The 55745-nt window shown below is 67.1% G+C and carries 57 protein-coding genes and 1 tRNA gene (1 of these 58 running past the window's edge); 36 read left to right on the top strand and 22 right to left on the bottom strand.

Translation table 11 applies throughout. The features are described 5' to 3' along the window. Positions 1–360, top strand: the final stretch of a protein-coding gene (locus tag CFB52_RS00385) for a sensor histidine kinase (RefSeq protein WP_059580457.1). 1125 nt of this gene lie to the left of the window's left edge; 360 of the gene's 1485 nt are visible here — the last part of the coding sequence; its start codon lies beyond the left edge, outside the window; the stop codon is at positions 358–360. 158 nt (positions 361–518) lie between these two features. Here the strand turns inward: CFB52_RS00385 and CFB52_RS00380 are convergent, their stop codons facing one another. The 7 genes from CFB52_RS00380 to mnmC form a co-directional block, all read right to left on the bottom strand. After that, positions 519–1049 carry an SET domain-containing protein gene (locus tag CFB52_RS00380; protein WP_059580454.1) on the bottom strand — a complete coding sequence of 177 codons (531 nt, stop codon included), beginning with the start codon at positions 1047–1049 and terminating at the stop codon, positions 519–521. A gap of 177 nt (positions 1050–1226) precedes the next feature. Beyond that, on the bottom strand, positions 1227–2339 hold the full coding sequence (locus CFB52_RS00375; RefSeq protein ID WP_099315908.1) for an NADH:flavin oxidoreductase/NADH oxidase: 1113 nt from the start codon (positions 2337–2339) through the stop codon (positions 1227–1229). Between the two features lie 209 nt (positions 2340–2548). After that, positions 2549–3259: a glutamine amidotransferase gene (locus CFB52_RS00370; protein ID WP_059638594.1), complete on the bottom strand. Its 711-nt coding sequence runs from the start codon at positions 3257–3259 to the stop codon at positions 2549–2551. A gap of 28 nt (positions 3260–3287) precedes the next feature. Further along, positions 3288–3926, bottom strand: coding sequence for a MarR family winged helix-turn-helix transcriptional regulator (locus CFB52_RS00365; RefSeq protein WP_060310248.1), 639 nt, complete (start codon positions 3924–3926; stop codon positions 3288–3290). 505 nt (positions 3927–4431) lie between these two features. Beyond that, positions 4432–5547, bottom strand: coding sequence for a YbdK family carboxylate-amine ligase (locus tag CFB52_RS00355; protein WP_059580447.1), 1116 nt, complete (start codon positions 5545–5547; stop codon positions 4432–4434). Between the two features lie 14 nt (positions 5548–5561). Then, positions 5562–6776 carry a cation:proton antiporter gene (locus CFB52_RS00350; RefSeq protein WP_060008864.1) on the bottom strand — a complete coding sequence of 405 codons (1215 nt, stop codon included), beginning with the start codon at positions 6774–6776 and terminating at the stop codon, positions 5562–5564. A gap of 671 nt (positions 6777–7447) precedes the next feature. Next, a complete protein-coding gene (mnmC, locus tag CFB52_RS00335; RefSeq protein WP_099315906.1) occupies positions 7448–9418 on the bottom strand; it encodes a bifunctional tRNA (5-methylaminomethyl-2-thiouridine)(34)-methyltransferase MnmD/FAD-dependent 5-carboxymethylaminomethyl-2-thiouridine(34) oxidoreductase MnmC in 1971 nt (656 codons plus the stop codon). A gap of 388 nt (positions 9419–9806) precedes the next feature. Between mnmC and CFB52_RS00330 the strand changes: the two genes are divergently transcribed. Beyond that, a complete protein-coding gene (locus CFB52_RS00330) occupies positions 9807–10085 on the top strand; it encodes an HU family DNA-binding protein (RefSeq protein WP_006401505.1) in 279 nt (92 codons plus the stop codon). Positions 10086–10214: 129 nt separating this feature from the next. On the opposite strand, the gene CFB52_RS00325 is transcribed toward CFB52_RS00330, so the two are convergent. Beyond that, positions 10215–11528 (bottom strand): GTP-binding protein, encoded by a 1314-nt coding sequence (locus tag CFB52_RS00325; protein WP_059638597.1) that lies wholly within the window; start codon positions 11526–11528, stop codon positions 10215–10217. A 171-nt stretch (positions 11529–11699) separates the two neighbouring features. Continuing rightward, positions 11700–12203, bottom strand: coding sequence for a lytic transglycosylase domain-containing protein (locus CFB52_RS00315; RefSeq protein WP_099315904.1), 504 nt, complete (start codon positions 12201–12203; stop codon positions 11700–11702). Positions 12204–12570: 367 nt separating this feature from the next. Here CFB52_RS00315 and gspD point away from each other — a divergent pair, with 367 nt between their 5' ends. The 3 genes from gspD to gspF are packed head-to-tail and all read left to right on the top strand — an operon-like array spanning position 12571 to position 17631. Continuing rightward, entirely contained in the window at positions 12571–14913 is a 2343-nt protein-coding gene (gspD, locus tag CFB52_RS00310; RefSeq protein WP_059580436.1) for a type II secretion system secretin GspD, read from the top strand. A gap of 5 nt (positions 14914–14918) precedes the next feature. Continuing rightward, entirely contained in the window at positions 14919–16409 is a 1491-nt protein-coding gene (gene gspE, locus CFB52_RS00305; protein ID WP_306532320.1) for a type II secretion system ATPase GspE, read from the top strand. A gap of 4 nt (positions 16410–16413) precedes the next feature. Further along, positions 16414–17631: a type II secretion system inner membrane protein GspF gene (gene gspF, locus CFB52_RS00300; RefSeq protein ID WP_059638548.1), complete on the top strand. Its 1218-nt coding sequence runs from the start codon at positions 16414–16416 to the stop codon at positions 17629–17631. 36 nt (positions 17632–17667) lie between these two features. Here the strand turns inward: gspF and CFB52_RS00295 are convergent, their stop codons facing one another. Continuing rightward, on the bottom strand, positions 17668–18078 hold the full coding sequence (locus tag CFB52_RS00295) for a hypothetical protein (protein WP_011882773.1): 411 nt from the start codon (positions 18076–18078) through the stop codon (positions 17668–17670). A 180-nt stretch (positions 18079–18258) separates the two neighbouring features. Between CFB52_RS00295 and gspG the strand changes: the two genes are divergently transcribed. The 8 genes from gspG to CFB52_RS00250 are packed head-to-tail and all read left to right on the top strand — an operon-like array spanning position 18259 to position 24234. Continuing rightward, positions 18259–18711: a type II secretion system major pseudopilin GspG gene (gene gspG / locus CFB52_RS00285; protein WP_027783126.1), complete on the top strand. Its 453-nt coding sequence runs from the start codon at positions 18259–18261 to the stop codon at positions 18709–18711. Between the two features lie 39 nt (positions 18712–18750). Continuing rightward, positions 18751–19320, top strand: a complete 570-nt coding sequence (locus tag CFB52_RS00280) for a GspH/FimT family pseudopilin (protein ID WP_089464411.1) — start codon at positions 18751–18753, stop codon at positions 19318–19320. Next, positions 19317–19724, top strand: coding sequence for a type II secretion system minor pseudopilin GspI (gene gspI, locus CFB52_RS00275; RefSeq protein WP_059580427.1), 408 nt, complete (start codon positions 19317–19319; stop codon positions 19722–19724). Before CFB52_RS00280 ends, gspI begins: the two co-directional genes overlap by 4 nt. A gap of 7 nt (positions 19725–19731) precedes the next feature. Further along, entirely contained in the window at positions 19732–20391 is a 660-nt protein-coding gene (locus CFB52_RS00270) for a type II secretion system protein J (RefSeq protein ID WP_060008867.1), read from the top strand. A 2-nt stretch (positions 20392–20393) separates the two neighbouring features. Further along, positions 20394–21503 (top strand): type II secretion system minor pseudopilin GspK, encoded by a 1110-nt coding sequence (gspK, locus tag CFB52_RS00265; RefSeq protein WP_059580677.1) that lies wholly within the window; start codon positions 20394–20396, stop codon positions 21501–21503. Between the two features lie 26 nt (positions 21504–21529). Continuing rightward, positions 21530–22906: a type II secretion system protein GspL gene (gene gspL, locus CFB52_RS00260; protein ID WP_099315902.1), complete on the top strand. Its 1377-nt coding sequence runs from the start codon at positions 21530–21532 to the stop codon at positions 22904–22906. Next, the gene (gene gspM / locus CFB52_RS00255) at positions 22903–23409 is read left to right on the top strand and encodes a type II secretion system protein GspM (protein WP_054928223.1); all 507 of its coding nucleotides are present in this window, start codon (positions 22903–22905) and stop codon (positions 23407–23409) included. The genes gspL and gspM overlap by 4 nt, the downstream gene beginning before the upstream one ends. Positions 23410–23445: 36 nt before the next feature. Beyond that, positions 23446–24234, top strand: coding sequence for a type II secretion system protein N (locus CFB52_RS00250; RefSeq protein WP_099315985.1), 789 nt, complete (start codon positions 23446–23448; stop codon positions 24232–24234). A 560-nt stretch (positions 24235–24794) separates the two neighbouring features. Here CFB52_RS00250 and CFB52_RS00245 read toward each other — a convergent pair. Both CFB52_RS00245 and CFB52_RS00240 read right to left on the bottom strand, forming a co-directional pair. Further along, positions 24795–26318, bottom strand: coding sequence for an efflux transporter outer membrane subunit (locus CFB52_RS00245; protein WP_099315901.1), 1524 nt, complete (start codon positions 26316–26318; stop codon positions 24795–24797). Between the two features lie 312 nt (positions 26319–26630). Further along, positions 26631–26915: a hypothetical protein gene (locus CFB52_RS00240; RefSeq protein ID WP_059638559.1), complete on the bottom strand. Its 285-nt coding sequence runs from the start codon at positions 26913–26915 to the stop codon at positions 26631–26633. Positions 26916–27089: 174 nt separating this feature from the next. Between CFB52_RS00240 and CFB52_RS00235 the strand changes: the two genes are divergently transcribed. Next, positions 27090–27578, top strand: a complete 489-nt coding sequence (locus tag CFB52_RS00235) for a MarR family winged helix-turn-helix transcriptional regulator (protein WP_059580411.1) — start codon at positions 27090–27092, stop codon at positions 27576–27578. A gap of 177 nt (positions 27579–27755) precedes the next feature. Beyond that, positions 27756–29318, top strand: a complete 1563-nt coding sequence (locus CFB52_RS00230; protein ID WP_059580409.1) for a DHA2 family efflux MFS transporter permease subunit — start codon at positions 27756–27758, stop codon at positions 29316–29318. A 72-nt stretch (positions 29319–29390) separates the two neighbouring features. Here CFB52_RS00230 and CFB52_RS00225 read toward each other — a convergent pair whose 3' ends face one another. Next, a complete protein-coding gene (locus tag CFB52_RS00225; protein WP_059580406.1) occupies positions 29391–30317 on the bottom strand; it encodes a LysR family transcriptional regulator in 927 nt (308 codons plus the stop codon). A 141-nt stretch (positions 30318–30458) separates the two neighbouring features. Here CFB52_RS00225 and CFB52_RS00220 point away from each other — a divergent pair, with 141 nt between their 5' ends. From CFB52_RS00220 to CFB52_RS00170, 11 genes are all read left to right on the top strand, one after another. Next, a complete protein-coding gene (locus CFB52_RS00220; protein ID WP_059580671.1) occupies positions 30459–30932 on the top strand; it encodes a CidA/LrgA family protein in 474 nt (157 codons plus the stop codon). A 13-nt stretch (positions 30933–30945) separates the two neighbouring features. Further along, positions 30946–31668 carry an LrgB family protein gene (locus CFB52_RS00215; RefSeq protein ID WP_059580404.1) on the top strand — a complete coding sequence of 241 codons (723 nt, stop codon included), beginning with the start codon at positions 30946–30948 and terminating at the stop codon, positions 31666–31668. A 211-nt stretch (positions 31669–31879) separates the two neighbouring features. Continuing rightward, the gene (gene fliL, locus CFB52_RS00210) at positions 31880–32380 is read left to right on the top strand and encodes a flagellar basal body-associated protein FliL (protein ID WP_179231707.1); all 501 of its coding nucleotides are present in this window, start codon (positions 31880–31882) and stop codon (positions 32378–32380) included. Between the two features lie 22 nt (positions 32381–32402). Next, positions 32403–33401, top strand: coding sequence for a flagellar motor switch protein FliM (gene fliM / locus CFB52_RS00205; RefSeq protein WP_059580399.1), 999 nt, complete (start codon positions 32403–32405; stop codon positions 33399–33401). Beyond that, positions 33394–33897, top strand: a complete 504-nt coding sequence (fliN, locus tag CFB52_RS00200; RefSeq protein ID WP_059580396.1) for a flagellar motor switch protein FliN — start codon at positions 33394–33396, stop codon at positions 33895–33897. The genes fliM and fliN overlap by 8 nt, the downstream gene beginning before the upstream one ends. Then, on the top strand, positions 33894–34460 hold the full coding sequence (fliO, locus tag CFB52_RS00195; RefSeq protein ID WP_099315900.1) for a flagellar biosynthetic protein FliO: 567 nt from the start codon (positions 33894–33896) through the stop codon (positions 34458–34460). Before fliN ends, fliO begins: the two co-directional genes overlap by 4 nt. A gap of 36 nt (positions 34461–34496) precedes the next feature. Then, positions 34497–35258: a flagellar type III secretion system pore protein FliP gene (gene fliP, locus CFB52_RS00190; protein ID WP_059580391.1), complete on the top strand. Its 762-nt coding sequence runs from the start codon at positions 34497–34499 to the stop codon at positions 35256–35258. A 17-nt stretch (positions 35259–35275) separates the two neighbouring features. Next, the gene (gene fliQ, locus CFB52_RS00185) at positions 35276–35548 is read left to right on the top strand and encodes a flagellar biosynthesis protein FliQ (protein WP_006401718.1); all 273 of its coding nucleotides are present in this window, start codon (positions 35276–35278) and stop codon (positions 35546–35548) included. Between the two features lie 28 nt (positions 35549–35576). Beyond that, positions 35577–36359 carry a flagellar biosynthetic protein FliR gene (fliR, locus tag CFB52_RS00180; protein ID WP_099315899.1) on the top strand — a complete coding sequence of 261 codons (783 nt, stop codon included), beginning with the start codon at positions 35577–35579 and terminating at the stop codon, positions 36357–36359. A gap of 352 nt (positions 36360–36711) precedes the next feature. Then, positions 36712–38730 (top strand): site-specific DNA-methyltransferase, encoded by a 2019-nt coding sequence (locus CFB52_RS00175; protein WP_099315898.1) that lies wholly within the window; start codon positions 36712–36714, stop codon positions 38728–38730. Then, complete coding sequence (locus tag CFB52_RS00170; RefSeq protein ID WP_099315897.1) at positions 38730–41756, top strand: type III restriction-modification system endonuclease; 3027 nt, start codon at positions 38730–38732, stop codon at positions 41754–41756. The genes CFB52_RS00175 and CFB52_RS00170 overlap by 1 nt, the downstream gene beginning before the upstream one ends. 205 nt (positions 41757–41961) lie before the next feature. Here the strand turns inward: CFB52_RS00170 and CFB52_RS00165 are convergent, their stop codons facing one another. The 4 genes from CFB52_RS00165 to egtB form a co-directional block, all read right to left on the bottom strand. After that, positions 41962–42216, bottom strand: a complete 255-nt coding sequence (locus CFB52_RS00165; RefSeq protein WP_059580380.1) for a hypothetical protein — start codon at positions 42214–42216, stop codon at positions 41962–41964. A 56-nt stretch (positions 42217–42272) separates the two neighbouring features. After that, positions 42273–42569, bottom strand: a complete 297-nt coding sequence (locus CFB52_RS00160; protein ID WP_060008881.1) for a hypothetical protein — start codon at positions 42567–42569, stop codon at positions 42273–42275. Positions 42570–42862: 293 nt separating this feature from the next. Continuing rightward, on the bottom strand, positions 42863–43876 hold the full coding sequence (gene egtD / locus CFB52_RS00155) for an L-histidine N(alpha)-methyltransferase (RefSeq protein WP_059637965.1): 1014 nt from the start codon (positions 43874–43876) through the stop codon (positions 42863–42865). Continuing rightward, positions 43860–45083 (bottom strand): ergothioneine biosynthesis protein EgtB, encoded by a 1224-nt coding sequence (gene egtB / locus CFB52_RS00150; RefSeq protein WP_060008884.1) that lies wholly within the window; start codon positions 45081–45083, stop codon positions 43860–43862. The genes egtD and egtB overlap by 17 nt, the downstream gene beginning before the upstream one ends. A gap of 578 nt (positions 45084–45661) precedes the next feature. On the opposite strand from egtB, the gene CFB52_RS00140 reads away from it, so the two are divergent. Next, on the top strand, positions 45662–46138 hold the full coding sequence (locus tag CFB52_RS00140) for a carboxymuconolactone decarboxylase family protein (protein WP_059580368.1): 477 nt from the start codon (positions 45662–45664) through the stop codon (positions 46136–46138). After that, positions 46138–47019: a sigma-70 family RNA polymerase sigma factor gene (locus CFB52_RS00135; protein ID WP_060008908.1), complete on the top strand. Its 882-nt coding sequence runs from the start codon at positions 46138–46140 to the stop codon at positions 47017–47019. The genes CFB52_RS00140 and CFB52_RS00135 overlap by 1 nt, the downstream gene beginning before the upstream one ends. A gap of 77 nt (positions 47020–47096) precedes the next feature. On the opposite strand, the gene CFB52_RS00130 is transcribed toward CFB52_RS00135, so the two are convergent. Together CFB52_RS00130 and CFB52_RS00125 are read right to left on the bottom strand one after the other, a co-directional pair. Further along, on the bottom strand, positions 47097–47603 hold the full coding sequence (locus CFB52_RS00130) for a DUF2628 domain-containing protein (RefSeq protein WP_099315896.1): 507 nt from the start codon (positions 47601–47603) through the stop codon (positions 47097–47099). 449 nt (positions 47604–48052) lie between these two features. Further along, a tRNA-Val gene (locus tag CFB52_RS00125) sits at positions 48053–48129 on the bottom strand. A gap of 498 nt (positions 48130–48627) precedes the next feature. On the opposite strand from CFB52_RS00125, the gene CFB52_RS00120 reads away from it, so the two are divergent. The 4 genes from CFB52_RS00120 to CFB52_RS00105 all read left to right on the top strand — a co-directional run bounded on the left by CFB52_RS00120 (position 48628) and on the right by CFB52_RS00105 (position 50463). Then, entirely contained in the window at positions 48628–48990 is a 363-nt protein-coding gene (locus tag CFB52_RS00120; RefSeq protein WP_257219727.1) for a hypothetical protein, read from the top strand. Positions 48991–49029: 39 nt separating this feature from the next. Then, positions 49030–49329: an Imm53 family immunity protein gene (locus CFB52_RS00115; RefSeq protein WP_180278180.1), complete on the top strand. Its 300-nt coding sequence runs from the start codon at positions 49030–49032 to the stop codon at positions 49327–49329. Continuing rightward, positions 49281–49664 carry a hypothetical protein gene (locus CFB52_RS00110; RefSeq protein WP_257219726.1) on the top strand — a complete coding sequence of 128 codons (384 nt, stop codon included), beginning with the start codon at positions 49281–49283 and terminating at the stop codon, positions 49662–49664. The genes CFB52_RS00115 and CFB52_RS00110 overlap by 49 nt, the downstream gene beginning before the upstream one ends. A gap of 187 nt (positions 49665–49851) precedes the next feature. Then, positions 49852–50463, top strand: coding sequence for a hypothetical protein (locus CFB52_RS00105; protein ID WP_144029707.1), 612 nt, complete (start codon positions 49852–49854; stop codon positions 50461–50463). Positions 50464–50760: 297 nt separating this feature from the next. Here CFB52_RS00105 and CFB52_RS34500 read toward each other — a convergent pair whose 3' ends face one another. Continuing rightward, a complete protein-coding gene (locus CFB52_RS34500; protein WP_180278179.1) occupies positions 50761–51066 on the bottom strand; it encodes a hypothetical protein in 306 nt (101 codons plus the stop codon). Here CFB52_RS34500 and CFB52_RS00095 point away from each other — a divergent pair. Then, positions 51065–51643 carry a hypothetical protein gene (locus CFB52_RS00095; protein ID WP_180278178.1) on the top strand — a complete coding sequence of 193 codons (579 nt, stop codon included), beginning with the start codon at positions 51065–51067 and terminating at the stop codon, positions 51641–51643. The two genes, CFB52_RS34500 and CFB52_RS00095, sit on opposite strands and share 2 nt — an antisense overlap. A 174-nt stretch (positions 51644–51817) precedes the next feature. Continuing rightward, the gene (locus CFB52_RS34495) at positions 51818–51982 is read left to right on the top strand and encodes a hypothetical protein (protein ID WP_180278177.1); all 165 of its coding nucleotides are present in this window, start codon (positions 51818–51820) and stop codon (positions 51980–51982) included. A gap of 136 nt (positions 51983–52118) precedes the next feature. On the opposite strand, the gene CFB52_RS00090 is transcribed toward CFB52_RS34495, so the two are convergent. Next, positions 52119–52877 carry an anti-sigma factor gene (locus tag CFB52_RS00090; RefSeq protein WP_099315890.1) on the bottom strand — a complete coding sequence of 253 codons (759 nt, stop codon included), beginning with the start codon at positions 52875–52877 and terminating at the stop codon, positions 52119–52121. Next, complete coding sequence (locus tag CFB52_RS00085) at positions 52874–53395, bottom strand: sigma-70 family RNA polymerase sigma factor (protein ID WP_059580351.1); 522 nt, start codon at positions 53393–53395, stop codon at positions 52874–52876. The genes CFB52_RS00090 and CFB52_RS00085 overlap by 4 nt, the downstream gene beginning before the upstream one ends. Positions 53396–53554: 159 nt before the next feature. Between CFB52_RS00085 and CFB52_RS00080 the strand changes: the two genes are divergently transcribed. Both CFB52_RS00080 and CFB52_RS00075 read left to right on the top strand, forming a co-directional pair. Further along, positions 53555–54640, top strand: coding sequence for a catalase family peroxidase (locus CFB52_RS00080; protein ID WP_099315984.1), 1086 nt, complete (start codon positions 53555–53557; stop codon positions 54638–54640). Beyond that, on the top strand, positions 54640–55170 hold the full coding sequence (locus CFB52_RS00075) for a cytochrome b (protein ID WP_172843425.1): 531 nt from the start codon (positions 54640–54642) through the stop codon (positions 55168–55170). The genes CFB52_RS00080 and CFB52_RS00075 overlap by 1 nt, the downstream gene beginning before the upstream one ends. Positions 55171–55745: the final 575 nt, after the last annotated feature.

The raw sequence follows: 55745 nt of genomic DNA, 5'->3' as shown, positions 1-55745 counted from the left end.
GTGCCGCTCGCGCGGCCGGACGGCGCGCGGATCACCGTCAACGTCGCGCGCGGTACGCTCGACGACGGCCAGCCGGCCGCGGAGATCGTGGTCGAGGACAACGGCCCGGGCGTGCCCGCGAATCAGCAGGCCGACCTGTTCAAGCGCTTTTTCCGCGGCGACGCGCAAAGCGGCAACGGCGTTGAAACGGGTGCCGGGCTCGGGCTCGCGATCGTGCACGACATCATCGCGATGCACGGCGGCACCGTGTCGTACGAGGATGCATCGGAAGGCGGCTCGCGCTTCGTGGTGAGGGTGCCGCTCGCCGCGCGCACGGAAAAACCGGCCAGCGAAACGCCGGCCGCGGCGCCGACGCACTGAACGATCACCGGTCGATTCACGGCGGGCAACCGCTGGCCCGTTGCTCGGGCCGCGCGCCGGAAAGGAACGGAAAGGCGGAAAGCGGACGACGGGCCGCCATGACGCGGCAACCGACGGCTGAAACGACGGCGGCAGCGCGCGATGCGCTGCCGCCTGCATCACTTCCTGTTCTTCTTGTCCTTCGACCCGGAGGCGGACTTGCCGTCCTTCTTGTCCTTCTTCTTTTTCTTCTTCCCGCCTTCGTCGGACGTCGCGAGCAACGTGCCGCGGCACGACTCGGCGCCGCAGTGGCACGCGTATTCGCGCTTGAGCTTCTTCGTCAGCTTCGCGTCGATCACGAGGCCATAGTCGTAGAACAGCTCCTCTTCCGGCCCGATGTCGCGCAGCGCGTGGATGTATACGCGGCCCTTGACTTCCTCGGCCTCGCAGTTCGGCGCGCACGAATGATTGATCCAGCGCGCGCTGTTGCCGTCGACCTTGCCATCGATCACGCCGCCTTCATCGAGTGCGAAGTAGAACGTATGATTCGGCTCGCTCGGGTCGTGCGGATGACGGCGCAGCGCTTCCTTCCACGAGATTCGCTCGCCCTTGTATTCCACTACGCGCTCGCCGGCCTTGATCGGCGCCACGGCAAACACGCCCTTGCCGTGTACTCCCGAGCGGCGCACCGCGATCCTGCGTGAACTCATCGAACCAATCCTTGTGAAGACGACTTGAATGGAAGCGGCCGCGATCGCGGCCGGGCGCCGCGCCAAACGAAAACGCGGCACCGGTCGGTGCCGCGTCGGGGGAGGCGGCGAATCACCCGCATCCTACACGTTCACGATTGCTTCGTTCAACATCGCGCGCAATATTGCGCGATGTACTCAGCGCTGGCCGAACGAGACGTCGCCGAACAGCGCCTTGTGCTCGCGCGGCTGCGAGCGCCAGTACTGCGGCGGCGCCGTCACCTGCGCGCCGAGCTCGGCCGCCGCGTGCCACGGCCAGCGCGGGTCGTACAGCATCGCGCGCGCCATCGCGACGAAATCGGCATCGCCGGCCTCGATCAGCCGGTTCGCATGCGCGGGTTCGTTGATCAGGCCGACCGCGATCGTCGGCATGCCAACCGCCCGCTTCACCGCCTGCGCGAACGGCACCTGGTAGCCGGGCGACAGCGGAATCTTCTGCAGCGGCGACACGCCGCCGGACGACACGTCGATCCAGTCGCACCCGCGGCGCTTCAGTTCGTGCGCGAAGGCAATCGTATCGTCTAGCTCCCAGCCGCCTTCGACCCAGTCGGTCGCGGACACGCGCACGCCGACCGGCCGGTCTTCCGGAAACGCGGCGCGCACGATCTCGAAGATCTCCAGCGGAAACCGCATCCGGTTTTCGCGCGAGCCGCCGTATTCGTCGGTGCGCCGGTTCGCGAGCGGCGACAGGAACTGATGCAGCAGGTAGCCGTGCGCCGCGTGCACTTCGATCGCGTCGATGCCGAGCCGCGCAGCCCGTCTGGCCGACGCCGCGAACGCGTCGCGAATGCGGTTCAGGCCCGCCGCATCGAGCGCGAGCGGCGGCGTCTCGCCGTCCTTGTGCGGCACGGCCGACGGGCCATGCGGCAGCCAGCCACCGTCGGCGACCGGCACGAGCTGACCGCCCTCCCACGGCGCCGCGCTCGACGCCTTGCGCCCCGCGTGCGACAACTGCATCGCGACGCGGATCGGCGAATGCTTGCGGATCGCGGCCAGCACCGGCTTCAGCGCCGCTTCGGTCACGTCGTCCCACAGGCCGAGGTCGCCATGCGTGATGCGTCCGTCGGGTTCCACCGCGGTCGCTTCGATGCACAGCAGCCCCGCACCCGACAGCGCGAGATGGCCGAGATGAATCATGTGCCAGTCGGTCGCTTCGCCGCGTTCGGCCGAGTACTGGCACATCGGCGAAATCACGATCCGGTTCGGAAGGGTCACGCCGCGCAGCGTGAACGGAGAAAACAGCGCAGTCATGGAAGCCGCTCGCCAGGAAAGGGAAGAGCGGACGAGCGTAGCACGCAGGCTCGAAGCGTGCAGACGGCGTGCTCGGCAGTAAGCGGATGGTCAGGTACGGCCGGCCGGATGCCGACGGTGCGGAGAATGCGTGGTGTACGGCGACGTGCCGGCCCCCAACGGGTGCAGGCCGGGCCAGCGCTTTGCCGCGAGCGGCGCCGCCCGCGGCGTCAGAGCCCGACGCTGTCGAGCCACTCGGCGAACATGCGGCGCGCGGCCGTCTCGAGCGCGGGGCCGTGCTGCGCGGTATCGGCGCGCAACCGGCGCGCGTCGACGCCGGGCGTCGCGGCGATTTCGCCGGCGTTCGCGATCAGCCACGGTTCGAAGCGATCGGTACGGATCTCGGGATGACATTGCAGCGCCAGCACGTGCTGCCCCCAGGCGAACGCCTGGTGGCGACAGGCCGGCGTGGACGCGAGATGGATCGCACCGCCCGGCAGGTCGAACGTATCGCCATGCCAGTGCAGCATCGACGTCGTCGCGCCGTCGAGATGGCGCAGCGGCGACGCACGGCCGGCGTCGGTGAGCGTCAGCGGCGCCCAGCCGAGTTCGTGCTGCGCGGCCGGATAGACGCGCGCGCCGAGCGCCCGTGCGATGAACTGCGCGCCGAGGCAGATACCGAGGATCGGCAGCCCCGCGTCGATGCGCTGGCGCACGAGCGCCAGGAGCGGCGCGATCGACGGGTACTGCGCATCGTCGTACACGCTGAGCGGCCCGCCGAGTACGACGAGCAGCGACGGCTCGAGCACGTCGAGCACCTCGACCCGCGACGATCCGACATCGACATAGCGCACCCGTCGACCGCGTTCGCCGAGCACCTGCTCGAAGCTCCCGAGATCCTCGAAATGCACGTGGCGGATCGCCACGACTTCAGCGTTCATCATCGGCCTCCCGGTCGATCGACGGACGTCAGCCGGCGAAAATCTTCCAGTTCTTCTTTTGCGTCGCCGCGTCGGCCTCTTCCTGCACCGAGCAGTCGAGACGCAGATCGCTGTCGGACATCGCGATGTCGAGCACCGCGCAGTGATGCACCGTCTTCTTCGACGGCTTGCCCGGCTGGAAGTGGCTGCACGTCAGGCACATGCGCTGCGGCGGCGTCGCGCCGGCCACCTGCAGTTCGCGCAGCGTCTTCAGCAGCGCGCGATACAGCGTGCCCTGCTCGTCCGCGCCGAGCTTGCCGACCGCCTTCGTCAGGAATTCAGGCCATTGCAGCGCCTTCTTCGCGGCCGTACGGCCACGCGCCGACAGGCGCACGGCCAGTGCCCGGCCGTCGTCCAGCGCACGGCGCTTTTCGACGAGCCCCTTCGTCTCGAGCGTGCTGACCGCATCGCTCGTGGTAGCCGCGGTGAGCTGCGTCTCGCGCGCGATCTCGCCGAGCCGCATCGGGCCCTTGCGCTGCAGCAGCAGCACGAGAATCTCGCCCTGCGTCGGCGTGAGGCCGGCGCCTTCCGCCCAATCCCATGCCTCGCTCCGCATGGCCGTGCTCAACCGCAGCAGGCTATGGGTCACACGTCCCGCAGCCTGGTTCCCGTAAACGCCTTCGCTCATAGTCTTTTCGCTTTGCCGCCGCCCGGTTGGCCGAGCGGCCGTAGTGTGGAGATCGAATCTATCTCAAAACAGACGCGCTCTGTCGAGTGCGTCGACACGGCCGTCGCGAGGCACACGCGGCGGTCGCGTTCGCGGCGACCGGAGTGACACGCATCGTTCCGGCGTCCGCAAAGCCGACATTCTAAGCGAGAGCGGAAAATCGCACAGCTAAGTTATCCCCTGCGCGCTGTGGAAAATCGCTGAATAACCGTAATTTTTCGTTGTGCGCGTAATGTCGCGCGCCCGCGAGACGGGGCGCGCCGACCTTGTCCTGTCCGGATCGGCCATCGGCCGCACGGTAATGATCCACCGGGTTATCCCGCGCGCAGAGCGTTGACTTTGCAGCGGAATATCCGGTTATCCACAGATTTTCAGGAGGCCTCCCGACGATTGCGGGCCGACCCGGCGCGGACTGCCGTTCAGCGAATCGCGGCGCGGTCGATCCTGCAATCTGCAAAACATATTTTCACTCGCGCCAACGTAAGCACTGCTGCCGGACCGTCTCGTTCAGCGATTTTTCCTGTTTGAAAACGGTTCTCAACCACGATGCGTCGTTCACGCGTGCCTTCGCGAGCGCGCCGATCTCGTCGAGCGCCGCGCGCGAACCGAGGGCCGCCGCATGCGGCGCGATCCGGTCGAGCGTGTCGAGGATGTCTTCCGCGATCGTGCGGCGCTCGCCCGTCTGAGGATTCACGCAGGTGCCCTCGAGCCCGAAGCGGCACGCTTCGAAACGGTTGAACGTGTACACGAGGTAATCGTCCTCCGACAGCTTCAGCGGCCGGTCGGTCAGCAGGTAGCGTGCGAGCGTCTGGATGTAGCAGGCGATCGCCGCCGCGCGATCGACCGACAGCGGCGTGTCCATCACGCGCACCTCGATCGTGCCGTAGCCGGGCTTCGGCCGGATGTCCCAGTAGAAGTCCTTCATCGAGTTGACGACGCCCGTGTTCACCATCTTCGTGAAGTACTCCTCGAAGCTGTCCCAGGTCAGCACGAACGGCGCGCGGCCCGACAGCGGGAACGCGAACACCGAATTCAGGCGCGCCGAATGGAAGCCCGTGTCGACGTTCTGCACGAACGGCGACGACGCGGACAGCGCGATGAAGTGCGGAATGAAGCGCGACATCGAGTGCAGCAGGAACAGCGCGCTGTCGGGATCGGGGCAGCCGATGTGCACGTGCTGGCCGAACACGGTGAACTGCTTCGCGAGATAGCCGTACAGCTCGGAGATGTACTGAAAGCGCGGCGCATCGTAGATCTGCCGGTCGCTCCATTGCTGGAACGCATGCGTGCCGCCGCCGGCCAGCCCGACGTTGAGCTGGTCGGCCGCCTTCACGAGCACGTCGCGGATCGCATGCAGCTCGCTGACGGCCTGCTCGTGCGAATGGCAGATGCCGGTCGACAGCTCGATCATGCTTTCGGTGATTTCCGGCGTGATGTTGCCCGGGAAAGTTTCGGCCTGGATCAGGCGCATCAGGTCGGAGGCCGCTTTGGTCAGGTCGTAGTTGTGCGTGTTGACGACCTGGATCTCCAGTTCGACGCCGAACGTGAACGGCTCGGAATTGACGAAGGTTTCGAGTGCCATGGCAGGTTCCGGAATCAGTTGCTGTCGCTGCGTTCGCCGACGGCCGACAGGCAGCGGTAGACGACGAACGGGCTGACGAGCTGCAGGATCACGATCGAGCACATCACGATCGCGCGCAGGTGCGGGTCGAAATTCGGATAGAGCTGGTAGGTATCGTCGACGAGCAGGTACGACAGCGCGGACATCGGCGTGAGCGCGATGCCGAGCGCGACGCCCTGCTTCATCCCGAGGCCGCTCGGCTTCGCGAACGCGACGACGCCGGCCAGCTTCGCGGCGAGCCGCGTGACGATCAGCACGATCGCGAGCAGGCCGCCGAGCGCGATGTCGCCCCACGTAAACGACGTGAGCGTCAGCACGAACAGCACCACCGTCAGCAGCCAGCCGGCCGTGCCGAAGTGCTCGGGCCACAGCTGCGGGCGCGCCTCGAGGTTCTTCACGATGATGCCGGCGAGCAGCAGCGTGAGCAGCGTCGACAGCTTCAGCGCCTGCGCGACGGCGATCGCGAGCATCACGAGCCCGAACAGCGCGACGAACGAATGCTCGTCGCGCATCGTCGCGGTCATGTGGCGGAACAGGTAATTGCACGAACGCGCGACCAGATACGCGACGATGAACGAACCGGCGATCAGGTAGACGGGTTGCAGGATCGTCGCGAAAACGTTGCCGTACGCTTCCTGGTGCAGCCAGCTCGTCACGAGCTTGGTCAGCACGATCGCGTACACGCTGTTGAGCGCGGTGAGCGTGATCAGGCGTTGCGACACCTGCCCTTCCGCGCGCAGTTCCGTCTTGAGCTGGATCACCATCGACGGCGATGTGGCAATCGCGATCGCCGACAGCACGAGCGCGACCATCCCCGATACGCCGAGCGCGAGCATCACGAACAGCACGAGCACGAACGTGAGCGTGGCTTCCGCCAGGCTCGACGCGACGAGCCACGGATTGCGCCGGATCCAGCGCAGGTCGAGGCGGCTGCCGAGCTCGAACAGCAGCAGGCCGAGCGCGACGTCCATCAGCAGCCGCGACGTTTCGTCGGTGCTGGTGTCGATCACGCCGAATCCGAACGAACCGGCGATCAGGCCGATCACGGCATAGCCGGTGATGCGCGGCAGGCGCCACGCGCGATAGCACAGCTCGCCGCACAGGCCGGCTGCGAACAGCGCGAGCCCGGCCCAGAACACGGCATCCGGCGCGAGCGGCCAGTTGGGCAGGAATGAGAACGCCGACTTCATCGTGGTGACTTCTCCTTTGGAAGCAACCGCCAGCGACGCGGGTCAAGCGACAGGAATGGATGCGCGCCGGCTGGGTATCGCCCCGAATGTGATTGTTGTGCTCGACGACGGCGGTACATGGGATCCGCCTGTTCCACCACAGGGCGGAACGTCGTTCAGGTTGCCGATCTGGATTGTCGGCCTGGTGTGTGAACGGACTGCGCAGTCCCGAAGATTCAGATTCGAAACCGTGCCGACCGTTCCATTGAAGCATGTCCGGCGCCTGGCCGAACGAACGCGAAGGAAACCGATTGTGCCACAGCTTTTTCGCTCCGGAACCGATTGAATCGACTCGCGGCGCTGTGCGGCACCGCAGGTCTTTGGTTTCAAAGGTTTACCTGTATATATACGTAGTAGAAGTTAACAAAGGACGCACAGTTCTGTGGATAACTCCGGTTTACATCGGCGGATCAATGGGTTGGCGAAACCATAACCGGTTGCACAGGCTGTTCGCGCACAGGCATTTGAGTTGAGCAACTTTCGGGCCGCCGCACAGCTGTGCCGAGTTGCCCAGTTTACGTCCACTGTGATTGCACACGAAGTGCGTACGGATTCCGCGCGGTTATCCACAGCGTCGCGTGGATAACCTTGCACGAAAAAATCGGGAAACTGTGAAGAAGGTGCGCGATCGGTCAGCCGGCCGAGCCCACGCGGCGGGCGCGCAGTGCGCGGATCAGGAAGCGGGCGGGATCGACCGCGTCGGCGAGTTCGCGCTCGAGCGGCCAGGGCTCGCCCTCGAGTTGCGAGGCGATCAACTCGGCGCCGAGCGCCGCCCACACGAGGCCGCGCGAGCCGAAGCCGAATGCGCCGTAGAGCCCGGGCAGGCGCGGCAGGTCGCGCGCCTGCGCACCGGCCAGCGCGCGTGCGTTCGCGGTAGCCTGCGCTTCGTCGGCGAGCGGGCCGACGAGCGGCAGGCGGTCGCCGACGACCCAGCGGAACGCCACGCGGCCGCGCAGCGTGGCGGGATCCGGCACCTCGCCGATCAGACCCGGCAGCAGGCGCCGCACGCGCTCGAGGTTTTCGGCATGGCCGGCCGCGCGCATCCCGGGATCGGTATCGTCGGGTTCGAACGTCGCGCCGATCAGCAGCGTGCCGTCGTCGAGCGGGACCGCGTAGCCGTCGCCGATCGCCGGGCACGGCAGCGGCGCCGTCGTGCCCGGCGGCAGCAGCGTGAGCTGGCCGCGCACCGGTTGCAGCGCGACATGCTGGAGCCCGGCAAGACGCGCGGCGTCGCCCGCGTTCGCGAGCACGACGACGGGCGCGTCGGCCAGCGTGGCGCCTGTCTCATCGAGCGCATGCCAGGTGTCGCCCCGCCGTTCGAGCCGTGCGACGCGGGTGGACGCGAGCAGGCGCACGCGCTCGCCGGCCGCCGCATATTGCGCGGCGCACAGCCCAGCCGGCCAGACGGCGCCGCCGTGCGGAAACAGCAGGCCGCCGTGCGCGACCGGCAGGTTCAGGTGTGCGCGCGCGGCGTCGGCGTCGAGCAGCGTCACGTAGTCGGACGGCGCGCCAAACGCCTCGAACGCGTCGCGCATCCGCGCGAAGTCGTCGGCCGATTCGGCGAGATGGATCATCCCGTGCGTGCTGCGTGCGAACGCATGGCCCGCGTGTTCGAGCGCGCGCCAGCGTGCGATCGCGTGCAGGAAGCCGCTGCGCGTGAGCCGGCTCGCGACGTTGTCGTCGCGCGTCATCAGCGGATGGAATACGCCGGCCGGATTACCCGATGCTTCGCTGGCGATTCGTTCGTGCCGTTCGATCAGCGTCACGTCCCAGCCGCGCGCGGCCAGGCGTTCGACCACCGCGCAGCCGGCGAGGCCCGCGCCGATCACGATCGCGCGGCGCGTCGCGACGGGCAGCGCGCGTGGCGGCTCGTGCCGGCGCGAGCGCCAGCGCGGCGCATAGTCGCCGACGAGCATCGCGTACTTGCCGGCGAGCCCGGGCATCTTGCGATACGTGAATCCCGTTTCGACGAGCGCTTTTTTCACCATGCCCGCGCTCGAGTAGGTCGCGAAGGTGGCCTCTTCCGCGGCGACGCGCGCGAGTGCGCGGAACACGTCGACCGACCAGAGATCCGCATTTTTCGCCGGCGCGAAGCCGTCCAGATAGAACGCATCGGCGCGCGCGACGAGTTTTGGCAGCAACGCGCACGCGTCGCCGAAACCGAGCGTCAATACGACCCGTCCCGCGTCGAACTCGAGCCGATGCAGACCCGGCACGAGCATCGGCCACGCGTCGGCCAGCAGCGCGGCTTCTGCCGAGATGGTTGTGTTCGCAACGATATGGGAAAGCGCGCGGCGCAGGTCGTCGCGCGAAAACGGGTGCTTCTCGAACGAGACGAAATGCAGCCGCTCGCAGCGCGCGGGATCGTCGCGCCACGCGGCCCAGGTCGCGAGGAAGTTGGCGCCCGCGCCGAACCCCGTCTCGACGATCGTGAACGTGCGGCGGCCTTGCCAGCGCGCCGGCAGCCCGTTGCCGGCGATGAACACGTAGCGCGCCTGCGCGAGCGCGCCCGCGACGTTGTGATAGATGTCGCCGAACTCGGGCGAGACGAGCGTGCCGTCGTCGCGAACGGCGAACGTGGCGGGAACAAGTCGGTCGGGCATGCGAAACAAAAAACGTGGCAGCCAAGCCTGGCAAGGGATTGCGGGCGGCCGTCCGAGCGGCCGTTGGAAAGGGGCAACGGCGCGACGCTCGGGCGGACCGCGCTGCGCATCCCGTCCGGTTGGCGCAGGTCAAAAAACGGTCAATCGACGATTCATTCGGCGAAATACCGATGAAAATCTTTGAAACCCTTGTCGTTATTGGGTTTGCGCTGCGCTATCATAGCAACGCCGTACCGCGGGGTGGCCGCCGGCAAGCCGGAGGGCGCGTCGCGCGGGCCAGGATTCGGCGCTGTGTCGTCGGAGTCTGACTCTCGACGGCACGGTTCGCGCACGTATAATCGGCGCGTTCGCGCTGTTCGTGTCAACCTAACCTGATAAAGGAACCTTAATGAACAAACAGGAACTGATCGACGCCGTCGCCGCCCAAACGGGCGCCAGCAAGGCTCAAACCGGCGAAACGCTGGACACGCTGCTCGAAGTCATCAAGAAGGCCGTGTCGAAGGGTGATGCGGTTCAGCTGATCGGCTTCGGCAGCTTCGGTTCGGGCAAGCGCGCAGCACGTACGGGCCGCAACCCGAAGACGGGCGAAACCATCAAGATCCCGGCAGCCAAGACGGTCAAGTTCACGGCCGGCAAGGCGTTCAAGGACGCCGTCAACAAGCGTTAAACCCGCGCCTGTTCCGGAAAAACCCGCCTCTCGGCGGGTTTTTTGTTGGGCGCGCGCGGCATTTTCGCCACAGTTCGCGCCGCTCTTGCAAAAGTTAACGGTTACTTTTACAAGCCGTTACCAACGCGATCATGCATGGACGATCTGCGTGTCGCCGTGATCGTCGTCGTCGTGGGAATCGACGTCCCACGCCGGGAACGGATCGTCGAGCGCCGCCCATCCCGCCGCGCCGAGCGCGAACTCCGCATCGGTGAGCAGGCACGCATCGAGTTTCGCACGCCATGCATCGGCGTCGAGCGCGATGCCGATCAGCACGAGCTCCTGCCGGCGATCGCCGACCGTGCGATCGTCGAGATCGCCGAGCCATTCGGTGCGGATTTCGGCGAGCAGCTCGTCGTCGTCCGGCCATTCCGCGCGATCCTGCGCCGCCCACCACAAACCCGCCGGGCCATGCCGGCATACGCCGCCCGCCTGCGACAGCGAACCGGCGATGTCGTTGCGGGTCGCGAGCCAGAAGAAACCCTTGCTGCGCAGCACGCCCGGCCACTCCTGGTGCAGCAGCGCCCATAGCCGTGCCGGGTGAAACGGACGGCGCGCGCGGTAAACAAAATTGCCGATCCCGAATTCGTCGGCTTCGCCGTGCACGTGCGCATGATGGTCGTCATGGCAGTCGGGATCGTCGCAATGCGTGTGATCGTGATCGAGCGACGCGAGCCAGCCCGGCGCATTCGCGGCTTCGTCGAAATCGAAGCGGCCGGTGTTCAGCACTTCGTCGAGCGGCACGTTGCCGAACGTCGATACGACCTGATGCGCGCGCGGATTCAGGCGCGCGAGGATGTGCTGCAGGCGCGCGAGATCGTCCGCGCCGACGAGGTCGGCCTTGTTGATCACCAGGACGTCGCAGAATTCGATCTGCTCGATCAGCAGTTCGACGAGCGTGCGGTCGTCGTCTTCCGACGCGGCGATGCCGCGCGTCGCGAGCGCGTCGTCGGAGCCGTAGTCGCGCAGGAAGTTGTACGCGTCGACCACGGTGACGAGCGTGTCGAGCCGCGCGATGGCCGACAGCGACGCGCCGTCGTCGTCGACGAACGTGAACGTTTCGGCGATCGGCATCGGCTCCGCGATGCCGGTCGATTCGATCATGATCGCGTCGAAGCGGCCTTCGGATGCGAGGTTGCGGATCTCGACGAGCAGATCGTCGCGCAGCGTGCAGCAGATGCAGCCGTTCGACATTTCGACGAGGCGCTCCTCGACGTGCGACAGCGCCTGCGCATCGCGTACGAGCGACGCGTCGATGTTGACCGCCGCGAGATCGTTGACGATCACCGCGACTTTCAGGCCCGCGCGGTTCGCGAGCACGTGGTTGAGCAGCGTGGTCTTGCCGGCGCCGAGGAAGCCGGACAGCACGGTGACGGGCAACGGCTGTTTCATTGCCGGATTCATGATGATTTGCACCAACGGAAAAGATGAAAAAGCGGCCGCGGCGCCCTGGCGGGGCGCGATCGGCCCGCGCACGGGCGAAACGGCGGCGTCAGCCCGCATTGTGCATCAAACGCGCGCGGCCGGCCCGGCGCCGGCCGGCCGGCCGGCATCAGCCGGCGACGCGGCGCGGAATCACTGAGCGGCCTGAGTGGTCTGCGCGGCCTGAGTGGTCTGAGTCGTCTGAGTCGTCTGCACGGGCGGCAGCAGCTTCCATTGCGCCAGGATGCCGGCGATCTGCCGCGCGTACTTGTCACGCAGCGACGGCGTTTCCGAATGATAGGCGCCGACCGCCTGCCACGTGTTGCCGTAGCGGTTCATCTTCTGTTTGAGATGCCACGCGGCGATGTACACGTTCTTGCACGGCTCCATCAGCGTGTCGCGGCCGATCCCGTAGCGCGACAGCGTCGGCAGGTGGATCGAATTGATCTGCATCAGGCCATAGTCGACCGAGCCGTTCGTGTTCTTGTTCAGCGCATCGGGCCGGTTGCGCGACTCCTGCCAGGCGATCGCGCGCAGGATCAGCGGATTGACCTGCTGATACCTGGCCGCTTCGTCGAAACAATCCGCGCGCGCGTTGCCGCTGGCGAACCATGTGCCAGCGGCGATCAACGCGATCGAAGCGAACCGTCTGTTCATCGTGCGAAAAACGAAAAGGAATGGCGCGAAGCTCGGGAAAACCCGTGCGTGTTATTAGTGCGACGAGAAACGTGCCGCCCGTATCATACCGGCAGACCGTCGAATTGCGACAGGCAGGAATACGGCAGCCCGGTTATACCGCATTTTCGTGTCGGCTCATCGCAAAAAAGCGTGAGGGCCGCCGCGCGAAGGGTTGCGCCGATCCTTACATATTGCATACGATTTACCGCACGCATGTCGTATGTGAGACAGTCTTCGGATCAATGTGATATTTCGGACATGAAAAACTGCTAATGTCGCCCTTTTCGGACTTGGATCTCAGCACTACCGCCGGAAGTGGCCTGAGCCGGCATCGACCCATTTATCCATGACAAGAAATCGCTTCGTTATGCGGCGTGTTGCCACGACCCTGCTCGTGGCCGGCATCATCGTCTCGCAGGCCGCCTACGCTCAGGTCACGCTCAACTTCGTGAATGCGGACATCGACCAGGTCGCGAAAGCGATCGGCGCCGCGACCGGCAAGACCATCATCGTCGACCCGCGTGTGAAGGGTCAGCTCAACCTCGTGGCCGAACGGCCGGTGCCGGAAGACCAGGCGCTGAAGACGCTGCAGTCCGCGCTGCGCATGCAGGGCTTCGCGCTCGTGCAGGATCACGGCGTGCTGAAGGTCGTGCCGGAAGCCGACGCGAAGCTGCAGGGCGTGCCGACCTACATCGGCAACGCGCCGCAGGCGCGCGGCGACCAGGTGATCACGCAGGTGTTCGAGCTTCGCAACGAATCGGCGAACAACCTGCTGCCCGTGCTGCGGCCGCTGATCTCGCCGAACAACACGGTGACGGCCTACCCGGCGAACAACACGATCGTCGTGACCGACTATGCGGACAACGTGCGCCGCATCGCGCAGATCATCGCAGGCGTCGACAGCGCCGCGGGCGCGCAGGTGCAGGTCGTGCCGCTGCGCAACGCGAACGCGATCGACCTCGCCGCGCAACTGCAGAAAATGCTCGACCCGGGCGCTATCGGCAACAGCGACGCCACGCTGAAGGTATCGGTCACGGCCGACCCGCGCACCAACGCGCTGCTGCTGCGTGCGTCGAGCGCGTCGCGCCTCGCAGCCGCGAAGCGCCTCGTGCAGCAGCTCGATGCGCCGAGCGCGGTGCCCGGCAACATGCACGTCGTGCCGCTGCGCAACGCCGATGCGGTGAAGCTCGCGAAGACGCTGCGCGGGATGCTCGGCAAGGGCGGCAACGACAGCGGCTCGTCGGCGTCGTCCAACGATGCGAACAGCTTCAACCAGAACGGCGGCTCGTCGTCGAGCGGCAACTTCTCGACCGGCACGTCGGGCACGCCGCCGCTGCCGTCCGGCGGCCTCGGCGGTTCGTCGTCCTCGTCCGCGTATGGCGGCGGCTCGTCCGGCGGCGGCCTTGGCACCGGCGGCCTCCTCGGCGGCGACAAGGACAAGAGCGGCGACGACAACCAGCCGGGCGGGATGATCCAGGCCGACTCGGCCACCAATTCGCTGATCATCACCGCGTCCGATCCGGTTTACCGGAATCTGCGCTCGGTGATCGACCAGCTCGACGCGCGGCGCGCGCAGGTCTATATCGAAGCGCTGATCGTCGAGCTGAACTCGACGACGCAGGGCAACCTCGGCATCCAGTGGCAGGTCGCGAGCGGCCAGTTTCTCGGCGGCACGAACCTGAACCCCGGGCTGGGGCTGGGCAACAGCATCATCAACCTGACGGCGGGCGGCGTGACCAACGCCGCCGGCGGGATCACCGGCGGCGGGCTGGCCTCCAACCTCGGCTCGCTGAGCCAGGGGCTCAACATCGGCTGGCTGCACAACATGTTCGGCGTGCAGGGGCTCGGCGCGCTGCTGCAATACTTTGCCGGCGTGAGCGACGCGAACGTGCTGTCGACGCCGAACCTGATCACGCTCGACAACGAGGAAGCGAAGATCGTCGTCGGCCAGAACGTGCCGATCGCGACCGGCTCGTATTCGAACCTGACGAGCGGCACGACGAGCAACGCATTCAATACCTACGACCGTCGCGACGTCGGCCTGACGCTGCACGTGAAGCCGCAGATCACCGACGGCGGGATTCTCAAGCTGCAGCTCTACACGGAGGATTCGGCGGTCGTCAGCGGCACCACCAACGCACAGACCGGCCCGACCTTCACGAAACGCTCGATCCAGTCGACGATCCTCGCCGACAACGGCGAGATCATCGTGCTCGGCGGCCTGATGCAGGACAACTACCAGGTGTCGAACAGCAAGGTGCCGCTGCTCGGCGACATCCCGTGGATCGGCCAGTTGTTCCGCTCGGAATCGAAGCAGCGCGCGAAAACCAACCTGATGGTGTTCCTGCGCCCGGTGATCATTTCCGATCGCAGCACCGCGCAGGAAGTCACCGCGAACCGCTACGACTACATCCAGGGCGTGACGGGCGCGTACAAGTCGGACAACAACGTGATCCGCGACAAGGACGACCCGGTCGTCCCGCCGATGCCGCTGGGCCCGAGCCAGGGCGGCACGCCGGCCGGCAACCTGTTCGATCTCGACAAGATGCGCCGCCAGCAGTTGCAGCGCCAGGTCGCGCCCGTGCCGGCGCAGCCGTTGCCCGAAGCGACGCCCGCGCAGCCGCAGGGCGTGCCGCAGCAGGCGGTGCCGCAACAGCCGCTGACCACCGCGCCGGGAGCCTCGCAGTGAGCGACGTGCTCGCGTCCTCCGCCCACGACGGCGCGCCGGGCGAGCGCCAGCCGCCGTCGCCGCTGGCCGCGCGCCTGCTGCCGTACGGCTTCGCGAAGAGCGGCCAGGTGTTGATCGCGCACCAGCTCGACGACACGCTCGAGGTGTGGATCAGCGAACGCACGAGCGACGCCGCGCTCGCGGAGATCGCGCGCAACTTCGGCTCGATCGCTGTGCACCGCGTGCCGGCCGACGAGCTCGCGCAGGCGATCAACCAGGCCTACGCGCGCCAGGACGGCAGCGCCGCGCAGGTGGTCGGCGAGGTCGAAGGCGAAGTCGACCTGTCGCGGCTGATGCAGGACATCCCCGAAGTCGAGGATCTGCTCGAATCGGAAGACGACGCGCCGATCATCCGGATGATCAACGCGCTGCTCACGCAAGCGGCGCGCGAACAGGCGTCCGACATTCACATCGAGCCGTTCGAGAATGCGTCGGTCGTGCGCTTTCGCGTCGACGGCACGCTGCGCGACGTCGTGCGCCCGAAGAAGGCGCTGCACGGCGCGCTGATCTCGCGGATCAAGATCATGGCGCAGCTCGACATCGCGGAGAAGCGCCTGCCGCAGGACGGCCGCATCACGCTGCGCGTCGGCGGCCGGCCGGTCGACGTGCGGGTGTCGACGCTGCCGACCGGGCACGGCGAGCGCGCGGTGCTGCGTCTGTTGGAAAAGGACGCGCAGCGCCTGAACCTCGAAGCGCTCGGGATGGGCCGCGACACGCTCGTGCAGTTCGACAAGCTGATCGGCCGCCCGCACGGCATCGTGCTCGTCACCGGCCCGACCGGATCGGGCAAGACGACCACGCTGTACGCGTCGATGTCGCGGCTCGAAACCGCGACGACCAACATCATGACCGTCGAGGACCCGATCGAATACGATCTCGCCGGCATCGGCCAGACGCAGGTGAACGAGCGGATCGGGATGACTTTTGCCCGTGCGCTGCGCTCGATCCTCCGACAGGACCCGGACGTGATCATGATCGGCGAAATCCGCGACCTCGAAACCGCGCAGATCGCGGTGCAGGCGTCGCTGACGGGCCACCTCGTGCTCGCGACGCTGCACACGAACGACGCGGCGTCCGCCGTCACGCGTCTGACCGACATGGGCGTCGAGCCGTACCTGCTCGCGTCGTCGCTGCTCGGCGTGCTCGCGCAGCGCCTCGTGCGCCAGCTCTGCCCGGCCTGCAAGGAAGAACGGCACGAGGAAGGCCGTACCCTGTGGCATCCGGTCGGCTGCGACAAGTGCGGGCATTCGGGGTATTCGGGCCGGCGCGGCGTCTACGAACTGCTGCTGGTCGACGAGTCGATCCGCGCGCTGATCCACCGCAACGCGGCCGATGCCGAGATCCTGGCCGCCGGCCGCGCGGAAGGCATGCGCACGCTGCGCGACGACGCGGAGCGCTGGCTCGCGGCCGGCGCGACGTCGCTCGAGGAAGTGCTGCGCGTGACGGGAGGCGCATAGCGCGATGCCGGCATTCCGTTTCGAAGCAATCGATGCGGCGGGACGCGCGCAGAAAGGCGTGATCGATGCCGACAGCGCGCGCGCCGCGCGCGGCCAGTTGCGCACGCAGGGGCTCACGCCGCTCGTCGTCGAGCCGGCCGCGAGCGCCACGCGCGGCGCGCGTTCGCAGCGGCTCGCGTTCGGCCGCAAGCTGTCGCAGCGCGAACAGGCGATTCTCACGCGCCAGCTCGCGAGCCTGCTGATCGCGGGGCTGCCGCTCGACGAGGCGCTCGGCGTGCTGACCGAGCAGGCCGAGCGCGACTACATCCGCGAACTGATGGCCGCGATCCGCGCCGAAGTGCTCGGCGGCCATTCGCTCGCGAATGCGCTGGGCCAGCACCCGCGCGATTTTCCGGAAATCTACCGCGCGCTGGTCGCGGCCGGCGAGCACACCGGCAAGCTCGGCATCGTGCTGTCGCGCCTCGCCGATTACATCGAGCAGAGCAATGCGCTCAAGCAGAAGATCCTGCTGGCGTTCACGTATCCGGGCATCGTCACGCTGATCGCGTTCGGCATCGTCACGTTCCTGCTGAGCTACGTCGTGCCGCAGGTCGTCAACGTGTTCGCGAGCACGAAGCAGCAGTTGCCGATCCTCACGGTCGTGATGATGGCGCTGTCGGAATTCGTGCGGCACTGGTGGTGGGCGATCCTGATCGCGGTCGCGCTCGTCGTGTGGTTCGTGAAGGCGACGCTGTCGCGCGCCGGGCCCAGGCTCGCGTTCGATCGCTGGGTGCTGACCGCGCCGCTCGCGGGCAAGCTCGTGCGCGGCTACAACACGGTGCGCTTCGCGAGCACGCTCGGCATTCTGACCGCGGCCGGCGTGCCGATCCTGCGTGCGTTGCAGGCGGCCGGCGAGACGCTGTCGAACCGCGCGATGCGCGCGAACATCGACGACGCGATCGTGCGCGTGCGCGAAGGCTCCGCGCTGTCGCGCGCGCTGAACAACGTGAAGACGTTTCCGCCCGTGCTCGTGCACCTGATTCGTTCGGGTGAAGCGACGGGCGACGTGACGACGATGCTGGATCGCGCGGCCGAAGGCGAGGCGCGCGAGCTGGAGCGCCGCACGATGTTCCTGACGAGCCTGCTGGAGCCGCTGCTGATCCTCGCGATGGGCGGCATCGTGCTCGTGATCGTGCTGGCCGTGATGCTGCCGATCATCGAGCTGAACAACATGGTGCAGTGACGTGGCGGCCCGATTGCGCGTGCCGGGCCGCGGCCGTCAGCGCATGTAGATCGCGGGGGACGGCGTGTTCGCCGGGAGCTGGACTTCGGCGCGCGCGCCGTTGCGGTCGACGATGATCGAGCGGCTGCGCACTTCGGCGAGCTTCGCGCCGGGCGCGAGCTCCGCGCCGAGCGACACGGCGCGCGGCGGTTCGCCGCCGATGCCGACGATCGCGGCGCCGCCATGATCGAGCGCGAGAATGCCGAACAGGTGGATGTCCTGGACGGGATTCTTGTCGAGCTGGCCGCCGAAGAGCGCGGCGGCGTCCTCGGTGCGGATCGGCAGCCGCGCGGCGGCGGCGGGCAGCGGCGCTTCGCGGGCCGACAGCGTGACGACCCAGTAGGTGGCCGTCGCGCACAAACCCGCGAAGAGGGCGAGGGAAAGGATCCGGATCGAGAGCGCGTTCATGCGCGCTATTGTACGGATGTATGTGAAATTTGCGTTGGGTGAAAGCCCTCGGCGATGCGCGCCTTACAATGCGGGCTCCGCGCCCGGGGTATCGGAAGCCTGTCGTCAGGCAGGCGTTCCGGAATGCCTGTCGGGTGCGTCACTCAATCGACGACATTTTTTGGAAAGAGGTAGTCAGTCATGCAAACGTGGATCACTCGCCGCAACGCGGCCGTGCGTCGTCAGCGCGGTTTCACGCTGATCGAGATCATGGTGGTGGTCGCGATCCTCGGGATCCTGGCGGCGCTGATCGTGCCGAAGATCATGAGCCGCCCGGACGAGGCGCGCCGCATCGCCGCGAAGCAGGACATCGGCACGATCATGCAGGCGCTCAAGCTGTACCGTCTGGACAACGGCCGCTATCCGACGCAGGAACAGGGCCTGAACGCGCTGATCCAGAAGCCGACCACCGATCCGATCCCGAACAACTGGAAGGATGGCGGCTATCTCGAGCGCCTGCCGAACGATCCGTGGGGCAACGGGTACAAGTACCTGAACCCGGGCGTGCACGGCGAGATCGACGTGTTCAGCTACGGCGCCGACGGCAAGGAAGGCGGCGAAAGCAACGACTCCGACATCGGCTCGTGGCAATGAGCCGGCGCTGATCGGCCCGACGTTTCATTCCCGTTCTTCATGCTCGCCATTCGCACGACCTCCCGCTGCGGCCGCGATTGCCGTGCGCATCGCGGTGCGGTGCCGTCCGTCCCGGCGGGCGCCGATGGCGGCTTGACGACGCCCCGCGCGGCGCGGCGTCGCGCGCGCGGTTTCACGCTGCTCGAAATGCTGGTCGTGCTCGTGATCGCGGGGCTGCTCGTGTCGCTCGCGTCGCTGTCGCTGACGCGTAATCCGCGCACCGACCTGCGCGAGGAAGCGCAGCGCATCGCGCTGCTGTTCGAGACGGCCGGCGACGAGGCGCAGGTGCGCGCGCGGCCGATCGCGTGGCAGCCGACCGCGCACGGTTTCCAGTTCGACGTGAGCTCGCCCGACGGCTGGCGCACGCTGCGCGACGACCTGCTGCGCCCGCGTGACTGGGACGGCGGCGTCACGGGCGCGGACATCGATTACCCGGGATCGGACACGCGCGCGAACCGCGTCGTGTTCGGCACCGAGAGCATCGACACGCCGGTGCGCGTGACGCTGCATTCGGCCGCCGGCAGCGCGACGATCGTCGGCACCGGCAACGGCCGCTACGAGGTGCAATGACGATGCGTCGTCGCCTGCCCTTCCCCGCTTCTTCCGCCCGCGGCTTCACGATGATCGAGGTGCTGGTCGCGCTCGCGATCATCGCGGTCGCGCTCGCCGCGTCGATCCGCGCGGTCGGCACGATGGCGACCAATGCGTCCGACCTGCATCGCCGCCTGCTCGCCGGCTGGAGCGCCGACAACGCGCTCGCGCAACTGCGGCTCACGCATGCGTGGCCGGAGGTCGGCGAGCAGAGTTTCGACTGCTCGCAAGGCAACGTGCAGCTCGTCTGCACGCAGCGCGTGAGCACCACGCCGAACCCGGTGTTTCGGCGCGTGCGGATTTCGGTGAGCATGCCCGGCCGTTCCGGCGTGCTCGCGCAGATGGTGACGGTGGTCGCGAATGAAACCAGCCGTCCGCTCTGACGCGCCGATGCGACGCCCGTCCGCCCGTGCCGCCCGCGGCTTCACGCTGATCGAGCTGATGATCGCGATCGCGATCCTCGCGGTGGTGGCGATCCTCGCCTGGCGCGGGCTCGACCAGATCATGCGTGGCCGCGACAAGGTGGCCGCCGCGATGGAGGACGAGCGCGTGTTCGCGCAGATGTTCGACCAGATGCGCATCGACGCGCGGCTCGCCGCGACCGACGACGAGGCCGGCCAGCCGGCGATCGGCGTCGCCGGCAATACGCTGCAGATCGTGCGCGAGCTCGACGTGCCGGGCGTCGCGCCGCGGCTGCAGGTGGTCCGCTACCGGATCGCCGGCGGGCGCGTCGTGCGCTATGCGTCGCCGCCGGTCGACGACACGAACCGGCTGCGCACGATGCTGAAGGACAGCAGCGTCGAAGGCTGGAGCTGGGTCGCGCTGATGGGCGGCGTCGGCGCGATCGACGCGAAGCTGTACGTGCCGCGCGTGGGCTGGACCACCAACCTGCAGACGGCCGACGAAGCGCTCGCGCAGAACAACGACGCGCTGAAGGTGCCGCAGCTCGGCAACGCGCCGCCCGCGCGCGCGGTGACCGGGCTGCAGGTCAGCATCGGCGCGACGTCGCTGCGCGTGCCGGTCACGCGCATCTTCCTCGTCGGGGAATGACGATGCGTGCGCGCCCTTTCCGTCGAATGCCTGCCCGCCGCCAGCGCGGCGCGGCGATCATCACCGCGCTGCTCGTGGTCGCGCTGTCGGCGATCCTCGTGTCGGGGATGCTGTGGCGCCAGCAGGTGCAGATCCGCCGCATCGAGAACCAGCGCGTGATCGCGCAGGCACAGTGGGTCGCGCGCGGCGCGCTCGACTGGACGCGAATGATCCTGCGCTCCGAAGGCGACACGGCGCCCGGCATCACGTATCTCGGCGGGATCTGGGGCGTACCGATCGCGAAGACGAAGCTGTCGGATTTCCTCGGCCGGATCGGCGCGCCCAACGAGACGGGCGGCGACGACACCTACCTGTCCGGCTCGATCGAGGACGCGCAGGCGAAGTTCAACCTGCGCAACCTCGTGTCGTCGCCGGCGCCCGGCGTGCTGCAGTTGAACGTCACGCAGATGCAGGCGTTCCAGCGCCTGCTGACGACGCTCGGCTACGACAGTGCCTTCGCGAAGCGCATCGCGCTGCAGGTGCGCGCGGGGCTGCTGCATTCGGCCACGCGGTTCCAGATGCCGAACCTGCCAGGCGGCGGCGGCACCGCGGCGAATGCCGCGACCGCACCGGTGACGAGCGGCGACATGCAGGGCAGCGGCTTCACCGACGATCCCGGGATGGCCGGCGGCGAGCGCGGGCCCGCGCCGCTGATGATGACGCGCGTCGACAGCCTGCTCGACGTCGACGGCGTGACACCCGAAATGGTCGCGCGGCTGCGCCCGTTCGTCACCGTGCTGCCGACCACGACGCCCGTGAACATGAACACCGCGCCGGCCGAAGTGATCGCCGCGCTGATACCGGGGATGAGCGTGTCGTCCGCGCAGGCGCTCGTCGCGCGCCGCGAGACCGTGTTTTTCCGGAACGTCGGGGACGTGCAGCTCGCGCTGCGCGGCGCCGGCGCGCCGCCGAACGTGACGATCGACTCGAGCCTCGTCGACGTCAATTCGAGCTATTTCATCGTGCATGGCCGGATCCAGCACGAACGCGCGGAGGTCGACCGTACCTCGCTCGTGTATCGTGATCCGACCACGCACTCGACGCGGATCGTGCGCATCCGCGATCAGCTATAACGACGCCAATCGGGAGAGGAGCGCTTGTGAGCACGTTGATTGTTTCTTTGCCGCCGCGCGAGCCGGCCGTGCCGCTGCAGGAATGGCAGTGGCCCGAGCTGCCGTTCATGCTCGTCGACAAGGCCGGCCAGGTGCAGCGCGCGGGCCGCGCCGCGCTCGCGCTGTTGCCGCGCGCGAACGCAACGGTGCTGATCGTCGCCGCGCGCGACGTGCTGCTGCTGGCCGCGACCGTGCCGCCGCTGAAGGGGCCGAAGCTGCGTCAGGCGCTGCCCAACATCGTCGAGGATCAGTTGATCCAGGATCCGCTCGGCTGCCACATCGCGCTCGATCCGGCCGCCCTGCCCGACGGGCGCCGCGTGCTGGCCGTCGTCGATCGCGCGTGGTTCCGCACGATCTGCGACGCGTTCACCGCGGCCGGCCACCGGCACCTGAGCGCCGTGCCCGCGACCCGCTGCCTGCCGGCGCCGCGCGCGCCGGCCGAAGCGGCATCCGCCGCGGCGCTGGCCGACGGTGAGGGTATCGACGCCGCCGCACTCGCCGCGGACGCCGCCGCGCCGCTCGCCCGCCCGGCCACGGTCGCCGCGGTGCTCGGGCTCGCGACGGCGGTCGAGCCGGTGCTCGTCGAAGCCGGCGCGCTGCCGGCGGTGGCCGGTGCGCCGCGCCTCGAGCTGGCGGTCGCGCGCGGCGCGCTCGGCGAAGGCTTCGCGGCGCCCGCGTCGCGCGCGGCCGGCACGCTGGCCGCGCTCGCGGGCGGCGGCGCCATCGAACTGTACGAACTCGGCGAACCGGGCGCGGAGCCGCGGCTCGCGTCGGCCGGCCGCGCCGACGCGCCGCTGCTGCCGGGCGCCGCGCCGCTGTCGTTCGACACGTTCGCGCGCCGGGCGCTCGCCGAGCCATTCGATCTGTGCCAGTTCGAATTCGAATCGCAGCCGTGGCGCTTCGATCGCGCGACGCTCAAGCGCCTGCGCGTGCCGATCGCGCTGGCCGCGGCGACGCTCGGCGTCGCGGTGATCGGGATGAACCTGCACTGGTGGAAGCTGTCACGCGAGCGCGATGCGCTGTCCGCGCAGATCACCGAGACGCTGTTGTCCGCGTTCCCGAAGACGACCACCGTGCTCGATCCGCCCGCGCAGATGCAGCGCCAGCTCGACCAGCTTCGGCTCGCTGCCGGCGAGCTGTCGCCGAACGATTTCCTCGCGCTGTCGAGCGGCTTGTCGCGCTCGATGGGCGCGTTGCCGCTGAACGGCATCGCGTCGCTCGACTATCACGACCGGCGGCTCGACGTCGGCTTCAAGCCGGAGGTCAAGGTCGATCCCGATTTCACGCAGCGCCTCGCGCGTAACGGACTGTCCGGCGAAGTCGACAGCAACACGGGCAAATGGACGATCCGGAGCCGCTCATGAAAACCGAACAACTGAACCAGACGCTCGCCCAGTTCTGGGGCGAACGCACGCCGCGCGAGAAGACGCTGCTCGGCTGGGGCGGCGCCGTGCTGGCGGTCGCGATCGCGTATTCGGTGCTGTGGTCGCCCGCGCAGGAAGGCCGCGCGCGGATCCAGCGCGAGCTGCCGGCGATGCGTCACGAACTCGCGCAGATGACCGCGCAGGCGAACGAGGCGAAGTCGCTGGCCGCCGCCGCGCAGGGTGTCGCGCCGACCGGCCTCGCGCTGAAGGATGCGCTGACCGCGTCGCTGTCCGACCACGGGCTGCAGGGCGCGCAGGTGCAGATCGTCGGCAATGGCGTGCAGATCCAGATGAAGAACGTGTCGTTCCCGGCGTGGACCCAGTGGCTCGACGATGCGCGCCGGCAATTCAAGGTGCAGGTCGGCGAGGCGCATGCGACGGCGCTGAAGGAGGACGGCCAGGTCGACCTGACGGCCGTGATGCAACCTTCCGTCCAGAAATAGATGACGGCAGTGGATGACGCATACGAAGGCCGGCCGATGCGGCCGTGGGTGAGACGGCTCGTCACCGTATTGCCGTGGGTGCTGGCAGGCGGTCTGGCGACGGCGGTGACGCTCGTCGCGCTCGCGCCGGCCGCATGGATCGCGCCGCAGTTCGCGCGTGCGACCGGCGGCCACGTGAATCTCGTCGATCCGGAAGGCTCGCTGTGGCACGGCTCGGGCACGCTGATGCTCGCGCCGGGCGCCGACCAGAGCGCGGCGACGCTGCTGCCGGGCCGGGTCGAATGGACCACGCGCTTCTGGCCGTTGCTGACCGGGCGCGTGCAGATGCGCATGCGGCAGACCGAAGCGATGCCCGATGCGGTCACGCTCGATGCGACGTGGCGCGGCGCGGTGCTGTCGGCGGGCGCGATGGCGGTGCCGGCGTCGCTGCTCACGGGGCTCGGCACGCCGTTCAACACGCTGGATCTGCAGGGCGACGTGCGGCTCGCCTGGAGCGACTGGCGGCTCATCGGCAGCAACGCGTTCGGCCAGCTGACGGTGACGATCGATTCGATGAGTTCGCGCGTGTCGCGCGTGAAGCCGCTCGGTTCGTACCGCGCGGTATTGCGGGCGAAGGGCGCGGGCGCCGATCTCGACCTGTCGACGACGCAGGGCCCGCTGTTCCTCGACGGGCACGGCAGCTTCGGCCCCGGCCAGGGATCGTTCCGCGGGACCGCGCACGCGGCGCCCGAGCAGCAGGCGAACCTCGCCGGGCTGCTGAACCTGCTGGGCCACCCGATCGGCAACAACCAGGTTTCGCTGATCTTCGGCGACGCGCAGCGCTGAACGCGCGCTGGCCTCAAGCACGCGTCAATGTGCGATCGCCCGGAATGATTTTTACTGAAATCGCCGCCGGCAGGTTTGCAATACGCTGGCCGTTCGGTCGGTTCCGATATCAAGAGGCCGGACAATAAAACGAAGGGCCGGCAAAGCCGGCCCATGCAACTTACTTGTCGCCGGTCGGCGTTTTCAGAACCCAGTATGCTTCGCCGTTCGGTGTGGGCGGCATGATGTTGCCAATGCCGATGGACCGTGTGTCATTGGGATTTCCCACGGGATGCCACGTTCCACCCTGCGGACATTTTGCTCCGATATGTGCAATCATTTTCGTCGTTTCCTTGTTAACGGTGAATTCGCATCACGGTGTTGATGCAGTGAATTCGTAAGCCTTTCCATTAATAAGTTCAACGATTTTATTTTGAGATAATTGGAAATCGACAAAAATCAAACTTTATATAGTATTTGTCGAATTCGATTATCAATTTTTAGGACTTGAACGAAAGATGTCATTTTCGCCATTCACGCCCAAACGATATGACATGCTGTCGTTCAACCGCGCGTGATATTCATTTCTGGGCGACCGGAGCGCCGCTCGCCGGCGCCGCCATGTCGCCGTTCTCGCGCGCCATTTCCGATACGTTCCAGCCGCCGCCGAGCGCCTTCACGAGCCCGACCGACGACACCATCCGCTGCCCGGCGATCGTCGCGAGCTTCTGCTGCGCGGTGAACGCGGTGGTCTGCGCGGTCAGCACGTTCAGGTACGCGACCGTGCCGGCCTTGTACTGGTTCGTGACGATCGCGAGCGCGTGCTCGGCGCTGTCGACGGCTTGCCGCTGCACGTCGATTTCCTGCGCGAGAATGCGCTGCGACGCGAGGTTGTCCTCCACGTCCTGGAACGCGGTGAGCACCGCGAGACGATAGGCGGCGACGTCCTGGTCGTAGGTCGCGCGCGCGGCGTCGGTCTGCGCGGCGCGCAAGCCCGCGTCGAACAGCGTGGCCGCGAGCTGCGGGCCGACCGTCCAGAAGCGTGCCGGCAGTGTGAACAGCTGCGACCACACCGAACTCTGGAAGCCGCCGCTGGCCGACAGCGTGAGCGTGGGGAAGAACGCCGAGATCGCGACGCCGATCTGCTCGTTCGCGGCCGCCGCGCGGCGCTCTGCCGCCGCGACGTCGGGCCGGCGCTCGAGGATCGTGGACGGCACGTCGACCGGCGTGACCGGCGGCTCGGCCGCGAGCGGGTTCGGCGGCAGCGAGAAGGTCGACGCGGGCTCGCCGATCAGCGTCGCGATCGCATGCTCGTACTGCGCGCGGGCGACGCCGTTGTCGATCTGCGCGGCCTGCGCGCTCTGCAGCTGCGTTTGCGCCTGAATCACGTCCGCGCGCGCGGCGACGCCCTGCGCGTACTGGTTCTGCGTGAGCTGCAGCGACCGTTCGTATGATTTCACGGTGTCGTCGAGCAGCTTTTGCAGCGCATCGGACGTGCGCAACTGGAAATAGGTCTGCGCGAGCAGCGCCTGCTGCGACAGCCGCGCGTTCGCGAGATCGGCCGCGGCGGCCGCTTCACCGGCGCGCTCCGCGCTGACGGTGCGGCTCACCTTGCCCCATAGATCGGGCTCCCAGCTCGCGTCGAGGCCGACGCTGTAGCTGTTGTTGATCGATCCGGTCGACCCGCTGCCGAAATTCGACGACGAGCCCGACGACAGCGACGTGCGCGGCGTCCGCGCGCGCGAGCCCGATGCGCTCAGCCCGACGGTCGGGAAATACGCGGCGCGCGCCTCGGTGACGAGCGCGCGCGCCTGCCGGTAGGCGGCGGCCGATTGCGCGATGGTCTGGTTCGACGCGTTGAGCTTGCCGATCAGCGCATCGAGCTGCGGATCGTTGTAGACCGTCCACCACGCGCCGCGATCGGCCCGATCGGCGGGCTGCGCGACTTTCCAGCCGGCCGGCGCTTCCTTGAAGGCGGCGGGAATCGACGTGTCGGGCCGGTGATAGTCGGGCCCGACGGCGCAGCCGGCGAGCAGCACGGCCGTCGCAATGGCGACGGCGGCGCTCAGCGGGCGAACGGCGCGCGGGAGGGAAGCGTACGGCATGGTGGTTTTCCTGTCTGGGCGCGACGGCCGGCGAGCGGCGCCGCGCGATGCGGTCATGCGGTGCGGTCGTTGGCCGCTGGCGGACAAATGGTAACTGACGGCGGGAAAGCCGCGCAGCCCTAAGGGTACGGTGGGCGGCGGCCCGGATGTGTTACCGGCGCGGGCGGCCGGTTTACCGGCCATTACGGCCGGCTTGCGGGAAAACGGGCGTGCGAATGGACATCCAACGGACGGACGGCAGCGGTAGCGCGCGACGCGGCCGGCGATCGGGCGGGACAGTGTGGAAAGCGGGCGCGCGGCGGTGTCAGTGTGTCAGTGGCAGCGCACGGGCACCGCGACGGGTTTGGCGGCGGCCGGCCATGTCGACGGCTCCGTCGCGGCCGGCTGGCTCGTGCGGCGGGCGCCGCCCTTCGCGTTGCGCTGCCGGCGATGATCGAACCACGCGAACCCGAGCGCCGCGAGCGAGCCGCCAGGCACGACCAGCATCGTCACGTACAGCGCGATCTTCCAGCCGCGGTGCGGCCCGGAGAACACATGATGAGCGGTATCGGTCAGGTTGCGGCGCAGTGCGCCGGCGGCATTTTTCAGGAACAGCATCGCGAACATCCTCGGGTGCCCGGCAGTGCGGGCCAATCGGTCAGAACATAGTCTCCGGCGGTGCAACATGCACGTCGTAACTGGTTGACTTAAATAATATTGACTAAGCAATCATTTTTCAAGATACTGGGCGCGTTTTAACCCGAAACGCACTATTGCTGCGCGCGCAATCGTATGACCGGCGGCCTCTACGATCCCGAGAACATCGCGCTGGAAACGAGCCTCGGCTATTACCTGTCGAAGGCGAAGCAGGCGCTCGTCGAGCGGATGGATCGCGCGCTCGAGCCGCTCGACCTCACCGCGCAGCAGATCGGCGTGATCCTGCTGCTGTCGCGCGGTTACGCGCGCACGCCGTTCGAACTGTCGCGCAAGATGTCGTACGACAGCGGGTCGATGACGCGCATGCTCGACCGGCTCGAACGCAAGGGGCTGATCGCACGCGCGCGCAGCGAGCAGGATCGCCGGATGATCGAGCTGACGCTGACCGACCGCGGCATCGAAGCCGCCCGCGCGCTGCCGTCGCTGGTCGCGACCGTGCTCAACGCGCAGCTCGAGGGCTTCTCGGCCGACGAACTCGCGACGCTCACCGGCCTGCTGCAACGCTTCATCGCCAACGGGCCCGGTTCGACCGGCTGCCCGAAGCCCGACGAACCCGACTGCTGATGCACGCGGAGCCCCCATGTCGCAGTTAAACATTCGCTTATTTCTCTGTCTGGGCAGAAGATGACAAGGCACCCGCTCCGCTTTTCCCCTTTTTCCTTCCACCCGGCCGGGCCGCGCTGCGTCGCGCGTCCGTGCGTTGTGCCGGCGCGTCGCGCGCGCCGCGTCTAGGAGATTCCGATGTCCGCCACCACGGCATCCGCCCCCTCCCCCGCCGCCGAACCGGCGCCGCTGACCGGCGGCGCGCTCGCGCTGCTCACCGTCGGGCTCGCGCTCGGCACCTTCATGGAAGTGCTCGACACGTCGATCGCGAACGTCGCGGTGCCGACCATCTCGGGCAGCCTCGGCGTCGCGACGAGCGAAGGCACGTGGGTGATCTCGTCGTACTCGGTCGCGTCCGCGATCGCAGTGCCGCTCACCGGCTGGCTCGCAAGGCGGGTCGGCGAAGTGCGCCTCTTCACGCTGTCGGTGCTCGCGTTCACGATCGCGTCGGCGCTGTGCGGCCTCGCGTCGAACTTCGAGACGCTGATCGCGTTCCGATTGCTGCAGGGCCTCGTGTCGGGGCCCATGGTGCCGCTGTCGCAGACGATCCTGATGCGCAGCTACCCGCCCGCGAAACGGGGGCTCGCGCTCGGGCTATGGGCGATGACGGTGATCGTCGCGCCGATCTTCGGCCCGCTCCTGGGCGGCTGGATCAGCGACAACTACACGTGGCCGTGGATCTTCTACATCAACCTGCCGATCGGCGTGTTCTCGGCGACCTGCGCGTACTTTCTGCTGCGCGGCCGCGAGACGAAGACGACGAAGCAGCGGATCGACGCGATCGGCCTCGCGCTGCTCGTGATCGGCGTGTCGTGCCTGCAGATGATGCTCGACCTCGGCAAGGACCGCGACTGGTTCAACTCGTCGTTCATCGTCGCGCTCGCGCTGATCGCGGTCGTGTCGCTCGCGTTCATGCTCGTGTGGGAGGCGACGGAGAAGGAGCCGGTGGTCGACCTCACGCTCTTCAAGGACCGCAACTTCGCGCTCGGCGCGCTGATCATCTCGTTCGGCTTCATGGCGTTCTTCGGCTCGGTCGTGATCTTCCCGCTGTGGCTGCAGACGGTGATGGGCTACACGGCCGGCAAGGCCGGTCTCGCGACCGCGCCGGTCGGGCTGCTCGCGCTCGTGCTGTCGCCGCTGATCGGCCGCAACATGCACCGGCTCGACCTGCGGATGGTCGCGAGCTTCGCGTTCATCGTGTTCGCGGGTGTGTCGCTGTGGAACGCGACGTTCACGCTCGACGTGCCGTTCAACCACGTGATCCTGCCGCGACTCGTGCAGGGCATCGGCGTCGCGTGCTTCTTCGTGCCGATGACGACGATCACGCTGTCGAGCATCTCCGACGAGCGGCTCGCGAGCGCGTCGGGGCTGTCGAACTTCCTGCGTACGCTGTCCGGCGCGATCGGCACGGCCGCCAGCTCGACGTTCTGGGAGAACGACGCGATCTACCACCATGCGCGGCTGTCGGAATCGGTGAGCGTCTATGCGCAGAACACGACCGATTACCAGGGCGCGCTCGCGCAGCTCGGCATCGTCGGGCAGACGGCCAATGCGCAGCTCAACCAGCTCGTCACGCAGCAGGGCTTCATGATGGCGACCAACGACTTCTTCCACCTGTCGGCGGGCGTGTTCATCGCGCTCGCGGCGCTCGTGTGGATCACGAAGCCGAAGAAGGGCGCGGGGCCGGCGATGGGGCATTGAGGGCCCGACGGGCGGCCGTCACGGCCGCCCTTTTTGTTTCACTGTCCGCTTCATCGCCCGGCGGCCCCACCCTCACTCCCGCGCTCGTAATCCCCCGAACGCCAGATCGTCGGCCGGCGCGAGCGGCAGCGTCGCCCGCGCGACGTCGAGCCACGCGCGCGCCGCGTGCGACAGGTAGCCCTTCTTCAGCCAGCCGAGCGCGATCGCCCACGTGATTTCCGGCTCGACGATCGGCCGGCACGTGAACTGGCCCGCGTCGAGCCGCCGGCAATACGGCTCGGGCAGCAGCGCGATGCCGACACCCGCATGCACGAGCGCGGCCATGAAATCCCAGTGGCCGCTGCGGCTCACGATCGACGGCGTGAAGCCGGCCTGCCGGCACGCGTCGAGCACCGCGTCGTGCAGCGCGAGGCTTTCCGCATAGAACACGAACGATTCGCGCGCGAGATCCGCGAGCGGCACGGCCGTGTGATCCTCCCAGCGCGACTCGCGCGGCGCGACGAGCCACAGCGGCGCGCGCACCATCGGCAGCCGCTCGAACGTGCCGGGATCGACCGGCTCCAGCAGCCCGCCGAGCTCCAGCTCGCCCGACGTCAGCGCGGCCTCGATCATCCGCGCGCCCTGCTCGAACAGCTTCAGCTCGATGTTCGGGTAGCGCTGCTTGTACGCGGCGATGATCGGCGTGAACAGCGAGCCGCCGAGCGGCGGAATGCCGATCGTCAGCTCGCCGCGCCCGAGCGTGCCGAGATCGTTCAGCTCCGACTGCAACTGCGCCTGCGCGGCGAGCACGTCCTGGCCGCGCTGGAACACGATCCGCCCGGCGTCGGTCAGCACCATCTGCCGGCCGTCGCGCAGCAGCAGCGGCGAACCGATCTCGTCTTCCAGCGCCTTCACCATCTTGCTGATGGTCGGCTGCGTGACGAACAGCCTGTCGGCCGCCGCGGTGAAGCTCTGCTGGCGAACCACCTCGACGAAGTACCGCAGCGCGCGCAATTCCATCGATCACTCCCCAGATTGGTGCAACCACGTCAAAACGAATTCCGGATTGGAATGATAAGGATAGAGACAAGTCATTTTATTTATGGTTAGGGGAAACCCTATACTGAGGCCATCGACAGAAACATCCGTATGGAGCCCGCCATGAATCAGCCGACCGCCACTGCCGCCGCCCGCTCCGCCGCTTCGGGCAGCCTCGCGCACACGGGCCGGATCGTGCTGCAGGCCGCCGCGCTCGGCGTGCTGTGGATGGCGGTCGACTGGGCCGTGCGCAAGGTCGGGCTGCCGATTCCGTCCGGCGTGATCGGCCTCGCGGTGCTCCTCGTGCTGCTGTTCTCGGGCCGCGTCGCACCGGCGTGGGTGAAGGACGGCGCGAACTGGCTGCTGTCCGACATGCTGCTGTTCTTCGTGCCGGCCGCCGTCGCGGCCGTGCAGTACGGCGGGCTGTTCCGCGAGGACGGCTGGCGCATCGCGCTGGTGATGCTCGCCGGCACCGCGTTCGTGATGGTCGCGGTGGCCGTCGCGGTCGATCTCGCCGCGAAGCTCGAACGCCGGCTCGCCGCACAACGCGTGTTCGCCGAGCGCCGCCGCGCGCGCCTGGGCGCCGTCGCCCACTGAGCAGGAGCCTTCCATGCTCGCCGCGCTATCGAACCTGCCCGCCGACCGCGTGAATACCGCGATCTCCGTCGGCTGCTTCGTGCTGACGGTCGTGCTGTATTTCGCGTCGAAGCGGCTCTACGCGTACAAAAAGACGCTGCTGTTCTCGCCGCTCGTGTTCGTGCCGGGCGTGCTGGTGCTGCTCGTGCTGCTGACCGGCATCCCGTATTCGGTCTACTTCCGCGACACGCGCTGGCTGATGTGGCTGCTCGGCCCGGCGACGATCGCGTTCGCGGTGCCGATCTACGAATACCGCGACCTGATTCGCCGGCACTGGCTGTCGTTGTCGGTCGGCGTCGCGGTCGGGATCGCCGCGGGCGTGTGCGGGTCGCTGCTGCTCGCGAAGCTGCTGCATCTGTCGCCCGAGCTGCAGCGCTCGCTGATGACGCGCTCGGTGTCGACGCCGTTCGCGCTCGCCGTGTCGGACAAGATCCACGCGCCGAAGGACCTCACCGCCCTCTTCGTGATCGCGACCGGCATCTGCGGAATGCTGCTCGGCGAGCTCGTGCTCGCGCTCGTGCCGATGCGCACGCGGCTCGCGCGCGGTGCGCTGTTCGGCGCGGCCGCCCATGGCGTGGGCACCGCGAAGGCACGCGAGATCGGCAGCGAGGAAGGCGTCGTGTCGAGCCTGACGATGATGATCGCGGGCGTCGCGATGGTGCTGATCGCGCCGCTGCTCACGCTGCTGCCGATCTGACGCCCGACGGGCAGGCGCCGCCGCCTGCCCTTTTTTCTGCGCGGCCGGTTCCGCCCCGCTGGGCCGCCTGCGCCGCCGTTCCCCCCTGCATCGAGCCGGCGCCGCGCCGACAATCGGCTGAGATAGCCGCAATTCCCCCCTCTTTTCCGCCCATCGGCCTCGGCCCGGATGCCGAACAATGCATGCTACGAGACATCACGCACGCATTCACATGGCCACGACCGCAACCCCGACCGCCGACAAGCCGGCTTCCTCCGGCAAGTTCAAGCGCATCGCGCTCATCGCCGTCATCGCGCTGGGCGCGGCCGCCGCCGCCGCCGGCGGCATGTACGTGTTCCTGGGCAAGGCAGGCGTCGGCCACGCGAGCGCGCCCGCCGAGCCGGCGCCGCTTGCCGCGCCGGTGTTTTTCCCGCTCGACCCGATGACGGTGAACCTGCAGTCCGACGACGGCGTGCAGCACTACCTGCGCGTGGGCCTGTCGCTGAAGCTCACCGACCCGAAGGCGCAGGAGCAACTGACCGCGCGGATGCCGGAAATCCGCAGCCGGATCCTGCTCGCGCTGTCGAACAAGCATCCCGAAGAGCTCGCGACGCCGGACGGCAAACGTTCGCTCGCGAACGAGCTGCGGGAGCTGATCGCGCAGCCGACGCAGCCGGGCAACCAGCGCGCGAAGGTCGACGAGGTGCTGTTCACCGAATTCGTCGTCCAGTAACGCGGCCGCGAAAGGAGCGCGTATGGGTCACCAGGAGTTCATGTCCCAGGAGGAGGTCGATGCCCTCCTCAAGGGCGTCACGGGCGAAACCGATGCGGTCGACGAGCAGCGCGACACGTCGGGCGTCCGTCCCTACAACATCGCGACGCAGGAGCGAATCGTCCGCGGCCGGATGCCCGGCCTCGAGATCATCAACGACCGCTTCGCGCGCCTGTTGCGGATCGGCATCTTCAACTTCATGCGACGCACGGCGGAAATCTCCGTCAGCCAGGTGAAGGTGCAGAAGTACAGCGAATTCACCCGCAACCTGCCGATCCCGACGAACCTGAATCTGGTGCACGTGAAGCCGCTGCGCGGCACGTCGCTGTTCGTGTTCGACCCGAACCTCGTGTTCTTCGTCGTCGACAACCTGTTCGGCGGCGACGGGCGCTTTCACACGCGCGTCGAGGGCCGCGATTTCACGGCCACCGAGCAGCGGATCATCGGCAAGCTGCTGAACCTCGTGTTCGAGCACTACACGACCGCGTGGAAGAGCGTGCGGCCGCTGCAGTTCGAATTCGTGCGCTCGGAAATGCACACGCAGTTCGCGAACGTCGCGACGCCGAACGAGATCGTGATCGTCACGCAGTTCTCGATCGAGTTCGGGCCGACGGGCGGCACGCTGCACATCTGCATGCCGTACTCGATGGTCGAGCCGATCCGCGACGTGCTCAGCTCGCCGATCCAGGGCGAGGCGCTCGAAGTCGACCGCCGCTGGGTGCGCGTGCTGTCGCAGCAGGTGCAGGCCGCCGAGGTCGAGCTGACCGCGAATCTCGCCGAGATCTCGGCGACGTTCGAGAAGATCCTGAACCTGCGCGCGGGCGACGTGCTGCCGCTCGAGATCGAGGACACGATCACCGCGAAGGTCGACGGCGTGCCGGTGATGGAATGCGGCTACGGAATTTTCAATGGTCAATATGCGTTGCGCGTGCAGAAGATGATCGGCGCGAGCGATTCGATGAAGGAAGGTGGATATGAGTGAGCTGAACCAGACGCCCGACGACGACATGCAGGCGATGGCCGATGCGGCCCTCGCGGCATCGGCCGCCGCGGCATCGGCCGCCGACGCGAAGGCGCCGGCCGCGGCCGACGAAGAGCAGGGCCTCGACGACTGGGCGGCCGCGCTCGCCGAGCAGAACCAGCAGCCGGTGCCGGCCGGGGCGACGGGCGCCGGCGTGTTCCAGCCGCTGTCGAAGGCCGCGGCGAGCTCGACGCACAACGACATCGAGATGATCCTCGACATCCCGGTCAAGATGACCGTGGAACTCGGCCGCACGAAGATCGCGATCCGCAACCTGCTGCAGCTCGCGCAGGGGTCGGTCGTCGAGCTCGACGGCATGGCCGGCGAGCCGATGGACGTGCTCGTGAACGGCTGCCTGATCGCGCAGGGCGAAGTCGTGGTCGTCAACGACAAGTTCGGTATCCGCCTGACCGACATCATCACCCCTGCCGAACGCATCCGGAAGCTCAATCGATGAACGTCGTGAAGCCAGGCCGCCGCGCGTGCCGCGCGATGGCGGCGGTGCTTGCCGTCGCCGCGTCGCTCGCGTGCGCGCCGGCCGGCGCCGCCGACATGAACGCGGTGAACCACGCCGGTTCGATCGCGTCGAGCGTGACGGTCGGTTCGGCCGTGCCGTCGCTCGGCATCGGCGCGGTGCTGCAGACGCTCGTCGGGCTCGCGGTCGTGATCGGCCTCGTGTTCGCGTGCGCATGGCTCGCGCGCCGCTTCGGCTTCCAGCCCGCGCGGCTCGGCGGCCCGCTGAAGGTCGTGTCGAGCGTCGGGCTCGGCGCGAAGGAAAGCGCGACGATCGTCGAGATCGGCGACACCTGGCTCGTGCTCGGCGTCGCGCCGGGCAACGTGCGCCTGCTGCATACGCTGCCGGCCGGTTCGGTGGCCGCAGTCGCGGGCCCGGCCGCGTCCGACGCGTCCGCCGGCGGCGCTTCGCCCGGCGCCGGCCTGCCCGGCACGTTCGGCTCACGGTTTCGCGACGCGCTCGCGGGCGAAGCCGCGAAACGCCTCGGGCGCGGCAAGGACCGCTGACATGGCGCCGCGCCCTCTTTCCGACTTCGCATTCCGATGAAACACGCCTTCCTGCGGCGCGCCGCGCGCGTCGCGCCCGTGCTGATCCTCTGTCTCGCCCCTGCGCTCGCGTATGCGCAGGCGAACGGCCTGCCCGCGTTCAACGCGAGCCCGGGCCCGCACGGCGGCACCACCTATTCGCTGAGCGTGCAGACGATGCTGCTGCTCACGATGCTGTCGTTCCTGCCGGCGATGCTGCTGATGATGACGAGTTTCACGCGCATCATCATCGTGCTGTCGCTGCTGCGCCAGGCGCTCGGCACCGCGACGACGCCGCCGAACCAGGTGCTCGTCGGCCTCGCGATGTTCCTCACGTTCTTCGTGATGTCGCCGGTGCTCGACCGCGCGTACAACGACGGCTACAAGCCGTTCTCCGACGGCTCGATGCCGATGGAGCAGGCGGTGCAGCGCGGCGTCGCGCCGTTCAAGACCTTCATGCTGAAGCAGACCCGCGAGACCGATCTCGCGCTGTTCGCGAAGATCTCGAAGGCCGCGCCGATGCAGGGCCCCGAGGACGTGCCGCTGTCGCTGCTGGTGCCCGCGTTCGTCACGAGCGAGCTGAAGACCGGCTTCCAGATCGGCTTCACGGTGTTCATCCCGTTCCTGATCATCGACATGGTCGTCGCGAGCGTGCTGATGTCGATGGGGATGATGATGGTGTCGCCGTCCACCGTGTCGCTGCCGTTCAAGCTGATGCTGTTCGTGCTGGTCGACGGCTGGCAGCTGCTGATCGGCTCGCTCGCGCAGAGCTTCACGTAAGCGGAGGAACACGCGCGATGACGCCCGAACAAGTGATGACGCTGGCGCACCAGGCGATGATGGTCGGCCTGCTGCTCGCGGCCCCGCTGCTGCTGGTCGCGCTCGCGGTCGGCCTCGTCGTGAGCCTGTTCCAGGCCGCGACGCAGATCAACGAAGCGACGCTGTCGTTCATCCCGAAGCTGCTCGCGGTCGCCGCGACGCTCGTGATCGCCGGCCCGTGGATGCTGACGACGATGCTCGACTACCTGCGGCAGACGCTGCTGCACGTCGCGACGCTCGGCGCCGGCTGAGCCGCGCGTTCGCCCGCCTTTACCCGCGATGTTCTCGGTCACCTACGCGCAGCTCAACGGCTGGCTGACGGCTTTCCTGTGGCCGTTCGTGCGGATGCTCGCACTCGTCGCGACGGCGCCCATGGTCGGCCACGCGGCCGTGCCGGTGCGCGTGAAGATCGGCGTCGCCGCGTTCATGGCGCTCGTCGTCGCGCCGACGCTCGGCGCGATGCCGGACGTCACCGTGTTCTCCGCGCAGGGCATCTGGATCCTCGTCATGCAGTTCCTGATCGGCGTCGCGATGGGTTTCACGATGCAGCTCGTGTTCGCGGCCGTCGAGGCGGCCGGCGACTTCATCGGGCTGTCGATGGGGCTCGGCTTCGCGACCTTCTTCGATCCGCACTCGAACGGCGCGACGCCCGCGATGGGCCGGTTCCTGAACGCGGTCGCGATGCTCGCGTTCCTCGCCGTGGACGGCCACCTGCAGGTATTCGCCGCGCTCGCCGCGTCGTTCCAGTCGCTGCCGGTGTCGGCCGACCTGCTGCACGCGCCGGGCTGGCGCACGCTTGCCGCGTTCGGCGCGACCGTGTTCGAGATGGGGCTGCTGCTGTCGCTGCCGGTGGTCGTGGCGCTGCTGATCGCGAACCTCGCGCTCGGCATCCTGAACCGCGCGGCGCCGCAGATCGGCATGTACCAGATCGGCTTTCCCGTCACGCTGATCGTCGGGTTGCTGCTCGTGCAACTGATGATCCCGAACCTCGTGCCGTTCGTGTCGCACCTGTTCGACATGGGGGTCGATGCGATGGGGCGGGTGCTGATCGGGTGGCGGTAGGCGCCCTGTCGACCCACGTCGATGCTCGTTCGCGTCATTCGGGCCGGACTCGTCCCCTCCCGCCGCGACTCTCCCTGCGGCACGCCGGGGTTCGGCGCCGACCGTGCCCCTTTTTTCGTCCTTTCCGCGGCGCCGTCGAATGCCCGCCGCCCGACCGCCCCGTGCCGCAACCGGCCCGACCCCGCTTCCGGCCCGTCCGGCGGGCAATCGCGGCCGATGCCCGCACGTTCGGCCCACATCGGCGCTTGACCTCGGCCGACCGACTCGCTAGCGTTTCGGGTTTGCCCCGGGCGGCCCTTGCCGCCGGTGCCGTGAGCGCGCCCGACGTCCTGGCGCGCACGGCCGGGCTCCGATGGAAAAGACGATGCACAAACTCGATGCGGCCAGCCCGCAGGCGATGTCGACGGATTTCACCGCCGACAACGTCGCGCGCCTGAAGGCGCTGTTCCCCGAACTCGTGACCGAAGGCCCGCACGGCGCGTCGGTCGACGTCGACGTGCTGAAGGCGCTGGTCGGCGAACGCACGCTCGGCGACGCCGACGAGCGCTACGGTTTTCACTGGCACGGCAAGCGCGCCGCGCGCCAGGCCGCGCTCACGCCGTCGACGGGCACGCTGCGGCCGTGCCCCGACGACAGCGTCGCGTGGGACGACACGCGCCACCTCGTGATCGAGGGCGACAACCTCGACGTGATGAAGCTGCTGCACAAGAGCTACGCGGGCAAGGTGAAGCTCGTCTACATCGACCCGCCGTACAACACCGGCAACGATTTCGTCTATCCGGACGACTTCAGCGACAGCATCCGCCACTACCTGGCGATGACCGGCCAGACCGAAGCCGGCGTGAAGCGCAGCACCAACACCGAGGCGAACGGCCGGTTCCACACCGACTGGCTGAACATGATGTATCCGCGCCTGAAGCTCGCGCACGCGCTGCTGTCCGACGAAGGGCTGATCGCCGTGCACATCGACGAGCACGAAGTGCATGCGCTGGTGCTGATGCTGCGCGAGATCTTCGGCGAGGAAAACGAGCTCGGCGTGGCCGTGTGGGACAAGCGCAACCCGAAGGGCGACGCGCGCGGCATCGCGTACCAGCACGAATCGCTGGTGCTGTTCGCGCGCAACGCCGAGACGCTGCTCGAACGCGCGCCGCTCAAGCGCCCGAAGCGCAACGCACAGCGCATGCTCGACGCCGCGCACGACGCCGTGTACCGCAGCGGCAACCCGAAGGACGCGCAGAAGGCGTACCGCGCGTGGATGAAGGCGCAGACCAACCTGTCCGGCGGCGAGGCGATGTACGACCGGCTGTCGGCGGAAGGCCGCGTGTACCGTCTCGTGTCGATGGCGTGGCCGAACAAGAAGAAGGCGCCGGAAGAATACTTCACGCCGCTGATCCACCCGGTCACCGGCAAGCCGTGCGCGATGCCGGCGCGCGGCTGGCGCAACCCGCCCGCGACGATGCAGGCGCTGATCGAGCGCGGCCAGATCGAATTCGGCCCGGATGAAACCACGCAGCCGCAGCGGATCTACTACCTCGACGAGAACATGTACGAGAACGTGCCGTCGGTACTGCCGTTCGCCGGCTCCGACGACGCGCTGCTGAAGGCGCTCGGCATCCCGTTCGACCTGCCGAAGCCGGTCGACTTCGCGGCCGCCGTGATCGGCTGGTGCACGCGCGGCGACGACATCGTGCTCGACTGCTTCGCCGGCTCCGGTTCGACGGGCCACGCGGTGATGCAGGTGAACGCGACCGACGGCGGCGCGCGCCGCTACGTCCTCGTGCAGCTGCCCGAGGCGCTCGACCGCCGCGACAAGACGCAAACCGCGGCCGCCGATTTCTGCGCGAAGCTGAAGAAGCCGCTGACGCTCGCCGAAGTGACGAAGGAGCGCCTGCGCCGCGCCGCGCAGCAGGTCGCGCGCGACTATCCGGAAAGCTATGGCGACCTCGGCTTTCGCGTGTACCGGCTCGACACGACCAACGTGATCGAGTGGGACCCGCGCCGCGACGACTTCGACCATGCGTTGTTCGCATCCGTCGAACACGTGAAGACCGGCCGCACCGAGGACGACCTGCTCGCCGAGCTGACGCTCAAGCTCGGCCTCGACCTGTGCACGCCGGTCGAGCACCACCAGGTGGCCGGCAAGACGGTGCACCTGATCGGCCGCGAGATCGTCGCGTGCTTCGATGCGCGCCTGTCGCGCGACGATGCGGGCCCGCTCGCCGACGGCATCGTCGACCTGCTCGATGCGAGCGGCGCGTCGCGCGACGTCACGTGCCTGTTCCGCGACAACGGTTTCGTCGACGACGTCGCGAAGCTCAATCTCGCCGCGCTGCTCGAACAGCACGGCCTGAAGCGCGTGCGGAGCCTGTGATGCGGCTGCATTTCGAAGCGGATCTCGACTACCAGCGCGAGGCGATCGACGCCGTCTGCGACCTGTTTCGCGGCCAGGAGTCGTATCGCGGCGATTTCAGCGTGCTCGCGAACGCCGCGCCCGGCACGGCGGCCGCCGCACAGGGCTCGCTCGGCTTCGCAGTGTCGGAGCAAGGCGTCGGCAACCGGCTGTCGCTGACCGACGACGCGCTCGCGCGCAATCTCGCCGACGTGCAGTTGCGCGGCGGGCTGCCGCCGTCCGGCCTGCCCGGCTCGCGCGACTTCACCGTCGAGATGGAGACGGGTACCGGCAAGACCTACGTGTACCTGCGCACGATCTTCGAGCTGAACCGCCGCTACGGCTTCACGAAGTTCGTGATCGTCGTGCCGTCGATCGCGATCAAGGAAGGCGTGCACAAGACGCTGTCGATCACCGAGGATCACTTCCGCGCGCTGTACGCGGGCGTGCCGTACGACTACTTCCTGTACGACTCCGCGAAGCTCGGCCAGGTGCGCCACTTCGCGGCGAGCGCGGCGATCCAGATCATGGTGATGACGGTCGCCGCGATCAACAAGAAGGAGATCAACAATCTCTACAAGGACAGCGAGAAGACCGGCGGCGAGAAGCCGATCGACCTGATCCGCGCGACGCGGCCGATCGTGATCGTCGACGAGCCGCAGAGCGTCGACGGCGGCCTCGAGGGGCGCGGGCGCGAAGCGCTCGCCGCGATGGCGCCGCTCTGCACGCTGCGCTATTCGGCCACGCACGTCGACCGGCATCACATGGTGTACCGGCTCGATGCCGTCGACGCGTACGAGCGCAAGCTCGTCAAGCAGATCGAGATCGCGTCGGCGATCGTCGAGGACGCGCACAACAAGCCGTACGTGCGGCTCGTCGGCGTGTCGAACCGGCGCGGCGCGATCAGCGCGCGCGTCGAGCTCGACGTCGCGACCGCGGCCGGCGTGAAGCGCCAGATCGTGTCGGCCACCGACGGCGACGATCTCGAACGCCTGACCAAGCGCGCGCTGTACGCGGGCTTGAGGATCGGCGAAGTGCATGCGGTGAAAGGCGCCGAGTACGTCGAGCTGCGCCATCCGGAGGGCGAGGCATTCCTGTCGCTCGGCGAGGCGTTCGGCGACATCGACACGCTCGCCGTGCAGCGCGAGATGATCCGCCGCACGATCCGCGAGCATCTCGACAAGGAGCTGCGCCTGGCCGAACGCGGCGTGAAGGTGCTGTCGCTGTTCTTCGTCGATTCGGTCGAGCGCTATCGCCGCTACGACGAGAACGGGATGCCCGTGAAGGGCGACTACGCGCTGATCTTCGAAGAGGAATATGCGCGCGCGGCGCGCGTGCCGGCCTACCGTGCGCTGTTCGACGGTGTCGACGTCGCGCTCGAGGTCGAGCGTGCGCACAACGGCTACTTCTCGATCGACCGCAAGGGCGGCTGGACCGACACGAGCGAAAGCAGCGCGGCGGCCCGCGAGAACGCGGAGCGCGCGTACGGCCTGATCATGCGCGAGAAGGAGGCGCTGCTGTCGTTCGACACGCCGCTGAAGTTCATCTTCTCGCACTCGGCGCTGAAGGAAGGCTGGGACAACCCGAACGTGTTCCAGATCTGCACGCTGCGCGACATCCAGACCGAACGCGAGCGCCGCCAGACGCTCGGCCGCGGGCTGCGTCTCGCCGTCGACCAGGACGGCGAGCGCGTGCGCGATCCGGGCGTGAACACGCTCACCGTGATCGCGACCGAGCGCTACGAGTCGTTCGCCGAGAACCTGCAGAAGGAAATCGAGGCCGATACGGGCATCCGCTTCGGGATCGTCGAGGAACACCAGTTCGCGGCGCTGCCGGTGCAGGAAGACGACGGCCCCGCGCATGCGCTCGGCATCGAGCTGTCGCGCGTGCTGTGGAACCATCTGCACGAGCAGGGCTACATCGACGCGCAGGGCAAGGTGCTCGATCGGCTGAAGGATGCGCTGCGCCAGAGCGCGCTCGTGCTGCCGGACGCGTTCGAGCGGCTGCGCGCACCGATCGTCGCGACGCTGCGCAAGCTGTCGGGCCGCTTCGCGGTGCGCAACGCCGACGAGCGCCGCGCGATCGCGTTGCGGCGCGACGCGTCAGGCAAGGCCGTCGTGTTCGGCGAGGATTTCCGCGCGCTGTGGGACCGCATCCGCCATCGCACCGTGTACCGCGTCGAGTTCGACAACGCGAAGCTGGTGCGTGATTGCACGGCCGCGTTGCGCGACGCGCCGGACATCGCGCGGGCGCGGCTGCAGTGGCGCAAGGCCGAGATCGACATCGGCAAGGCCGGCATCGAGGCGATCGAGGTGGCCGGCGCCGGCACGGTGCTGCTCGACGAAGGCGAGTTGCCGCTGCCCGATCTGCTCACCGAGTTGCAGGACCGTACGCAGCTCACGCGCCGTTCGCTCGCGACGATCCTCGCCGACAGCGGCCGGCTCGACGATTTCCGCGTGAATCCGCAGCAGTTCATCGCGGTGGCGGCCGACGCGATCAACCGCTGCAAGCGGCTCGCGCTCGTCGCGGGCATCGCGTACCGCAAGCTCGGCGAGCGCCACGTGCATGCGCTCGAATCGTTCGAGAGCGAGGCGCTGACCGGCTATCTGCGCAATCTGCGACTCGACGCGCGCAAGTCGATCCACGAAGCGGTCGTGTGCGAGACGGACGCCGAACGCGCGTTCGCCGATGCGCTCGAAGCGCACGATGGCGTGAAGCTGTACGCGAAGCTGCCGGCGTGGTTTCGCGTGCAGACGCCGCTCGGCAGCTATCACCCGGACTGGGCCGTACTTGCGGAGCAGGATGGCGGCGAGCGGCTGTACTTCGTCGTCGATACGCCGAATACGGACGGCCACGTGCCGAGCGAGCACGAGCGCGCGAAGCTCGCGTGCGGCGAAGCGCATTTCCGTGCGCTGGCCGATGGCGACGGCGCGGCGCGCTTCGTGCGCGTCAGGCACGTCGACGCGCTATTCGAACCTGCGGCGCCGCTGGCAGGCGCGAGGCGGTGAGACAAAGGGCGGCGACGAGCCGCCCTTTTTTGTCGGCGTGGCCGGGCCTTTATCGATCGCGCCGCGCACGATGCGCGCCGCATGACGTTGTAAATGATCGTAACGATGCGTGCGCACGCATTCGTCGGATCAATCCGGGGCGTGCATGAACGCGGGAACGAAGCACCGGCGCGACGCCACGGCATCGCGCCGGCGGCGAGGTCGCTTACTGCGCCGGCTGCATGCCCTGCGCGGCGGCCTTGTGCTGCGCGGCCTGCTCTTGCGCCTGCTTCTTCGCCATGTGATGACCGACGATACAGCCGCCGACCGCGCCGACCACCGCGTGGTGCCCCGCGTAGTGGCCAGCCACACCGCCGACCACCGCGCCCTTCATGCAGCCCGCCGCGTGCGCGCTGCCGATCGTTGCGAGCGCAACGACCGCGGCGGTTGCATACCGTCCGATGTGCCGGATGGAATTCATGCGATCACTCTCCTCGTGTTGTCGTGATCAGTGTTCGCGCGAGCGGGTCGCCGCGCTCAGTCCCAACGGCCGCGCCAGCCGCCGCCGTCACGCCAGGCGCGCTCGCGCCATTCGTGTTCGCGCCATTCACGGCGGCGCCACTCGCGTTCACGCCATTGACGCGCACGCCAGTCGTCGCGATAGCCGACCGGCGCGTACATCACCGGCGGAGGCGGCGCCACGTAGACGGGCGCCGGCGCCGCATAGGCGGGCACACCGATGCCGACCGACAGGTCGACGTGGGCCGAGGCGACGCCCGAAGCTGCCAGCGCCGCTACACCGAGAACTGCACCGAGAATAAGTTTCTTGCTCATTTCGCGACTCCCTGCACGTGTCGTGCGTCATGTGACTACGGTTCGGAGTCTAGGCACCGTGCGCCGACACAGGTGAAACGGGTATGCGAGACAGGTAACGGACGTTTACGGGTGCCCGCAAAGCCTTGTGGAACAAGGAAGGGACGGTATTCCACACACCGTTGCGGCGATGCATCGGGCCGGTAAAAAGGGGATTTTCGGCACGAAACCGGGCAACGGGATCGAACCCGCCGGTGTGCATGGCGGGCGAACCGCCCTCGCCCTGCGGCGCGAGCGGTTCGTGGCGGCGCGCGTTACGCGCGGATATCGTCGACGCTGCGCAGCCAGTGCACGCTGAACAGGTTGTCCGCGTCGGTCCACACGGTATCCGGTTCGAACCCGGCGCGGCGCGCGATCGCACGAAAGCCGTCGATCGTGAACTTGTGCGAGTTTTCCGTGTGGATGCGCTCGCCGGCCTCGAAGCGGAACGCGTGGCCGCGCACGTGCACGGTCTGCGCGACGTCGCTGACGAGATGCATCTCGATGCGCTGCCGCTCGCGGTCGTAGAACGCGCAATGCGAGAACGCATCGACGTCGAAATCCGCGCCGAGCTCGGCATTCGCACGCGCGAGCAGGTTCAGGTTGAACTGCGCGGTCACGCCCTGCGCGTCGTTGTACGCGCGGTGCAGCGTGCGCTCGTCCTTCACGAGATCGACGCCGACCAGCAGGCCGCCGCCGCGCAGCAGCCGCGCCGCGTCGCGCAGGAACGTGTCGGCCTCTTCCGGCGAGAAGTTGCCGATCGTCGAGCCAGGAAAGAAGCCGATGCGCCGCCGCGGCGTGTCGGTCAGCGCGGCCAGTTGCTCGGCCTTCGTGTAGTCGGCCGCGAGCGGCGCGACGTCGAGCCACGGATAGGCCGCCCGCAGCCGCGCGGCCGCGCCGTGCAGGTAGTCGGCCGAGATGTCGACCGGCACGTAGCGCGCCGGCGCGTTCGCGTAGTTGCCCGCGAACGCGTCGAGCAGCACGCGGATCTTCTCGAGCGAACCCGCGCCGAATTCGACGATGTCCGCATGCGGGCCGACGCGCCGCACGATCTCGGCCGCGCGATCGCGCAGGATGCCGAGCTCCGTGCGCGTCGGGTAGTACTCGGGCAACTCGCAGATGCGGTCGAACAGCGCGGAGCCGGCCGCATCGTAGAAGTATTTCGGCGGGATGCTGCGCGGCGTGCGCGACAGTCCGTCGATCAGGTCGCGCTCGAACGCGCTCGGCCGCGAATCGCGGGCGGGTTGTAGGCCACCGCTCGTGGCCGTCAGATCAGACGTCTCGCGCAAGTCGCACCCCCGTGAATTGCCAGCGTGCCGCCGGCGGAAAGAAATTGCGGTACGTCGGCCGTTCATGCCCCGGCGGCGTCGCGATGCTGCTGCCGCGCAGGACCTGCTGGCCGACCATGAACTTGCCGTTGTATTCGGCAGCTACCCCGGCGAGCGGCCGAAAGCCCGGATACGGCTCGTACGACGAACGCGTCCACTGCCAGACGTGCCCGAGCATCTGCCGGATGCCGTCGGCCGCGAACGCGGTTTCCCACTCGAATTCGGTCGGCAGCCGTGCGCCGGCCCATTCCGCGTACGCGGCCGCTTCGTAGAAGCTCACGTGGCATACCGGCGCGTCGGGCGCGAGCGGCTCGACGCCGTGCAGGCCGAACGTGCGCCGCACGCGCGTGGCGGCCGCATCGTCGTCGTCCGGCATCCAGTACGCGGGCCCCTGCCACCCTTCCCGCTGCACCGTCGCCCAGCCGTCGGACAGCCAGAACTCGGGGCGCGTATAACCGCCGTCGGCGATGAACGCCGCGAATTCCGCGTTCGTCACGAGGCGGTTCGCGATCTCGTACGGCCGTACGAGTGCCGTGTGACGCGGCCGTTCGTTGTCGAACGAGAACGTGTCGCCGTCGTGGCCGATCTCGACGAGCCCGCCTGGCTGGGGCAGCCAGCGCAGCACGCCGGCGTCGCCCGCGGCCATCGCGTCGCCGTCCGTCGCGTTGCGCGGCCGGAACGCCGGCTTCAATGGATTGCACGAGAACGCGTGCAGCATGTCGGTGACGATCAACTCCTGGTGCTGCTGCTCGTGATGCAGGCCGAGCACGAGCTCGGGTTCGATGGCGTCGAGTAGCGCCGCATCGGCGCTGGCCAGCGCGCGCAGCATCGCGTCGTCGACGTACTGCCGGTAAGCGTGCACCTCGTCGAGCGACGGACGCGTGAGCAGCCCGCGCTGCGGCCGCGGATGGCGCGGGCCGAGCGCTTCGTAATAGGAATTGAAGAGGAACTGGAAGGCGTCGTCGAATGGCGCGTAGCCGGGCACGCGGCGCATCAGTACGACGGTTTCGAAGAACCAGGTCGTATGCGCGAGATGCCATTTCGTCGGACTCGCGTCGGGCATCGACTGCACGGCCTGGTCTTCGGCGGATAGCGTCGCGGTCAACGCGACGCTATGGGCGCGCACGTCCTGGTAACGGCGCTGAAGCTGGGATGCAAGAAGGCTCATCGGTTTACCGTTCACGTCGCGATTCGCTGCGTTGCGTTGCCGGAAAAGGGAAAGCCTTGCGCGGATGCGCGCGGCTGACGTGCGATTTGCTGCTGCGTCGTCGGGCAGCCGGCGCGCGCGCCGGGCCGCGGATGCGGCGTCACTTCGTCTGCCCGTGCAGAACAGTATGGTCCAGAAATGTGAACGTCGCGAATCGGATTTCGGATGAAACAAAGGCGAAAGAAAAATGAAAGCATGCGTGATGTCGGCATCGCCCGTGCAGCGGACCGTCGATGCCCCGTCGTGGTGGGTTCGGCGACGGGGGCAATACGCGTGCCCGCCGCTGCATGCTGCTGACGCCCGGTGACAGCCGCACGGCGTGCGTGAAAGGTCGATGGCGCGCGTGGGTCGGAGGCGCGGCGTCCCGCGGACGATTCGTCAGTCGATATCGCGTTGTTCTCCGTGCCCCGCTCAACGCCTCTGCCCTTCGCTGGCCGCCGCTTTCTTCTCCGGCCGCAAAAAATTTTTTACGCCGATGTCACACACGCGAGTGGCTCGCTCGTCATATCGGCGGAACCCACACGAAAGGAGAAGGAACCATGACTGCGAAACTCAATCCGTTTGCCGCCGCCCCCGCGTTGATGAAGCAATGGATGACCGTGTCGGTCGCCGCTGCCGGGAGCCTCGAGCCGACGCTGATCGAGCTGGTCAAGATCCGCGCGTCGCAGATCAATGCATGCGCGAACTGCCTTAACATGCACACCGTCGAGGCGCGCGAACAAGGCGAGACCGAGCAGCGCATCTACCTGCTGTCCGCGTGGCGCGAAGCGCCCTGCTACACCGACCGCGAACGCGCGGCGCTCGGCTGGACCGACGCGCTCACGCGGCTGTCGGAGGGCCACGCCGCGCACGAAGCGGCCCATGCGGCGCTGAACGACCATTTCAGCGAGGAGGAACAGGTGAAACTGACGGTGATGATCAACGTGATCAACGGCTGGAACCGGCTCGCCGTCGGCTTCGGGCTGTGGGTCGACCCGGCCGACGCGAAGGCCGCCGCCGCGAAGATGGTGGCCTGATGCCGAACCTCGACCCGGCCAGCGGCGGCGCCGACGAACGGGCCGACGCGGCGGCGAGCTTCGATCCGCTGCGTCGCACGCTGATCCGCGTCGCGTACCGGATGCTCGGTTCCGTCGCGGATGCCGAGGACATGGTGCAGGATGCGTTCATCCGCTGGATGGACGTCGACCGCACCGAGGTGCGCGTGCCGGAGGCGTTCCTGCGCCGCATGGTGATGCGCATGTGCCTCGACCAGTTGAAGTCCGCGCGGTATCAGCGCGAGACCTATATCGGCCCGTGGCTGCCGGAGCCGGTCGTCGAGGAAGACGAACAGGACGACGTCACGCTGCCGCTGCTGCTTGCACTCGAACGGCTGTCGCCGCTCGAACGCGCGGCGTTCCTGCTGCACGACGTGTTCGGCGTCGAATTCGACGAAGTGGCCACGACGATCCGGCGCGACCCGGCCGCATGCCGGCAGCTCGCCGCGCGGGCACGCACGCACGTGCGCGACGCGCGGCCGCGTTTTCATGTCGAGAAGCAGCGCGGGATCGAACTGGCCGAAGCGTTCTTCGCGGCGTCGCGCAGCGGCGACATGCGCGCGCTCGGCGCGATGCTTGCGGAGGACGTGAGCCTGCATTCCGACGGCGGCGGCAAGCGCGCGGCCGCCGGCAAGCCGGTGTTCGGCTTCGAGCTCGTGATGCGGGTGCACGCGCACCTGGCCGAGTTGTTCGAGACGCATGCGTCGAAGCTCGTGCGGGCCGGGTTCATCAACGGGCTGCCGGGGTTCGTCACGCTGGAAGCCGACGGCGAGCTGCAGACGACCGCGCTCGAGATCGACGACGGCAAGATCGTCGCGATCTATGTCGTGCGGAATCCTGATAAATTGAAGCATCTGCATTGAGATGCGCGCGGTGGCGTGCGGGTTCAAGGCGGCCACCCCGCCCGCTTTCTCGTTCGATCCGGCGCGAGCCGATGACGTCAACGGAATGCGGCCACCAAGGCGTGAATGAGCGACGTCGCGTAACAGAAAAATACGAACGCGACGGCAAAGCCGATTACCGCGAGCCAGTTCGTGCCGCCTTGCACGCTCAGGAGTGCCAGAAAGGAGTCGCCGGGTGCGGAATGGGGACGCAGCCTCGTGATCGCCCGGCGGACATGCGCCTGGTAGAAACTGTTGCCATGCAAGCCAAGCACCACCGAAACCCCGATCCCGATTGCGTTGCTCTGACTCGAGTCGAAGAAATTCGGGAAGAACAGCATTTCGATCAGCGAGAGCCCGAATACGATGCCGAATAGCGCCAGCGCATGCCAGTACATGCCGCGGTACGCCATCCAGAACGGCCCCACCAGAAAGGCTGCCCAGTTCCAGGAATGCTTGCTCCTGCGTGTCGCGGCGATTGCCCATTTCGTTTCATACCAGCGGGCTTTTTTCCCAACGTAAGCGGCGATTTCGTCAGTGCTGACGAGTGTCGTGGTCTCGGACATGTGTGTGTTGGCCCTCGGTGGCGCAGCGTGCGCGTTATTGGTATCGGGTCCGCTCACTGCGTCGGCAAGATGTGTGCGCGTTCCCGGGAATGCCGCGACGGGTCTTTTCGGGTATCGGGACGCGTCGACGGTCGGCCGAGTCTATGCGGCATACGGCGATGGAGTAAGAGAAGCCGGAGTAGCGTGGATGCGGGCGCGCGGACGAAACGCACGTCGGCTGGTGCTGTGCCGCGCCCTGTGCATACGGCCGCAATTGTGTCGAACCGTTTCGACAGTCAATACGTGTAGCGCGGGATACGGAGAGAAACGTGAAGGCTGGCGCGCGGCCGGATGCTACCCGTCGGCGCAAAGAAAAACGCCACGCGAGGTTGCCGCGTGGCGTTTGTATGTTTGGCGAGCCGCGTTGCCTGTAGGCAAGTTGTGCTGCCGGACCCCTTCATTTTGTTCGTTGGTAGGCTCGATTGGATTCGAACCAACGACCCCCACCATGTCAAGGTGGTGCTCTAACCAACTGAGCTACGAGCCTAAGAAGCCGCGAATTATAGAGAGGGTTTTGGGGGAGCACAAGCCCCTTCGTGAAAATTTCTTGAAACGCGCCGGGCCGCGTGCTGACGATCGATGTCGTGCAGCGATGCGTGGAACGTCGGCTTCACATCTGCGCTCGGCTTCACATCTGCGCAGCACAGTAAAACGCGTCGATGTGCTGCCGTGTTATCCACATTGCCCTCTGGATAACCGTCCGGCAAGCCTCTGGATTCACAGTGGAACGATTGAGGATATGTCGGCGCGGCTGTGAATCGACGAAAAGTTGTTCTGTGCTGCCGGACGCTGTTCACGTCGAGCACCCAGGGTTATGCATTTCGCTTCGCGTTGAAAATTCAGTGCGTTACGGAGGTTATCCACTGTGGGGCACAGGGTTTGTTAACTATCACTACGTATATATACGAACCCTGTTAACACCTTTGGATAAGCACAGTCCGTCGACTGTGATCCGCTCAGGATATGCACTGCGTGCAGCGGCTGGATGAAAGAAGCGGAACGCTGTGAAGCGCTCGCGCGATGCACGGGCCTTCATGTCTGTAGAATCGCCGGCATCCAGAATGCAAAGGCCCGGCGAACGGGCTCACGGCAAATGACCGATGCTTCATCGACGCGTCTCCAGGCACTCGATATCGATACCGCCGTACGCCGGATGCAGCACCATCCAGGCGACATCGTGTTCGAGCAACGCGTGTCCATACCGGAAGCGGAGGTCCTGTGTTGCCGCTACAAGGGCGAGCGATTCAACGTGAAGTTCGATCTCGATTACGGGGTATCTGTTGATCGCGTCGGGGTACTGTCTCCCCAAGACATCGAAGCGATCGTCAGATGGCTCACGACAACGTAAATCGACCGAACTGAGAGGCACAGGCACTTGATTGATTCATTGACTGCGTTGCAGCGCTGGTACGAATCGCGTTGCGATGGCGTGTGGGAACACGTGCACGGCATCGAGATCGCCACGCTCGACAATCCGGGATGGAAGGTGAAGCTCGACGGCGGATCGTTCGGCAAGGTGATCGACCTGGCGATCGAGCGCGACGAGTCGAACTGGATGTCCGTTCGTGCGACTGGCGCCGAATTTGCCGGCTACGGCGGCACGGCCAATTTGCCCGAGTTGCTGGCGCTCGCGGTCGAGTGGATCAACTGGAGCGCGATGACCGGCGAAGAACGAAGCGATCGATGAAGGCACCGGTTAATGAGATGCTGGTGATGGATATCGCCGGCCACGTTGCGGTCGTCGTGACCGACCTGATGGCTGCCGCCGATGTGCTGACGCAGTTGGGCTTCACGCGACAATCCGATCGCTGGGAACGCGCGATCGCAGACGATACCGAGCGCCAGGCACTCGTTGCCGCGCTTGTCGATCTCGATGCGTTGTTCTCCGCGGGCCGCGACTGGAGCCCGCAGGCGCTCGTCGGGTATTACTTGGAGATCGGGGCCGTTCGCGGCGCGTACCGTTCGATTGCATGGCGCGGGCCGGGGCAGTACGTCATCGAACGGCACGAATGCGGTGTGTGACTCATCGACGTTTTCACGATGCAATGAAACCGAAGAAAGAGCAGGGCGACGCGAGCGGCGCTTGCAACGGGAGCAGGTAATGGGACCGAGCGTTTGTCATCGGCACGGATACGATTCCACGGCGACAACGTCGACGGGCGTTGCCGCACACATCAGGCTGCGCGGGCAGTGCGTGCCCGGCGAACTCGTGAAGGTCTCGCTCGACCGGCCGAGATACACCCGGGAAATGTGGATGCTGCGCGCCGAGCTTGACGAGCACGAGGTCGATGCGACCTTGGTCGATCGGGTCGCACACGTGAAGGCATTTCCGAAGATCGCGGCGCTGGAGCGCCTGCGCGCGTATGTGTGTTTGGCGTGCCTGGATGAACTGCTTGTGCGCTCCGGCGAGACGCCGCATAAACCGACGACGAAGGAGCAGGCGTTCGATACGTCCGTCGTCGCGGCGAATGCGAAATGGCCTTCGAATCATGCGCGATGCGAGCTTCACGGACTGATCCTGCCGACGCGGACCTCGCCGGATATCGAAACGGCGATCCTGTCGATCGACGTGATCCGCGACGATTGCCATGTCGTTCAGGTGACGGATGGCAGCATGACGCGCAAACCGAAGCACTGGTTCGACGAAGCGTTTCTGCGCAAGGTGCTCGGGCCAGATATCGACATCGTTGAATCGACGTTCCGCGTCGACGATCGGGCGACGTTCGTGAAGCTGTGGGACGCCGGCGAGCTCGTGTGTCCGGTGTGTCTGCAGGAGGTGTTGAAACGCAGCGGCCTGGGCCACGACGACACGCGGACATGAGTGCAACGGAGCAATCGTGACGGCCACGATCAGACAGTACGGCATGACGGACGATGCCACCCGGCGCAAGACTTTCTGGCTGCTTCAACGCCGCAGACGAACCCGAACCCGTGATACCCGGAGAACACCATGAGCAAGCTGAATTTCGGCGCGGTCGATCGATGCTCCGTCCGGCTCAATACCGCGACGCTGTTCGGCCCGAAGGCTGCCTACGAGGAATTTGCGAAGACCGGGTAGGACCTGCGTAACTTCGAGATCTACATCACGGATAAAAGGGCATCCACGGTGGACCCCAGGTCAGACGACGACGTCATAACCACCACGCTCGTAGCGAAGCTGATTCCGGGCATGCGCGGGCTGGGCAACGCAAACCGGCTCGGGAAGTCGATCCACTACGTCATCGCGCCGGAAACCGGCGAGATTCGTGGGATATTCGGGACGAAGTGACCCGAAGCGCAGCGACGGTGTGTGGATAACCGGCACACGAAACAGCTCGTAACACTGTGCGTTCGATCGGTGCGCGGTGATGCGAATCATGCAAGATACGTCTTCTTTCCCCATGCTAGAACGCCGCACTTCGCACGGATTTTCCATGTCGATCATGTCTTCGATCATCAGGTGGACCCTCTGCCTCGCGGCCGTTGCGACCGCCGCAACGGCATTCGCGGCAGTCGACGCACCCGCCTCGGTGCGGCTCTCGAACGGACGTGAAATGCAGCATGACGAAAAGCGCTTGGTCGAGGTCGACATCGCGCATCACCATACGAGCACGGTACGGTTGCCGGCCGCACTGCGTCGGGCCGTCGCGTCTGCGTCGAGCATCGGCTTCCCGTCGGCGAGTTCGAGAACCATCGACGGCAAGGAGTTCGTGCTGATCGTCGTGAACCAGTCGTCGGGTCGTAATCCGATGGGGTATTGCGGCGCGGGGGAGGAAAGTACGCTCTACGTGCTGCAGATCAGCGGTAACGCTGCGGCGTCGAGCTATGCAATGTCGGTGCAGAGCTGTCTGGATAGCGTGTCGCTCGACACCGGCGGGGATAATCGATCGCCTTACCTCGCGATCGAATGGATCAACGATCCCGTGGGCTTCAAGGTCTCGTGGACCAACATCGACGATGCCGGTCCGGCAACGCGTGAGTATCGCTACGATGGTCGTGCGTTCGTGGAGCGCAAGAAATAAGCGCATGTGGATAACCTGCGCACGATCCAGTTCAAACCCTGTGCACCCTACCGGTGAGTGAGCGTCCCGGTTTCGATGGGCTCGTCGGTCTGAATGCGTTGCCCAACAAGACTTGCCGACAATGAAAGAGGGCAGCGAACGAATCGCCAGCGATGTCCGGAAGTCGAATGCCTTGTGGATATCGTCGACTCGAAGCCACTCGAAACCCTGTGCATTCAACGGGTGAGCGCAGTCGAATCCGGCGAAGGCGGCCGGTCAATCACCTGGGTTGTGGATATCGACGCCCAAAACAAGCCGAAACACTGTGATTTTAAAGGTGCCGGCGCGGTCTCGATGTGAATAACAGCCAAGGAAAGTCAGTCGAAACGCTGTGCATTCGAATGGTGAGCGTGTGCCCGTTCAAGCTGGCCGAGCCGCGCCACGAAAACCGCTGGCGGCCACCATCAACCGCCAACCGGGCGCGCATCGTACCACTTCAAGTCTGCTGATCAAGCGCCTGCGCGATCGCCTTCTCCCCGACGCTCCCGGCCGGCCCGACCACCGCATAATTGAGTCCGTTCACCGACCCATACCGCGCGAGCAGCGCGCCATCCGCGCGTTGCCCGTTCGGCAACAGCCGATGTCCCGATTCCGCCGGCCGGAGATAGAAGCTCAGCGTCCGCCCCGCATCATCCTGATAGAGCACCATCGCGGCCGTGGCACCGCTATCCGTCGTGAACAACCGCCCACCGACCGGCCTGAACCCCGCCGCGCTCAAATCCGGCAGCTTCGCCGATGCGCCCACGCCTTTGGTGAGCCATCCCTGCAAATCGCCCGCACCGGTCGGCCGGTAATCGACCTTGGCCGTTCGATCGACCACCATCATCTGATAAGCCTTGACCGCATCGCTCATCGGCGCGATCGGCGGCGGCGCGTTCCACCCACGCGCCTGCCATCCGCCGAACGTTCCGAGCCCGACGCAGAACACGAACGAAGCCGCCATCGCGAACCGCATGCGCGCGCGCTCGGCCCGCCGGCCGCGAATCGCGGCCGGATCCAGCGCGGGGTTGTCCGCCGGCATCCGCACGCTTTCCAGCGCGGCCCGCAGCCGCTGTGCGTCCTGCTGCCATTGCTTCACCTGTTCCGCGCGGGCCGGATGCAGCGCGAGATAGCGCTCGACCGCGGCGCGCGCATCGTCGTCGAGCTGGCCGTCGACATAGGCCTGAAGGTCATGTTCGTTCGGAGGCGTGTTCATTTTTTCATCAACCGCAAGGAAGGAGCAGGAAGTTCGCCGTCGCTCAGCTGGCGCAGCGCCTGGCGCGCGCGGGACAGCCGCGACATCACGGTGCCGATCGGCACCTCGAGCAGGTCGGCCACTTCCTGATAGGTGAAGCCTTCGACCGCGACGAGCAGCAGCAGGCTGCGCTGTTCGTCCGAGAGCCGGCCGAATGCTTCGAGCGTCGCGCGCGCCGCGAATTCGCGTTCGGCGGACGGCCAGTGCGCTTCGTCGTCGTCGTGGATGCGGCCGAGCAGCCACGCGTAGCGCTTCGCGCTGCGTTTGCCGTCGAGAAATTGTCGGTACAGGATCGTGAAGAGCCAACTGCGCAGCGACGCGTCGTCGCGACGGCTCGTCCAGCGCGACAGCGCGCGCTCGAGCGTCGACTGGACGAGATCGTCGGCCGCATGGACATCGCGCGCCAGCCAGAGCGCGAAACGTCGCAGCCTGGGGATGAGTTCGCGCAATGCTTCGTCGTCGAGGGCGGTGGAGGGCATGGCGGGGCCGGTTGCCGAAAGGGGTCGTAGATGCCGCGTAGGACGCCGGCCGGCATCGATTATTCCCTCCAGCATACGAAAAAACTTTCCGTGGAATAAAGCGGCGTGGGCGGCGTCCCACACGCGTTCGACAATGATCTGACGATCGGGAGTGCATTCATGAAGCAATCTTCTTCTTCGCCGCAGCGCGAGCCCGGGCGCGGGTGGTGGCGCTGGGCCGTGATCGGCGGCGCGGTGGCCGGCGTGGCGGCGGCGTTCGGGTATGCCGGCGGGTGGCTCGCGCCGGCGCGTCTGACCCCGCACCGGCTCGTCGACGCGCTGCAGACCAACAGCGGCATCCATCCCGGCTACCGGCGCAATCACGCGAAGGGCGTGTGCGTGACCGGCTATTTCGAAGGCAACGGGGCCGCGAGCGCGTATTCGGTCGCGCCGTTCTTCAAGCCGGTGCGCACGCCGGTGGTCGGGCGCTTCGCGTTGCCGGGCGGGAATCCGTACGCGCCCGACAGCAGCGTGCCGATCCGCAGCCTCGCACTGAAGCTCACCGCGCCGGACGGCCAGCAATGGCGGACCGGGATGAACGCGATGCCGGTGTTTCCGGTCGCGACGCCGCAGGCGTTCTACGAGCAGACACTCGCGACCCGGCCCGATCCGAAGACGGGCAAGCCCGACCCGGCGAAGGTGAAGGCATTCTTCGGCGCGCATCCGGAGGCGGCCGCGTTCCTGCAATGGGTGAAGGGTGCGAAGCCGAGCGCGAGCTACGTCACCGAAAGCTATTACGGGTTGAACGCGTTCTACTTCGTCGATGCGGCCGGCAAGCGCCAGGCCGTGCGGTGGCGTGTCGTGCCGGAGCAGACGGCCGGCGCCGGCGACGTCGCGACGGCCGCGGATCCGAACGTGCTGCAACAGGACGTGACGCAGCGCATCGCGGCCGGCCCGCAGAAGTGGAAGCTGCTGGTCACGCTGGCGGAGCCCGGCGACCCGGTGGACGACGCGACGAAGGTCTGGCCCGCGCAGCGCCCGACGATCGATGCGGGCACGCTCGTGCTCGACCGCGTGGAGGCGCAGGACAGCGGCCCGTGCCGCGACGTGAATTACGACCCGACGGTGCTGCCGCAGGGGATCCAGGTGTCGGGCGATCCGTTGCTGGCGGCGCGCTCGGCCGCGTATGCGGATTCGTATCTGCGGCGCACGAGTGAAGAGGCCGGCGTGGCAGGCGTGGCGCGATTGAGTGGGGAGGGACGGTGATGAAGGCTTCGACGACGTTTAGCTTGCCGGCGCGGGTGCTGCACTGGGTGATGGCCGCGATGATTCTCGCGATGTTGTTCATCGGGGTGGGGATGGTGGCGTCGGTTTCCGGGCGGCACGAGATCCTGGTGGCGATTCACAAGCCGCTGGGCGTGGCCGTGCTGGTGCTGGTGTGCGTGCGGATCGTGGTGCGGATGCTGTCGAAGCCGCCGGCGTTGCCCGACGATCTGCCGTGGTGGCAGAAGGTGGCCGCGCACGGGTCGCATCTCGTGCTGTATGCGCTGATGGTGGCGATGCCGCTGATCGGCTGGGCGATGCTGTCGGCGGGCGGATATCCGGTGACGCTGGGCGGCGGCGTGCAGTTGCCGGCGCTGGTGTCGGCTGATCCGGTGACGTTCGCGTGGCTCCGGGTTGCGCATCGCGTGCTGGCGTATCTCTTCTTCCTGACGTTCCTCGCTCACTTTGCCGCGGCGCTGTATCACGGGCTGATTCGGCGGGACGGCGTGGTGAGGGCGATGGTGGGGCGGTAATCGACGGAAGGTTGCGTTCGATACGGCGGGGGCTGTTCAGGGGCGACCGAGGCCGCGCCTGCCGTGTCGTCTTATATATGAGCACTGGGAAGTGCTCGGCGGCCCCCGCCATAGCACGTCAAAAATATTTCACAAAAGGGGTTGCGGAGACTGGGGCAGATGCATAGAATCACGCCTCTTTCGCGCTAACGGAAACACGGCGCGGGGAAGAAGAGGGAAGCGGTGCTGTCGAAGTCGGTTTTATCGATTCCAGTGCACGCGAAATTAAACCGCAGTCGTCGCAACGAAGTAGTTAAAAAAGTTGTTGACGAGTCTCAAAAAACGGTTGATAATCTCGCTTCTCTGCTGCTGAAAACGCAGCGCTGCTGGGAAACATGAAGTTTCTCGCAGGCATGCTCTTTAAAAATTAACAGCCGATAAGTGTGGGCGCTTGATGAAAGCGAGCTGATCCTCGGATCAGATAGCGAAAGTATCAAGAGTCTCACACTAAAGTAAGTCAGGTTTATGAAGTGATTCATATTCCTGTCAGCTTTGAGTGAGCGACCGGTTCTACGGAACCGAAAACAGTAACAGGT

The organism is Burkholderia sp. AU18528, assembly GCF_002223215.2.
Classification (GTDB): domain Bacteria; phylum Pseudomonadota; class Gammaproteobacteria; order Burkholderiales; family Burkholderiaceae; genus Burkholderia; species Burkholderia semiarida.
Note: the sequence above shows the minus strand (reverse complement) of the source record. Positions and strands in the feature narration are given on the sequence as shown.

Coding starts and splice junctions, on each gene's coding strand:
- CFB52_RS00270 (WP_060008867.1), top strand. CDS start 19,732: ATGCGACGCCCGTCCGCCCGTGCCGCCCGCGGCTTCACGCTGATCGAG.
- gspK (WP_059580677.1), top strand. CDS start 20,394: ATGCGTGCGCGCCCTTTCCGTCGAATGCCTGCCCGCCGCCAGCGCGGC.
- CFB52_RS00370 (WP_059638594.1), bottom strand. CDS start 3,259: ATGAACGCTGAAGTCGTGGCGATCCGCCACGTGCATTTCGAGGATCTC.
- CFB52_RS00075 (WP_172843425.1), top strand. CDS start 54,640: ATGAAGGCTTCGACGACGTTTAGCTTGCCGGCGCGGGTGCTGCACTGG.
- CFB52_RS00090 (WP_099315890.1), bottom strand. CDS start 52,877: ATGAACACGCCTCCGAACGAACATGACCTTCAGGCCTATGTCGACGGC.
- CFB52_RS00175 (WP_099315898.1), top strand. CDS start 36,712: ATGGAAAAGACGATGCACAAACTCGATGCGGCCAGCCCGCAGGCGATG.
- CFB52_RS00080 (WP_099315984.1), top strand. CDS start 53,555: ATGAAGCAATCTTCTTCTTCGCCGCAGCGCGAGCCCGGGCGCGGGTGG.
- fliN (WP_059580396.1), top strand. CDS start 33,394: ATGAGTGAGCTGAACCAGACGCCCGACGACGACATGCAGGCGATGGCC.
- mnmC (WP_099315906.1), bottom strand. CDS start 9,418: ATGCCCGACCGACTTGTTCCCGCCACGTTCGCCGTTCGCGACGACGGC.
- CFB52_RS00330 (WP_006401505.1), top strand. CDS start 9,807: ATGAACAAACAGGAACTGATCGACGCCGTCGCCGCCCAAACGGGCGCC.
- CFB52_RS00350 (WP_060008864.1), bottom strand. CDS start 6,776: ATGAAGTCGGCGTTCTCATTCCTGCCCAACTGGCCGCTCGCGCCGGAT.
- CFB52_RS00355 (WP_059580447.1), bottom strand. CDS start 5,547: ATGGCACTCGAAACCTTCGTCAATTCCGAGCCGTTCACGTTCGGCGTC.
- fliR (WP_099315899.1), top strand. CDS start 35,577: ATGTTCTCGGTCACCTACGCGCAGCTCAACGGCTGGCTGACGGCTTTC.
- gspI (WP_059580427.1), top strand. CDS start 19,317: ATGACGATGCGTCGTCGCCTGCCCTTCCCCGCTTCTTCCGCCCGCGGC.
- CFB52_RS00380 (WP_059580454.1), bottom strand. CDS start 1,049: ATGAGTTCACGCAGGATCGCGGTGCGCCGCTCGGGAGTACACGGCAAG.
- CFB52_RS00225 (WP_059580406.1), bottom strand. CDS start 30,317: ATGGAATTGCGCGCGCTGCGGTACTTCGTCGAGGTGGTTCGCCAGCAG.
- egtB (WP_060008884.1), bottom strand. CDS start 45,083: ATGAGCCTTCTTGCATCCCAGCTTCAGCGCCGTTACCAGGACGTGCGC.
- CFB52_RS00085 (WP_059580351.1), bottom strand. CDS start 53,395: ATGCCCTCCACCGCCCTCGACGACGAAGCATTGCGCGAACTCATCCCC.
- CFB52_RS00375 (WP_099315908.1), bottom strand. CDS start 2,339: ATGACTGCGCTGTTTTCTCCGTTCACGCTGCGCGGCGTGACCCTTCCG.
- CFB52_RS00295 (WP_011882773.1), bottom strand. CDS start 18,078: ATGAACGCGCTCTCGATCCGGATCCTTTCCCTCGCCCTCTTCGCGGGT.
- CFB52_RS00315 (WP_099315904.1), bottom strand. CDS start 12,203: ATGAACAGACGGTTCGCTTCGATCGCGTTGATCGCCGCTGGCACATGG.
- CFB52_RS00245 (WP_099315901.1), bottom strand. CDS start 26,318: ATGCCGTACGCTTCCCTCCCGCGCGCCGTTCGCCCGCTGAGCGCCGCC.
- CFB52_RS00140 (WP_059580368.1), top strand. CDS start 45,662: ATGACTGCGAAACTCAATCCGTTTGCCGCCGCCCCCGCGTTGATGAAG.
- CFB52_RS00120 (WP_257219727.1), top strand. CDS start 48,628: ATGAAAGAAGCGGAACGCTGTGAAGCGCTCGCGCGATGCACGGGCCTT.
- CFB52_RS00220 (WP_059580671.1), top strand. CDS start 30,459: ATGAATCAGCCGACCGCCACTGCCGCCGCCCGCTCCGCCGCTTCGGGC.
- gspG (WP_027783126.1), top strand. CDS start 18,259: ATGCAAACGTGGATCACTCGCCGCAACGCGGCCGTGCGTCGTCAGCGC.
- CFB52_RS00235 (WP_059580411.1), top strand. CDS start 27,090: ATGACCGGCGGCCTCTACGATCCCGAGAACATCGCGCTGGAAACGAGC.
- gspM (WP_054928223.1), top strand. CDS start 22,903: ATGAAAACCGAACAACTGAACCAGACGCTCGCCCAGTTCTGGGGCGAA.
- fliO (WP_099315900.1), top strand. CDS start 33,894: ATGAACGTCGTGAAGCCAGGCCGCCGCGCGTGCCGCGCGATGGCGGCG.
- fliM (WP_059580399.1), top strand. CDS start 32,403: ATGGGTCACCAGGAGTTCATGTCCCAGGAGGAGGTCGATGCCCTCCTC.
- CFB52_RS00325 (WP_059638597.1), bottom strand. CDS start 11,528: ATGAATCCGGCAATGAAACAGCCGTTGCCCGTCACCGTGCTGTCCGGC.
- CFB52_RS00165 (WP_059580380.1), bottom strand. CDS start 42,216: ATGAATTCCATCCGGCACATCGGACGGTATGCAACCGCCGCGGTCGTT.
- CFB52_RS00250 (WP_099315985.1), top strand. CDS start 23,446: ATGCGGCCGTGGGTGAGACGGCTCGTCACCGTATTGCCGTGGGTGCTG.
- CFB52_RS34500 (WP_180278179.1), bottom strand. CDS start 51,066: ATGATCGACATGGAAAATCCGTGCGAAGTGCGGCGTTCTAGCATGGGG.
- CFB52_RS00170 (WP_099315897.1), top strand. CDS start 38,730: ATGCGGCTGCATTTCGAAGCGGATCTCGACTACCAGCGCGAGGCGATC.
- fliQ (WP_006401718.1), top strand. CDS start 35,276: ATGACGCCCGAACAAGTGATGACGCTGGCGCACCAGGCGATGATGGTC.
- CFB52_RS00240 (WP_059638559.1), bottom strand. CDS start 26,915: ATGCTGTTCCTGAAAAATGCCGCCGGCGCACTGCGCCGCAACCTGACC.
- CFB52_RS00230 (WP_059580409.1), top strand. CDS start 27,756: ATGTCCGCCACCACGGCATCCGCCCCCTCCCCCGCCGCCGAACCGGCG.
- CFB52_RS00135 (WP_060008908.1), top strand. CDS start 46,138: ATGCCGAACCTCGACCCGGCCAGCGGCGGCGCCGACGAACGGGCCGAC.
- CFB52_RS00215 (WP_059580404.1), top strand. CDS start 30,946: ATGCTCGCCGCGCTATCGAACCTGCCCGCCGACCGCGTGAATACCGCG.
- CFB52_RS00365 (WP_060310248.1), bottom strand. CDS start 3,926: ATGAGCGAAGGCGTTTACGGGAACCAGGCTGCGGGACGTGTGACCCAT.
- CFB52_RS00280 (WP_089464411.1), top strand. CDS start 18,751: ATGCTCGCCATTCGCACGACCTCCCGCTGCGGCCGCGATTGCCGTGCG.
- CFB52_RS00095 (WP_180278178.1), top strand. CDS start 51,065: ATGTCTTCGATCATCAGGTGGACCCTCTGCCTCGCGGCCGTTGCGACC.
- fliP (WP_059580391.1), top strand. CDS start 34,497: ATGAAACACGCCTTCCTGCGGCGCGCCGCGCGCGTCGCGCCCGTGCTG.
- fliL (WP_179231707.1), top strand. CDS start 31,880: ATGGCCACGACCGCAACCCCGACCGCCGACAAGCCGGCTTCCTCCGGC.
- gspF (WP_059638548.1), top strand. CDS start 16,414: ATGCCGGCATTCCGTTTCGAAGCAATCGATGCGGCGGGACGCGCGCAG.
- CFB52_RS00130 (WP_099315896.1), bottom strand. CDS start 47,603: ATGTCCGAGACCACGACACTCGTCAGCACTGACGAAATCGCCGCTTAC.
- gspD (WP_059580436.1), top strand. CDS start 12,571: ATGACAAGAAATCGCTTCGTTATGCGGCGTGTTGCCACGACCCTGCTC.
- CFB52_RS00160 (WP_060008881.1), bottom strand. CDS start 42,569: ATGAGCAAGAAACTTATTCTCGGTGCAGTTCTCGGTGTAGCGGCGCTG.